Raw genomic sequence first — 45,275 nt, forward strand, 5'->3', positions numbered from 1 at the left:
AGTGGGCAGATCTGTTGGCCATCATCGGGCAGTTTTACTGGCCACCAGCGGGCACATCAACTGGCCGCCCGTGGGCAGAAACCAATGGCCATTGACACCAATACGGCCGAGAACGCAGTTGGGACTTCTGCTTCAACTACTTTCAAAGCAGCCCCGAGCCCACCCGAAGTATGGAGCTCAGCTGCCTCCAGCTCGGCTACTATCTTGCCAGCTGGGGCATGTTGCGAGGCTCCTCGTACCTGTTCCGTGAGACCAACGCCCGGCACTACCGGCAAGCGGTCGAGGTCATAGAACGGTACAACCCGCAGATGATGAAGATCAGCATGCAGCGGTTCAAAGATTCCAGCACGCAGGAAGTGCTTCTTGCCGCTTATGCTGACCTGCGTAATGCCCTCTTGCCCCAAGGCGGCTCGTCCCGGACCCTCGTCAGCAAGGTGATGATGGGGACCTGGGGGGTCTTGCCCTCTTTCGATACCTACTTTGTTCGAGCGTTCAGGGGACTGGCTGAGAGCAAGGCGGAAAGAAGCGCATTCAACACAGTCGGAAGTCGTTCGCTCGCGTTGCTGGGAGAGTTCTACGCGCAGAACAAGGAGGAAATTGAGGGCCTGGCGCAGCGTTTTAGCACCGTGGACTTCAGTACAGGCGAAGTCACTAGCCGTCCCCTGAGCCAAGCCAAAATCGTTGATATGTTCGGATTCCAGCGTGGCTTTAACGGCTAATACTCCTGATCGAGCTCAGTAGGGCTTATGTCCTCTGATCCAAGATCGGCAAGACAGCTAGTCCTGCTTCACTGACCAGCCGTGTTCCTGAGCCAGAGCGGGGAGGTAGCTGCGTCGGACGGTCCAGATGCCGTTCGCTTTGGGTGGGTCCTGCCAAGCGTCCTGGCTGTCCAAAGCGCCTTTATCTCGTAGCTTCCGCAGCGTTGCCCTCAAAGTCCGGTCCGATAAAGGCCCGCCTGATCTGTTCAATAGTTTCGCAGCTGCTTCATCGGCGCTCAGATGGTCTTTCATGCGACCATCTTGTCATCTCGCTATCCGAGGAACTTTTTCGGTAGGCAATCGGATTTCCAACCGTCGGTTTTGAGCAACTTGGAGTATTAGTAAATGGCCGGATACCCTGACATGCCCGAACCTTATTCCGTCGATCTGCTTGTCTCGACCGCCACACTCGACCCCTTTGGACGCCGTAACGGTAACCAAATCACGGCGACAGTTGTCGTATATATGCGTGACTCAGGATTCGTCATTGATCCAACAGAACCGACCGGAATCGGGGGTCCGCTTCTTCCGGAAATCAAAGTGGCAGCAGGACTTGTGGCCTCCACGCTGAAGGCCACTGCAGCAGCCGTGCGTTGGGCCGCACGTGCGATTCAACAAAGGCAGCAGGCAAAGTTGAACGAACGCCTGCCACTCGTATGGGTTCAGTTCACGGCGAGGCACCAAGGTGGAACTTTGCCGCTTCCTGATGCCGGTTTGCTCGCCGGTATTATTGCCGTTCTTCCAGGATTGTTGACGCATCTGGACGAGAAGTTTCCTAACCGTAGGTTCATATTTGCCGGCGTCTCCAACTGGTACAGGGCTGTCGACGATGAGTTCCACTCGCGGCGGATTAGCTTTGACATCCAGGGAGAACACCTAAGTCCGGGACGCCTTCTTCGCATGGTGGAGCATCTTGAAGACGGCCTTACTTCTTGGGAGATACGCGTCAGCGTCGTCAAGAACCGCAAGTGGCTCCCGCCACGCGTCAGGGTGGAGAAGTCTTAGGCACTCTCTGCCGGCTACACGAGATGAGATAGCTGGGTCTGGGGCAGAACCTCCTGTCAAAGCGGGACGTGGGTTGCCTGCCGTACGGCGAACGCGTCCGATCAAGGCCGTCACCTCGTCATACCGCGGGCAAGCCGGAACCTTCTGCGGAAGCCGGCGAAGCGTCGCCTGTGGGAATCCCGGCGGCCTGGCGGAGGTATTGGTAGACGGTTTCGCGGCTGATCCCGTAGTCCCGGACCAGTATCGACTGCAGGATCCCGACCGCGGCGCGGCAGGCCAGTTCGGCGGCCCTTTCCGGAGTAAGGGTCTTTTTGCGTCTGCAGACATGCGAACCTCCGGATTGGAGGGCGGCAGGGGCTGCTTCTTGCTATATGAGGACGATAAGCTACTGAAATGGCGCGAACCGGAGGATTGGGACCGCGGCACGAACCGTCATGGTTCATTCGGGACGTAGTGATCGTTTTGATGATTGGACTGCTGCTCGCCGCCTTGCAGATATGGGCGGACGGCAGCCGGGCGGATCAGTCTGAAAGACTGGAAAATCTGAGGTTTGTTCGGGACCGTTCTTCTACTACTACTCAGTTAGACCGCCCGTTTAGCGGCATTGACCTGACGGGAATGAGTTTGTCCGGTTTGTCACTTGCCCGAGCGGATTTCAAAGGCAGTCGACTGGACGAAGCGCGCTTGACACTCACGGACCTCAAAGGCGCCGATTTCCATGATGCCTCTGTGCGGAATGCTAACTTCGGGGAAGCTGACCTCTCGGGCGCCACGTTCCAATCCACGAAGGCCGATGGCGCGAATCTCGAGAGAACGAGTTTGGGGCACGCCGTCTTGATCGACAGCTCCTTTGAGGGCGTCAATTTTAGCGGTGCCGGTCTTTCTGACGCCGATTTGACAGGGAGCTCATTTGCCCAGAGTAACTTTTCGGGGGCAAGGCTGGAAAGAGTTCGACTAAACGGCGCAGACTTTTCGAGCTCGCGCAATCTCGATACGGTGACCTTCGATCAGATTTGCTACGACGAAGAAACGAAGTGGCCCGATGGATTTCCTGCACCACCTCAGGCCGGGGACGACACCTGTGAGGAATTCGCAACCTCTACTTGGCGTCAGACTCCTTACGGGTAAACCACGAGGCAGAGCATCTTAAGGGGTGCTTGGATACATTTGGGATGCTCCACCCCTGGCCGCCGTCTAAGAAGTAGCCGGTACGCTCTCATCCGCGTCTCAAATAAGGATCGTTTGCTGGGACCGGCGGCACGGGCTGCCGGCGGCCGAGCGGGGTCCCGGTTTTCCTGGACCCGCCTCGTCTCATCAATATGTCTCACTTCCAATATTCCCAGGAAAAGAAAATAGAACCTTTGATGCGACTAAGAGGCGGCATGGCAGGCATCGGATACGCCCGGGTCAGCACTCTGGAGCAGAACGCGGACCTGCAGCACGCGGCGCTGAAGGCCGCCGGCTGCAAGAAGATCTTTACTGACCAGGGCGTGAGCGGCACGCGGGCCAGCCGGCCCGAACTGGACAGGATGCTTGAGCACCTGCGGGGAGGGGATGAGGTGGTGGTCTGGAAGCTCGACAGGCTGGGCCGCAGCACCCGCAGCCTGCTGGCCCTCATCGATGAGCTGGAAGGCCGCGGCGTCCACTTTCGTTCACTGACCGAGGGCATCACCACCACGGGTGCCATGGGCAAGGCCATGCTCACGGTGATGTCCGCGTTCGCCCAGCTCGAACGTGACCAGCTGGCCGAGCGGACCAGGGCAGGCATGGCCGCAGCCGCCGTCAACGGGCGCAGGGCCGGACGGCGGGAAATCACCGCAGGGGACCGGAACGTCCAACGCGCCCATGAGCTCAAAGCCCAGGGCCTCAAACCTGCCGATATCGGCAAGATCATCGGCGCCAGCCGCGCCACCGTCTACCGGTATCTCAGCCTGGACGCCGACTGACGGGGAAGGCTGTAAGCCGTGAAAAAACCACGGATGGCTAGTTGTGCTTTTTCCCGCTCGGGGGCGGGACGGGCCTTCGCCTAACAGCCGCCGCAGATCCGGTCAGACCAGCCAGCGCCGCCAGCGTGACTGCTCCGGTTCCGGCGTCGGTTCCGGCTCCGGCTCCTCGCCCAAGGCCAGCGCGGCCTCGACGATGTCGTCCGCGGTGAGCGTCATGACGGCCTCACGATCGAGCGCGTCGAGACTTTGTTCCTCGTCGAGCGACAGCCGCAGCGCCTGGCGGTTGAGCGCCTGCTCGAACAGCGTGCGGGCGAACCGTGCGTTGCCGGAGTCCTCGCCCGCGTGGAGCCCGGTGAAAATGCGGCGCAGCATCTGGTCCGCACCCGGCTCCAGCGTGTACTCGTACTGGGCCAGCATCTGGTGGAAGATCGTCTGGAGTTCGTCGACGGAGTAGTCGGGGAACGTGATCTCGCGGGCGAATCGGGAGCGCAGTCCGGGGTTCGAGAGCAGGAAGGACTCCATCAGCCGCGGGTACCCGGCCACGATCACGACCAGGCGGTGGCGGTGGTCCTCCATCCGCTTGAGCAGGACCTCGATCGCCTCGGGGCCGAAGTCCGTCCGGCCGTCCTCCGGGGCCAGCGCGTAGGCCTCGTCGATGAACAGGACGCCGTCCAGCGCACGCCGGATCACCCGGTCCGTCTTGATGGCGGTCGCGCCGACGTACTGCCCCACCAGGCCCGAACGGTCGACCTCGACCAGGTGGCCTTTCTGCAGCAGACCGACCGCGCGGTACATCTCGGCCAGGAGCCGCGCCACGGTGGTCTTGCCCGTGCCCGGGTTTCCGAGGAACACCAGATGCTGTGATGTGGCCACCTCCGGCAGGCCGTGCGTCTTACGGCGGGCCTGGACCTGGAGCAGTGCGACGAGGGCCCGCACCTGTTCCTTCACGGTCTCCAGTCCGACCAGCGCGTCGAGCTCGGCCTGCACCTCGGACAGCGGCCGGGCCGGCCCGGGCCTCGCACCGATGAGATCGCCGACCAGGTCGTCGACGCGCTCCGAACCGGGCCGCTTGAGCTGATCGGCCAGATGGCCGATGGTTTCGCGCAGGTCGTCGAGCGGATTGCGGCTGGCAGCCATGCATCCACTGTAGTACTCGATTCCCGACGTGGGGTTGGCCTCACCAGTATCAACTCCCTTTTGGTCGTTGCTGGCAGGGGTTCTTGCCGGCGTCCGACTATGGAGCGTTCATCAACAGACGTCAGACTGGGTCCTGTCGCCTAAAGAAGTTCCTTCCAAAGTGCAATTCGCCGACCGCGAATATAACTGCGGTCCCGACCCTAGGCCCGCCGACCACGATCTAAGCGCCCTAACCTCGCAAGGTAAGACAGCCGGGGGAGGAGAGATTTTTGCGCAGCAGCCTTCTGCCGAGGCCAGAGTGTTCATCGTCGTGCAGACAGACGAGGGTGCTTTCGGCTGCGGCCTCATGGGCGGGCCCTAGTCCATCGACGCTGCCGCGAGCACGCGGGCACGGTACTCCACTGGGCTTAGGCCCTTGAGCTTTATGGAGATTCTTTCGGTGTTGTACCAGTGGATGTATTCGTGCAGCGCTGATGCCAGGGCTTCGGTGTTGATGAATGGCCCCCGGTTCCGGGTGTTCCTCCATTGACTCACGTCCGGCCGCCGAGGTGACCCATGACAGGCAGGCTGGTGGCCGTCGGGCCGGTCGCCGGGGACAGCAAACCGGGACCGCGTCAGGACGACACTGTAGCGCCTGAGGCACCTTCACCCGGCTTTTTTGCGGGCAGGGTATACGCGAATCGGAAAAGCCAGCATCTGTAAGGAATTTTCCCGGCGGGGGAGGGGCTGAGGGATGTCGCGGTGGGGGACCCTCTAACTGGACGGCAAGACGGGCCTTATGGCGGTGTGCCGATCCTCTCGCTTTGTGCGGTTAAACAGTATCGGCGGGCCGCAGGCCAGCTGGAAGGGCTGCCGACGGCCCGCCGGCCTGTTGGGGTGTTTAGGCGCCGAGGTCCGCGGCGTTCATGTTCTTGAAGGCCTCCGCAACCGAGGGGTTCGCTGCGATCATTTCGTCGGCGAACTGTTCGCCGGTGACGCGGTACTGAGTCAGTTCGTCAGAGTCTGCCTTGAGCTGGTCCGCGACCCCGGTCCATCCTTCGGGGGTGTTCTCGGTGGACTGGATCCGGGGCAGGCCGGCGAGGACCATCCGGCCGGCGCGGCCGCCGCTGACCTGGAACATGTCGCCGTGCACCGTGGTGTCCTGGTGCGAGAGGTAGGCGACGAAGTTCGCAACATGCTCCGGGCCGAGGCCGTCGCGGAGGGTGGTGATGATGTTGGGGTCGCTGTAGGCGCTCTCGGTCATCGGGGTCCAGGCGGTGGGCATGAGCGTGGAGACCTGTACGCCGACGCGGTCGCCCTCCATCGCCAGGGTGTTGCCCAGAGCCCAGATCGCGCCCTTGGCTGCACCGTAAGCGGCGGCTCCGGGGTTGGCCAGGATGCCGCTGGAGGAGACGAGGATCAGGCGGCCGGAGCCGGACTTGACCAGGTGCGGCCAGGCTGCGCGGGAGAGTTCGGCCGTGCCCTTGAAGGAGACATCGAACACCTTCCAGAATTCCTCGGACGACTGCTCGCCGAATAGGCCGACGCGGATGATGCCGGCGTTGTTGACGACAACGTCGAGCTGGCCGAAGGCATCGAGAGCGGTCTGCACGATCGCGGGGGCCTGATCGGCGACATCGTGTACATCGGCGACAGCGGCTCCGCCCGCGTCAACGATTTCCTTCACCACCTGTTCGGCGTGTTCGCGGGAGACATCGTTTACCACGACCCGTGCGCCGCGGGATGCGAGGGTGATTGCATCGGCCTTGCCCATGCCTTGGCCGGCGCCGGTAACAATGGCAACGCGCCCTTGGAAATTCAACAATTCCATCATCTCCTTGTGACGGGCCCGAAGGCCCTTCCTTTTAGAATCGTCGGCTCCCGACGGGGGTCGACAGGCTTTGCGGGGGACCCTCGGTTCGAATACTTCCGGGGCCGCTCCATGTCAGACAGTCCATCGCCCCAGGGTGACGACAGGCCGCCGTCCGACGGCTGCAAAAAATGTTGACATGTCATCCACCTTAGGACGGAATGCTTAAACCCTCAAGTTTTAGGGGATTGCCCGTTTGTACCGTCTCTCGTGGGCAAGGGGCCGGCTGGTCAATGGTGCACCTGCCGGACGGCGGTGAGACGGCCGCCGCCCTGGATAGGGTTCGCAGGCCCGCCAGCCTGGGGTTCTCCAGCTGTTTATCATGTATACGCGGGGCCGGGATGGTCTCTGGTGCGCAGGAATGCCTTCGCTCTTGTCCACGTTCGACCCATCTGGGTGGAGTCAGTGGCCGTTTCTTCATGCCACACGAAACCTTGCCACGCATTGTCGAAGATCTCTTGGCACGGTGGCCTGCTATACGTGTTGAATAGGCCGGATAACCACTTCGTTGATGCCGGTACGTCTCGGGTTTGGCGACGACGAAGGCGATGGTTTCTGCTATGTCTTCGGGTGAAGTTTTCGATGTCGCCGAACACCTGTTTGTCGTGTTCTTGTTTCGACTCCCGCTGCTGGCGGAGGAGCTCAGCATTCACCATGCCGGGCTCGATTACTGAAACCGCACGTTCTTAGGCGAATTCCTGAAGCGAAGAATGTCGCCGGTGGCCTCCGCATTCAGGCGGCCACCGGCGATGCCAGGGACGGTACGGTTGGCGCCGCCTGAAACGGACAATTCTCGCCGTCCGGAAACCAAGGTGGCCTTCGCCGTCCAGAATGGAGGGCTCGATGAAGCTCGGCTGGGGCCGCACTGAGGGGTGCGGCCCCAGCCGAGCCCTGTCTAACTCCTATTTCGTAAGGGGGTGCTGGACACGAGTTAGGCTGACGCTACGGTCTGGGAATGGAAAGGCTCTCGCAAGGTGGATTCAGGGATCCAGGTGAAGCGGTCCACTTCGAAGATTTCGAAGTGGCTGCAGAACCCGATGTCGTCCGCGGCTGCTTCCTTCCATGCTTCCGACTCGGCGATCTTGGCTTTCGACTCTTCGGAGTCGAACATCATGACCACGACCGCGTCCGGCTTTGGGGCTCCGCCGATCACTGGCCAGCCCTCTTGTGGGTCCTTGTTCATGAACGACTCGTACCAAACAAGGCCGGGGATTCGCATGCCGATTTTCGCGTGTACGTCCCGGTAGTGGGTGCGGAAATCCTCCGCGCTTGTGCCGGCCCAGCGGTAGACCTCGAAGGCAAGGCAGGGTCCGTTGTTTGCCATGGTCGTTTTTCCTTTCAGTGGATTACACATTTTGCAGGGGGGTCGAATGTGTGGTTGCTGCGTTCTGCCTGGGCGGGGGCTATGCGGGCGTGATCCGAATGGGTAGCGACTTGGGGCCGGACAGGAAGTTCGCGGCCACGAATCGCGGCTCGCCGGTGAGTTCTACCTTCGCCAGGCGCGGCAGGAGCTCCTCGAGCAGGATCCGCATTTCGAGCTTGGCCACGTGCTGGCCGATGCACTGGTGGGGACCAAAGCCGAAGGCGAGGTGCTTGTTCGGCTTTCGGGTGATATCGAATTCGTTCGGGCGCTCAAAGACCTCCTCGTCGCGGTTCGCGGAGGGGTAGAGCAGCATCACGCCGTCGCCGGCCGAGAGCTTGCGTCCACGGAATTCGGTGTCCTCGGTCACGGTCCGGAAGAAGTGCTTGACGGGCGAGACCCAGCGCAGGGCCTCGTCGACGACGCCGGGGATGAGGCTGGGATCGGCGCGTACCGCGTCGAGTTGCTCCGGGTGTCGCGCGAATTGTTCGATGGCACCGGAGATGGTGGAGGAGGTCGTGTCGTGTCCGGCGGTCGCGATGGCGACGTAGTACCCGTTGACGAAGGACTCCGGAAGGTAGTCGCCGTCGACCTTCGCATTCGCGATGATGGAGGCGAGGTCATCGGTGGGGTTCTTCCGGCGGTCGGCCGAGAGTTCGTTGAAGTAGCGGAAGAAGTCCTGCAGAGTTGCCTTCCACGCTTTCATACTCGCGCCCTCGCCGTCCTCGACGTCTTCGCGTTTGGAGTCCTCGTCTGTGGTGCCGAAGAGGGTCTGGGTGAGGGTGAGCATCATCGGCTCGTCTTCCGGTGGAACACCGAAGAGCGTCATGATGACGCGCAGCGGGTAGTACAACGAGAAGTCCTTGACGATGTCGACCTCGCGTTCACCGGTCAGGAGTTTGTCCACGGATGCGCGGGCGAGTTCACGGATCGCTTCCTCGCGCTTGCGCACGTTGGCCGGCATGAACCAGGCGCTTGTGACGTTCTTGATCTTCGTGTGTTCCGGGGCATCCATGTAGGCCAGCGTGTCCTGCGTTCGCGCGCCGTTGTTAGCGGTCTTCAGGTATTCGCGCCCTGCCCTATCAACGAGGAAAGGATCGGCGTTGCCGCTCGAGAAGATCTTGGGGTTGCGCTCGATCTCGAGGATATCGGCGTGCTTCGTCGCCAGCCAGGTGGGGTCGTAGCCGTCGAGCTCTGCCAGGCCGAACGGATTATTGGCCCGCAGCCAGGCGAGGGCCGGGTAGGTGCGCGTCTGCTCCTCGGCGTAGGAAGCGGGCAGCATCACCGCCTCGGCAATGTCCTTCGGGATTCTCGCGGTATCGGTCAAGGTCTCAGTCATGGTGGTCCTTCAGATGGTCCGAACGTAAGTGTGGCCGGGCCGCGGGGTACAGGCGGATGCCCCTGCCGGTACCCCGCGGCACCGGGTTAGGCGTTGCCGCTGGCGGCCGCCGCAAGGAACGGGCAGCCCAGGGCCGAGGCCTCCTCGCGTGCCGAGCTGATGCCGCGCAGCAGGTCTGCAGCCTTCTCGCCGATCATGATCGATGGGGCGTTGGTGTTGCCGCTGGTGATCTGCGGCATGATCGACGCGTCGGCGATGCGCAGCCCGGTGATGCCGTGGACGCGCAGTTCCGCATCCACGACGCCGGTCTCCGGGGTGCCGATTCGGCAGGAACCGGCGGCGTGGTACATATGCTGTGTATCGGCGCGTACCCATTGCTCCCGCAGGGCGCCGGTGACAGTGGCACCGGGGTTCACTTGCTCCTGCATGATCGAGCGCAGTGGTGCCTGCTGGGTAAGTTCTGTCACGAAGTCCAGCGCGCGGAGGACGGCGTCCACTTCGTGCTGCTGACTCAGCAGATTACTGACGATGCGCGGAGGAGCCGACGGGTCGGCCGAGCGGAGTCTGACGGTACCGCGGGAGCTCGGACCGTTGTAGGACAGGCCGATCGACATGCCGAGCGTGTTCGGGGAGCGGAATCCGTGGTCCCAGAACCATCCCGGGACGAAGATCATCTGGAAGTCCGGGCTCGCGAGGGAGGGATCGGAGCGCCACATGATCGCGGCCTCGCCGGCGTTGGAGGTGAGCACGCCTGTGCCCGATGTGCGCCATTGCTCGGCCGCGGCAGGATCGGCCGCTACGGCCAGGGTGTTGTCCGCGTCCGTCGCGTAATGGGTGAGAGTGAAGGGGTGGTCCTGGAGGTTGCGGCCAACCTGGGGTGAATCGAGCACGACGTCCAGTCCGAGGGCGCGCAGCTCGTCTGCCGGGCCGATGCCGGAGAGCATGAGGAGCTTCGGGGTGTTGTAGGCTCCGGCCGAAAGCACGATCTCGCGCTCGGCACGCGCTGTGACGAGGTCGCCGTCGTGCTCGAACTCGACGCCGACCGCGCGCCCGGACTCGATGATGATCCGCTGCACGTAGGCATTGGTCACGAGCTCGAAGTTCTGCCGGGCCAGTGCGGGACGCAGGAATGCGTCCGCTGACGAGGAGCGCCGTCCGTCGCGGCCGGTGACCTGCAGCAGACCGACACCGGCTTGCTGGGCGCCGTTGATGTCGTCATTTCGCTCGATGCCGAGCTGGGTCGCGGCCTCGATGTAGTTCTGTTCGTAGCCTGAGAACCAGCGCTTGGTCGTCACGCCCATCGGCCCGTCCGTGCCGTGGAATTCGTCCGTGATGTCCGTGTTCGCCTCGGACCGCTTGAAGTAGGGCAGCACTTCGTCGTAGGACCAGCCGGTTGCCCCGTGCTCGCTCTCCCATGAGTCGAAGTCTTCGCGGGTGCCGCGCACGTAGAACATGGCGTTTAGCGAGGAGCTGCCGCCGAGTACCTTGCCGCGCGGCATGAACAGCCGGCGGCCGGCGAGGCCCGGCTCGGGATCGGAGTTGTAGTTCCAGTCCTTTTCGCCCTGGAAGAGCCCCGCGAACAGCAGGGGGGTGCGGATCAGGTCATCGTCGTCGCTGCCGCCCGCCTCCAGGAGCAGGACGTTGTAGCCGTCCTCGCTCAGGCGGCCGGCGACGGCGCAGCCGGCCGAACCGGCACCGACGATGATGTAGTCGTACTCTTTCATGATTGTCTTCCTCAGTTCCTGTGTCCTGGATGGTCAGCTCGCGTTGCGGGCCGGATCACGGGGCGTTGTAGATCGTCTTGAGACTCTGGTACGCGGCGAGCCCCTCCGGGCCCTGTTCCCTGCCGAGGCCGCTGGCCTTGACGCCGCCGAACGGTGAGCCGATGTCGTGGCTGTAGAAGTTGATGCCCACACCGCCGGTCTGGATCCGTCGGGCGACGTCGAGGGCGCGCTCCGTGTCCTGCCCCCAGACGGAACCGCCGAGGCCGAAGTCGCTGTCGTTGGCCATCGCGATGGCCTCCTCGATGGTGTCGTAGGGGATGACGGCCAGGACGGGGCCGAAGATTTCCTCGCGGGCGATCGTTGCGTCGTTGGTGACGTCGGCGAAGACTGTGGGTTCGATGAAGAAGCCGCGGTCGAGATGCGCGGGGCGCTTGCCGCCGGTGGTGATGCGCCCGCCTTCGGCTACGCCGCGCTCAATATAGCCTTCAACACGTGCGAGCTGCCGCTCGGAGACGAGCGGGCCGACCTGCGTGGCCGGATCCAGTGCGTCACCGATTGTCAGCGAGCCGACGATGTCCGTGATCTGGTCGACGAATTGCGAGTACCGGGAACGGGGGGCGAAGATGCGTGTGCAGACATAGCAGGTCTGGCCGTTGTTCTGCAGGGTCGCGTCGACGAACTCCGCCGCAAGGGAGGGCAGGTCCGCGTCCTCGAGGAGGATCGCGGCGGACTTGCCGCCGAGCTCCAGTGTTACGGGGCGCAGCAGCTGGCCGCACGTGGCGCCGATGCTGCGGCCGGCTTCGGTCGAGCCGGTGAAGCCGACCTTGTCCACACCCGGGTGGCCCACGAGGTAGGCACCGACTTCGCGTCCTGCGGGAACGATGTTGAGCACGCCCGCGGGAACACCGGCTGCGTGGGCCGCTTCGATCATCGCGTACGCATCCAGTACGGTTTCGGGTGAGGGCTTGATGACCATTGTGCAGCCTGCCGCCAGTGCCGGGGCGATCTTGACGAACGCGAGAGCCTGGGGAAAGTTCCACGGGACGATCGCGGCGACGACACCGACGGGCTCGTGCCGCACGCGCGTCGGGCGGCCGAAGACGCCGGCGCGTTGCTCCTCGATGCCCTGCTCGCGGATCAGGCCCGCGTAGTAGCGCAGGGCGATCGCCGGGAATCCGCCTTCGACGGCCTGCGCCATCGAGATCGGCATGCCGTTCTGGCTGCTGACCAGGCGGGCGATCTCGGGACCGCGCTTCTCGAGCTCGTCAGCGAAGCGCTCCATGACCTCGGCCCGGCGGCTGACGTCCCACGAGGCCCATCCCTGTGGATTGTCGAAGGCCGTGCGGGCTGCGGCGACGGCCCTGTCAATGTCCTTCTCGACGGCTTCAGGGACCTGCCCGAGGACCTGTTCCGTCGACGGGGACACGGCGGTCAGCACCCGATCGGTCGAGGGTTCGACCCAATCGCCGCCGATGTACAAATGGGTCTTGGTGATGGTTTCGTCGGTGACGATCATGGCATTTCTCCTCATGGTGGTGTGGCGACCGGAAGCCCGGTCATGGTGCGCAGGCGATCGAACGCGTATAAGGGGCTTACGAAGCGGCTCGACGCCGAACCGTGGGGACGGGCCGGAAGCCCGCCATGGGGAAGCTCAGCCCTGCGAAGCCGGGGTCCGGACGCAGAGCCCATCATGCTCGGCACGGAGTACCAGCTGGCAGGACAGGCGTGATGTCGGCTTGGCCTCATCGAGGAACTCGATGAGGTCCGCCTCTTCCGGTGCAGGTTCATCGAAGGTCTGCTGCCAGGGCTCGTCAATGTAGACGTGGCACGTGGCGCAGGAGCAGCCGCCGCCGCACTCGGCCACGATGCCCTCGATGCCGCGCAGGGTGGCAACTTCCATCAGGCTCATGCCGGGCTCGACCTCGACGGGCTGTTCTGTTCCGTCGGCTGTGACGTAGGTGATCTTGATCATGGAATTCCTTGCTTGATCAGGCGGGCACGAGGTCCCGCAGGGGAATTGATGGGTCGGGAAGGAGGTCAAGGGACGGGGCAGCGTTCGAAGCGATCCACTTCTTTCCGGCCATGAAGTCTTTGGCCGCGTTGACGGCCTCGACTGCAACGACGCGGTCGGTATCGTCGAGGTGGTATACCGCGAACGACTCGGAGGAAGGTTCGCCGCGCACGACCGTGCGGGTCGACCCGGCGAGCAGGCCGGCGATCTTGAGATTCACGTCGTACTGGTCCGACCAGAACCAGGGGACTTCCGCGCGTGGGGCCGGCCGGCCGGTGATGGCCGCAGCGGCCTGCTTGGCCTGCTCGGTGGTATTGGGGATGCTCTCGAGCCGGATCCGTCCCGGGTAACCCGGGACTTCCCGGCGTGTGACGTCGCCGACGGCGTAGACGCCGGCCAGGTTGGTACGGGCGGATGAGTCGACGAGGACGCCGCCGTCGCACTCGGCCCCGAGCTCTCGCAGGAGCTCGTCGCGGGGTTCGGCTCCGACACCGATGACCACCGCGTCGCACGACAGCCGCGTGCCGCCAGCAAGCAGGACGGCCTCGACGCCGCCGTCCTGGCTGCCAACGACCTCGCTGAGGGCTGCGTTGACGCGGACATCGACGCCGTAGTTCCGGTGGATCTCGGTGAGGGCCTCCGAGAGTACGGGACTGGCGACGCGCTGCAGCAGCCGTTTCTCCCGTTCGATGACGGTCACCTCACACCCGCGGCTCCTAGCCGCCGCAGCGACCTCGAGCCCGACGAAACCGCCGCCGATGATGACGATCCGTGAGCCCGATTCAAGCACCGAACGGAACCCGAGGGCGTCCCGATAGGTCCGCAACGACCAGCAGCCGCGTTCGGGCAGCCGGTGCGGCAAGGTGCGTGCACGGGCTCCCGTTGCCAGAACCAGCTCGTCAAAACCGAGACTGTTTCCGTCGTCGAGCATCGCGGTGCGTGCGTCCAGGTCGATCGACTCGACGCGTCGGCCGAGCTTCAGTTCGATGTTCTGGTCTGTGTAGTAGGACGGGGCGCGCAGCAGGTCGGCACCTGTGTCCGCGTGCAGGTACGCCTTGGAGATCGGCGGGCGGTGGTAGGGGTGCTCCTCCTCGTCGCCGACGAGCGTGATGGGCCCGGCATGCCCGTACTGGCGCAGCGTCGCTGCAGTTGCCGCCCCAGCGTGCCCGGCACCGACAATGAGAACGCGTGAGCCTGAGGCGCCGGAGGATGTCGGCGTAACGGAACCGGTGCTCATCATGCCGCCTCGAACCGGATCGGCAGGGTCTTGGGTCCCGACAGGTAGTTCGCCTCGACATAGTTCACGGGGCCGGCCAGCTCGATCGACTTCAGGCGGGGCAGCAGCTCCTCAAAGAAAATCCGCATCTCCAGCTTCGCGACATGCTGCCCGATGCACTGGTGCGGGCCGTATCCGAAAGCGATGTGCTTGTTCGGCTTGCGGGTGAGGTCGAAGGAGAACGGATTAGTGAAAACTTCCTCGTCCCGGTTCGCCGACGGGTACATCAGCATGAGACTGTCGCCGGCGCGCAGCTGCTGACCACGGAACTCGGTGTCTTCCCCGATGATGCGGTGAAAGTGCTTGACCGGAGAAGCCCAACGCAGGGCCTCATCCACGAGGCCAGGGATGAGTGAGGCGTCAGCACGCACCGCCTCGAACTGTTCCGGATGGGCCGCCAGCTGCTGGATGGCCGTCGCCGTCGTCGCCGACGTCGTGTCATGGCCGGCGGTTGCGATGGCAATGTAGTAGCCGTTGACAAACGAGTCGGGCAGGCGGGCTCCGTCGACTTCCGCGTTCGCGATAATCGAGGCCAGGTCGTCCGTCGGGTTCAGGCGCCGATCGGCAGACAGCTTGTCGAAGTACTCGTGGAACTCGACAATCGCCGCCCGCCAGGCGCGGGCCGCAGCCTCAGGAGTGGCCGGAACATCCTTGCGCTGCTGCTCGGGATCCGAATTGCCGAACATATCCTGGGTCAGCTTGAGCATCGTCGGCTCGTCCTCCGGCGGAACGCCGAACAGGCTCATGATCACCCGCAGCGGGTAGTAGAGCGCGATGTCCTTGACGAAATCAACCTCACCGCCATAGGAGAGAAGTTTTTCCACGGACTGCCGTGCGATGCCGCGGATTGTCTCTTCGCGCTTGCGGACGTTCGCGGGCATGAACCAGGACGCTGTGACGTTCTTGATCTTCGTGTGCTCGGGAGCATCCATGTTGGCCAGCGTGTCGAGGCCACGCCTGCCCTCGTTCATTTCGCTGAGGAAACGGGTGTCGACCAGCGAGTTGATATAAGGCTCGCCGAGACCGCTGCGGAAGACCGTCGGGGTCCGCTCGATCTCCATGATGTCGGCGTGTTTCGTCGCCAACCAGATGGGAGCGTAGCCTTCGACCTCGGCACGGGCGAAGGGCATATTGGCTCGCAGCCACGTCAGGGCCGGATGCACGATCCCTGCTTCATCTGCATACGAGGCGGGGAGGAGCACGGACCTGGCGATGTCATCCGGAATGACGATCTGGTCCTGGGCAGCGACAGTAGACATAGGAATCTCCTGGTTTTGGCTCACCCCGAGGGCGGGGCGGGGGATGATAATGGGAGGTTTGGCCGCGGCGGGCGGGATCAGCCGAAGACGCTCTGATCCTGGTCACCCTGCGTCCATACGACGCGCAGGTGCATCCGGGACAGGAGCCAGCCATCGGGGGTGCGGCGGAACGTCCATTCATAGGGCCCGCCGATGTCGTAGTGCTTTGCGGGAGTCGCCGGGTCCTGGACACCGGCGAACCAGAGATAGGCCGTCCCGGTCGCGGTGTCCCCGTCGATCTCGAACTGCATGTTCGTCATCGAATGCTGCATCGCGAGGTAAGGCTCCTCCGCGGCCTCGCAGACTTCACGGATCTTTTGCCGGCCGTGATGCGTTCCAAACGGGCCGAAGTCGAATTCCGCATCCTCGACAAAGCACAGGCTCCAGGCTTCCCAATCCTTCGCATCAGAGGTGCGGCAGTACCGGTTCATGAGGGCTGCGAGAGCTTCCTTATCCTCGAGGACCTGCACGCGGTGCTCGAGACGCTTGACGTAATCAATCAGAGCGGAATCGGTTCCTGAACGTGCAGTCTGTTCTTCAACGGTCATGGTTCTCCCTTTCGCCTGCCGTCCTGTTCGCAAACTTCGCCGTTCGCCATGGCGGTTATGGATGTCGTGGGCTCCGGTGGGCTTCCTCTGGCCCGGATATGGATGGGCGGGTTCACCGGATACAGCAAAGCTATCGGTGTGACTGTCCTCACGGTAGGTGGCGGTTTGTTATCAGGTGATAGCGGCAGGGCATCACAGTCAGGGGCGCTCTTCGGCAGCGCCGTCTCATGGAACCGCCCGCCACCTCAGGGCGGACGGGCGGCAGGCAACGTCGCCATCTCCGGGGCGGGACGGGGATGCCGCAAGGGGGTCATAAGAGACAGGAGGGTGCGCGAAGAGTTGGGCTCGACGGTGGGCCGCTAATTCCCCGTACCGCCTGAAGCTGTTTTGTGCCGCAGCCGAGATGATCGTCCTGAATGGGGCAGCGCCCGAGGCTCCGGCCCAGACGGTCCTCGTCGAGTACGAGATGTAGCCCGACACGTTGGGTGTTGGCCGATCGTGCCACGCCAGACAGGATCAACGCCTGACGGCCCTTGGCCGGTGCCGGTGGGGCAGGCATACAGCTCCGGAATATTGCCGGGCCGCTGGCTCGCCGGTTCTCCCGTAAGAATCGGCCTGATGGCGGCCGACTGGAAGGGTAGCCATATACTTGAACAGACTGTGTCTGCAGTCACATGTCACATCGGAAGGAGATCGCCCATGGACGTGCGACAACTTCAAATGTTTATCGCTGTAGCCGAAGAAGGCAGTATCCACGGCGGTGCCCGCCGCATGATGGTGGCGCAGCCTGCCATGTCAAAGGCGTTACGCAGTCTCGAAAGGCAACTGCATACACAACTGGTTCAGCGCTCATCCCGAGGCATTGAACTCACCACAGCAGGGGAAGTGCTGCTCGGCCAGGCCTACGAGATCGTACGGTCGCTGGACCGGACGGTCGACCTCGTGCAACAAGCCGGACGCGGCCAGAAAACCCTGACCGTGGGGCTGATTTCCGGAACTGCGTCCGCATCCGAACTGACCTCCGATATCATTCAGGGCTTCCAGCGTCTTTGCCCCAGTGTCACGGTCACGGTCCGTGAACTGGACTTTGCCAATCAATTCTCTGCAGTGGTGGACGGGCACGTTGATGTTGCTCTGGTGCGGGCTCCGTGCAGTGACGAGGGGGTCAGCGCAACGCCCCTTTTCGCCGAACCGCTGCTCCTGGCGCTCCGGTCCGATCACAGGCTGGCAGCAGAAACCGGAATTTCCGCCGAAGATATCTTGGACGAAACGATGCTGGGCATGGCCGATGCCCCGCGCCCTTGGACGAGCTTCTGGCATCTGAACGATCTGCGCAACGGTGCGCCCAGAATCGATCAATCCGTTCGCACCCTCGCGGAACTGCAATTCGCGCTGATGGGCAGCAGGGAAGTGGTTATACCGATGACGCTCACGGCATGGCGCATGAGCGCCCACCATTCCGATCTGCGCGCGCTGCGTATCGAAGATGCACCTCCCTCCACCGCTGTAGCGATGATCCGTCAGAACGAAGACCGCGAGCATGTCCTGGCCTTCAACGCTCATGCGCGCGAGGTTTCGCAGCTGCATCTGGAGAAGGTGCCCGAAGCGGTACAGCCGGTGTAGCTGCACTCAGGAGTGATACCGCCAGGCTATCCCCGCATAACCAACCGGCCCTACTGCCGTGAGTCCTTCCAGCCTACGGTGGATGTACCGCTGGGAGCGGCCGGTCTGGCCGCTCCAGGCTGTCCACGTCGTCGAGGGCTTTCACAATGTCAATGAGCAACCCGACGTGCATTGGACAGCGGCCATGAGGGTGCGGCTCCGGCCCAGTGGACCGGAGCCTTGACCATCCCAGACACCGTTGCCTGCTAGGGAGGGAGTTGGGACAACTGAACGGTAAGAGCTTTCTGATTGCCGGTGGAGCAGCATGGATACAGCGGAAGCGCGGCTGTTTCGACACAGGGTGGGTCTGGAGTCATCGGAGACATCCTCGACGACCGTGACCGGGGACCTGCCGATGAGCTCCAAAACCCGCGGGCCGGAGGTGCGGTTTATCCACCTGAACCAAGGATCCAGTCCATATCTAACAAAGGACAAGCCATGACCATAATGCAGGCCTACCAGATGGTCGCGTGGGGCGAGCCGCCCGAATACCGTGAGGTCCCGGTGCCAGAACCCAAAGCGGGGCAGTTGCTGGTCAAAATGGCCGGTGCCGGCCTGTGCCATACGGATTTGACCATCATTAACAGCCCTGCCGGATACTGGCCGGACCCGCCTTTCACCCTGGGCCATGAGAACGCCGGCTGGGTGGCGAAAACCGGGCCCGATGTGCGTGGTATCAAGGAAGGGGACGGCGTCCTTATTTCCTCCATGTTCTTCTGCAACTACTGCGATAAGTGCGCCAGGGGATTGCATGAGCAATGCCGCAATATCGGTCTGCCCGGCTATGGCGTCGGCTATGACGGAGGCCTCGCAGAGTACATTCTCATTGAGGCGAAACATGCCGTACAGCTGGGCACGCTTGATCCGGTCAAGGCAGCCCCTCTCGCGGATGCCGCGGCTACGTCCTACCACGCGGTCAAGCTGATGATGCCGCAGCTTGTGCCCGGATCAACCGCCGTCGTCATTGGCGTCGGTGGCCTTGGGGCCTACGCCGTGCAGTATCTCAAGCAGCTCACGGGGGCCCGGATCATTGCAGTAGATACCATCAATGATCGCCTTAGCAACGCCAAACGGCTTGGTGCAGATGAAACCCTCATTTCTGACGAAGAAGCTGCTGAGAAAATTCAGCGCCTGACCCAAGGAGGTGCCGACGCCGTATTCGATTTCGTCGGCAACACGCCAACACTCACCACAGGTATCGCCTCTCTTAGCCAGGGGGCCAGGCTCGTTGTTGCCGGTATCGGTGGGGGTGAAATTCCCATGGGCTGGGAAAAGATTGCGATGAACGCCGGTTTCATCAACACGCGGGGATTCAGTCTCCCGGATCTCAACGAAATCGTGTCTCTTGCCCGCGACGGCCGCATTGAAATGGCAGCCACCCACTTTGAATTTAGCGATATCGAGACGGGGCTCCACGCCCTTGAAACCGCATCTGTCGATGGGCGCGCGGTTATCACCTTCAGCTAAGGCAGCATCATTCCCAATCCACGGTCTGCCTGGATCGAGGTGGTGCAACCGATGGACTTCGTGCTTGGCTGCCGCCGGACCTGCCCGTTCCTGGTTCGTCGTCCTCTGTGTATGTTGCTTTGTCCGCAGCCTGCGGGCGCGAACGGCCTTGCAGCTGGCGGATGGGCTCGCGGCCGCAGATGATCCGAGGTAAGAACCCTGGGTCTGCTCCGTTTGATGCGGATGTGCCTGGTTCCGCAGGCGTCTTGATGCTGCCGAGGGCTGCCTGTGAGGTAGCCGGCTTCGCCGAGACGCTTCCTGTTGAGGTGCTGGAAATCAGACTTACAACCCGGGGGGCCCAACACCGACGACGCCCCTCTGGTGACCCTAGGCCGCCAGAGGGGCGTGTCCGGCGCCGCACAGGGAAAGCCATCGCTGTCGAGGCCAGTGGCGCGGCCGCCCGGGTCTGTCAGTGGTGATAGGTGCCGGCCCCAGGTCAGCATTTACCGACCGGGGCCCTTTCCCTTGGCCTCTTTACGGCAGGCGCGGGTGCCCGAAACACTGGGGCCTACCTTGGCCGCATTATCCCTGCTGGGGATCCGGAATTCGGGCTTCTCCCGAGGTAAGCTGCGCCCCGAGAATGGTTCATCGAATTGGCCGACGGCGGTCGTCCGAATTCCGCATCCTCTGCGGTGTCCGGAACACCGGCAATACCGGATCCCTTTCCTGCCCGCCCTGGCGCTACCCACCCTTGGTGAAGATGTATCCACGCAGGCTCGGTTATGCAGCCTACTGGCCGCGTCACCAGGAGGAGCGGGTGGAAACGCTGACGCTCGCCCCTCGTCTTGCCGGTGGTTTCCGGGCGACAGGCCGGTGTGAGCGATGGGGGACGGAATCCGTTCTCAGGAGGACATGTCGCGGTAGCGCACCGCCTCGTCCAGTTTTTCCCGGACCTGGCCGGGTGTGGCGGGCTGCGGGTCTTCGTAGAGGCCGCCTGCACCGGCGTAGATGGATACGTACGCCGGGGTGTCGCGCTGGAATCGCCAGCCCTCGGCAAGTGGGCCTGCATCGACCGTGTCGTAGCCGATGCGGTCCAGGAACCGGGCGGCGGTCGTCTTGGCGTCACCGTCGTCGCCGGCGATCGGCAGTGCGGCGCGGGTCCCGGTGCCTGCCGGACGGGCCAGAGCCTCCAACGCCGGAGCCACGATATTGCTGAAGGCCTTGACGACCTTTGAGGTGGGCAGGTGTGCCTGCAGCAGCTCACTTGTTGTCGTCGATTCGTCGTCGAGTCCGGTAATCCGGCCGTCGCGATCGGGGTAGTAGTTGCCCGTGTCGATCACGACCTTGCCCGCCAGAGGCTGGACCGGCACCTCACGATAGGCCTTCAGCGGGACCGCCACAATCACAAGGTCGCCTTGTTCGGCGGCCTCCGCAACCGTCCCGGCCCGGGCCTGGTTCCCGAGCCCCGCCACCAGGTCTGCAAGTGTTTCGGGTCCCCGCGAGTTGCTCAGCACCACGTCGTAGCCGGCCGCCACCGCGAGCCGGCCGAGAGCGCCGCCGATATTGCCGCTTCCAATCAGTCCGATTGTCGTCATGCCATTGCCATCCTTCATTCTTGTTGTTCCTGCGTGTACCCGGCGAACCGCCGGAGGGACGGGGGTCATAAAGTCTGGTCTGTAGGCCGGATGACGAGTTCGTTGACCGAGATGCGGCGCGGATTGGTGACGATATAGGCGATCGCTTCCGCGATGTCGTCGGCATGCAGTTTCTCCACCCGCGCGAACAGTTTGGTGTAGTGCTCCTGGGTGGATTGCTGCTGGTGGCCGAACAGTTCCGTGTCGACGGCCCCGGGTGCGATGACGGAGAATCGCACGTTCCGGTTGGTGAATTCCTGCCTCCAGGCTTCGGTTGCGGCCGTGACGCCGAATTTGGTCGCGTTGTAGATGGCGACCCGCGCGTTGGGTACGCGTCCGGCGATGGAGCTGATGTTGACGACGTCGGTGACCTTTCGTTCACCGGTTTGCGCGCCGTCGAGCAGATGGGGGAGGGCGGCCTTGGTGACGTACATGAGCGCCTTGAGATTCAGGTCGACCATGCGGTCCCACTCCTGCAGCGGGGAGGTGACGGAGTCGCCGTTGAGCATGGTGCCGGCGGCGTTCACCACGGTATCCAGGCGCCCGAATTCGGCAACCGTCTTTTCGACCACGTCGGCGGCGGCACGGGCGTCAGTAACGTCCGCTTCCACAATGGAGGCACGGCCTCCGGCGGAGCGGATGTCGGCGGCGAGGGCCTCGAGCCGTTCGCGCCGGCGGGCAACAATCGACACCGCGGCACCTGCTCCGGCCAGTCTCTTCGCAGCCGCCCGGCCGATACCGCTGGAAGCTCCGGTGACGAGGGCTACGGTTCCGTCGAGGGTTTCTGGCATGTGTTGTTCCTTCGGGTCGTTCGGAATCGGTGGCCTCAGAATTGTGAAGGCCGGCGTTCGCTGGAGGGGTACGGCAGTTCCGGAATGAACCGCCACTGTGCCCCGAACCCGTCGGCGGGTTCGATCACCGCGGCCATTTCATCCTCGGTGTAGGGAACCTGGACTTCCTTCAGATGGGTGCGAACCCGCTGGGGGTCCGCGACCAGGAAGCTGACGCCGTAATACAGGTCGCGGCCCTCGGGCAGCTTCGCCGCATAGGGGCTTCCCGGGTTGGGAACGGCGAATTCGAGCACGGTGTCCGCAAGCCGGATGAAGGTACTCTCCGCGTCCAGTGCGGCGTTGTATCGTTGGGCGATGATTTTTCCATCCAGTACGTCAAGGTACAGCTTCGTGACACGGGCGAGGTCGGTGGTCAGGATGGTGTGATGCGAGGTCAGTTCGATGGTGAGCGGATCGTCAGGATCGACCGAGGGGCCGGACCAGTCGGGGCGCAGCCGTGGATCCGCCTGCCGGGAGTAGTACTCCCAGTGGCGCTGACCTGTTTCCTGGAATTCGTACCGGATGCCAGTGTCTTCGGGCAACGTGAACCCGGTGAAAACGTCGGGCGCGAAGGAAGAGGTAGGAGGCTTGGCGCCGGTGATGAGCTCTCCCTGCTGGTCGTGCGCCCGGATGCCGGCACCTGCCAGCTTCTCGAACATCCCCACGGCATCATCGGTGTACCAGCCCAGCCCGATCATCCCATCGGTGACCCCCTTGTACCGGGTTTGGCCGGCGAGGGCGCCCTGAGCGTGGAGCGTCGGGCACAGGAAAACCCAGTGAATATCCGTGATGAAGGCAAAGAACGAATAGTTCACCGGATAGTCGGGGTTGAGCAGGTTCAGATCGAGCGTCTCTTCCCACCGAAGATCGGGACGAGCGAACACCTTCCGGAACCACGTCCGGGCCTCCTCCAGATCGGAAACGGCCAGGGTCGGATGGTAGAGGGCGGGCACGTTCGGAGCCATGGTGCACCTTTCATTGAAACTTTTTGAACGGATAACTTCAGGGGGTTGAGGCGTCAAAATGGGTGGCGGAGTGGGTGTGCGCGAGCTGTGTAAGTCGGTGCCTGATAGCGGTCGGGGCGAGATCTCGGATATCGCCGAACTGGGCGAACATCTGCCGGATCCCTCGACCTGCTGCGAGGCCCCGTTCCTTGAACAAGTCACAGGCCTCTGACCAGTCATCCCGTGGTGGCATAACCGGCCCCTAGGGTGGCATGGGTGGCGGCGTGCCGAGCGACGAGGCGGCCGAAAACGGCGCCCTTGCCCAGTGAGGTGCCGGTCATATATGCGGCGCCGTGGAACCCGCCGGTGACCTCGCCGGCCGCGTACAGGCCCTTGATGACCTCCCCGTCGACGTCGACCACCTCTCCGCTGGTGTTAATGGTGATCCCGCAGTAGGTCGTGGTCATTAGCGACTTGGCCGGATAGGCGTAGAACGGTGCCTGGTCAATCGGCAGCAGCTCACCGACTCCGTTGCACAGGCTGGTCCGGCCTACCTCGTCCTCCTGCTGGCCGGTGGCGGAGGCGTTGTACCGGGCCACGGTCTGAACGAGGGCGGCGGGGTCGATCCCGGCCACCTCGGCGAGTTCTTCGAGGGTGTCGGCCTTGTGCACGTGGCCGATGTCCTCCAGCGTATCGATGTCCTTCAACGGAATGCCCCGGTGGGACTTGGCCCGGACCCGGGCGTCGAAAATCTCGAAGCCGAGCCCCTCGGGCTGACCCAGCACCTCCCTTCCCAGTGTCTTGTAGTTCTGGGACTCGTCCACAAAACGCCGGCCGTGCTTGTTCACGATGACCGCGCCCATGTAATAGGCCGTGAGCAGCTCATGGAACTCATCCCCCGTGTCCGGGTGGGATCCGTAAGTGCCGCTGACGAAGGACATGTCGGCCATGCCGGCCCCGAGCCTCCACGCCATTTTCAGCCCGTCGCCGGTGTTGCCCTTGCCGCCGTAAGGGATCGCGGCGAGCTGTTCCGGGGCGAAGATCTTCAGCAGTTCGGTGCCGCGGCTGAAACCGCCGGTAGCCAGGACCACTCCGCCGGGGGCAGTGAACAGCTCCTCGCCTGCCGGAGTCTGCACCAGTACGCCGGTGACCCGGCCCGAACCATCCTGGACCAGCTTCACGGCGCGGTGTTCAAGGAAGGTGCGTCCCCCCGCAGCGGTGAAGTCGCGGTGGAGCCCGGCCAGCACGTCCTTGATGACCGAGTTGTGGCTGCGCCGGGCTGACTGGCCGGAGCTGATTTCGACCTCGCGGAACTCGACTCCGTGGTCCTTCAGCCACCGATAGGTTTCCTTCTGGTGGGCCAGGTACGCCTCCAGCAGCGACCGGTCGTTGCGGTGCTCACCGACCTCAAGCAGATCCTGAAGGAACAACTCAGCGGAGTCGTCAATGCCCTCCGCGGCCTGCTCCTCGGTGCCAGTGAAGGCGAACCAGCCACCGCTCATGGCCGAAGAGCCGCCCAACGCGTCGGTCTTCTCCAGCAGGGCAACGCGCAGGCCGGCCTCCGCCGCCGAGGTCGCGGCCGACTGCCCCGCGATACCGGAGCCGACGACGACCAGGTCGTAGGTGTGTTCGGGTGTAGACATGCTCCACTCTCGCTTTCAGATGATCCGGGGGGGGCAGCACGTACCTCGGCCCGGTGTGTCTTGAATGATGTGCGCAGCCGTGGGCGCACACGGTTGTTACCTGCCGTTCAGTGCCTCGGTTCGACCGATGCCGTCGGGGCAGCCGACGTCTCCTTGGCCGCGTCGTCCACGGGTTGATGATGCGTCCCTGGCAGCCCGAGCTCTTCCAGTGGGGTGCGGTATGTCTCGCGGGCGGTGAGCGCGGCAATGGCGGCAATAATGAGCGCGCCTGCGACCATGCAGGCGACGGGCACCCAGTTAGTGGGGTCGTCGCGGGTGAGGACGGTGGCGATCGACGGGGCGAAGCCGGAAACCACCGAACCGATCTGGAGGCCAACCGCCATGGAGGTGTACCGGACCCGGGCAGCGAACATCTCTGCGTAAAACGCTGGGTAGATTGCCCCGCAGAAGGCCAGGAACAGGCCAACCATAAGCGCGTTGGTGACAAACATCAACGGAATGTTGCCGGCCGATACCGCGGAGAAAAACCCGAACGTCATGGCCGCCGTGCCGAGTGCACCAATCACGAACACCGGCCGGCGTCCGATCCTGTCGGCGAGAAGTCCCGCCGAGGGTCGGACAAGCAGGGCGACGATCTGGGTCACGACGGCGGACCACAGGACGGTGGTCCGGTCGATCCCCATCGAGATGGCGAACGCGATGCCGAAAACATTCATGATCGAGTCCGGGACAAAGTAGAGCGTCGCCAGGGCGACCCGGCCGATACCCTTCCAGCTGGTCCGGAGGGCGTCAACGAGCGGGACCTTTGCCGTCTCGCCCTTCTGCTTGACGTGCACGAACACCTCGGGCTCCTCAAGGGTGCGGCGCACAAAGAATGCGATGAGGAGGACGACGATGCTGGCCAGGAACGGCAGGCGCCAACCCCACGAGAAGAGAATTTCGTCAGGCATCGCTGCAACGGGGATGAAGACCAGGGTAGCGAGGAGCATCCCGGCGCCCACACCCTCGACGGTCCAGCTGCCCCAGAATGCCCGGCTCCGATCCGGTGAGTGCTCGATGGTAAGCGAACTGGCGCCTGCCACTTCTCCACCCGCAGAGAAGCCCTGCAGGAGCCGCATCCCGACCAGGAGCAACGGGGCAAGAGTTCCAATCTGGTCGTAACTGGGAAGGATTCCGATGACGAATGTGGCCAGCCCCATGATGAGCAGTGAGGCCAGCAAGGCGTTCTTGCGCCCGAACCTGTCACCAAAATGGCCGATCACCACGGCACCGAGCGGGCGGGCGAGGTAGGCGACTCCGAAGGTGGCGAAGGACATTAACGTGGCAGCTTCCGAGTCAGGGAAGAAAACGACCGGGAAGATAATGGCCGCCGCCGAGGCGAAGAGGACAAAGTCGTAGTACTCCAGTGCCCCGCCGAGGAACGCTGAGAGGGCCGCCCTTCTGGTCTGAGCGGTGGCGCCCGTTTTGATCATTGCTTGAGACTCCTCGGATACTGATGCCCATGGGACACTGCGTGCTCGTATGGTCTAAGGGATCGACGCCGCGGCCGGATCAGCCCGATCCTGGCGTGCGGCTCCGCATGACGCTGCGTCGCCAAGATCAGCGGATGATCAGCCTTCTTCTCGCCCGTGGGCCAGCTTCATTGGCACGATGCATGGCAGGTTCATTGTCATCCTGAACTGGCAACCGTTCGATCCCCATCGGCCGCTACCTAGAGAATGTCTGTGAGCAGATGCACAGTCGAGAGCGATTCCCGCTGACCGAGAAGGCTATAATTTGTTGGCCGGTCAGGGGCGGTTGCAGGGGGACAGGATCTGCTGTGCAGGCAGCGGCATTGGTTGTCCGGATATGCGGGCAACGAAGGCGGCGATGACCGTCCGCCCCAGCCTTGCGGAGTGCACGGGATACAACGGGTCGGAGGCCGAATGCCAGCGCGGGACGAGACGATGATCGAACGCATCATGCGCGTCCTCGAGGCCTTTGGCACCGGCGAGAGTGCCCTGACAGCATCGGAGATCGCCAGAAGGACCAAGCTTCCCACGGCCACCGCGTACCGCATTGTCGGCGACATGGTTGCCTCGAAGGTCCTGGAACGTGAACCGGACCGCCGGGTCCACATTGGTCTGCGCCTTTGGGAACTGGCCACCCGGGCGTCGAGTGCGCTGTCCCTGCGGGACATCGCACTCCCATACATGGAGGATCTCCATGCAGTAGTCAGACAGCACACCCAGCTCTCGGTGCTGGACCGGCACGACGTGCTCTACCTTGAGCGGCTCTCCTCCAAGCATGCCACTGCCGCCAACGCAACAACCGCCGGATCACGTCTGCCCGCGCTGCAATGCGCACCGGGCGTTGTCCTTGCGGCATATTCACCGCCGGCCGTGCGAGATGAGTTACTCACCTGGGGCAAGCTCACGGCGTTTAACAAGCAAACTGTCATGGACCGCGATGAGCTTAGAAAGATCATCGCCCAAGCCCGTCGGGCCGGCTATGCCGTGGTCCCGGGCTGGATCCATGACGATGTCACGGGAATCGCTGTCCCTATATTGGCAGCAGACGGCGGGGCCGTTGCCGCACTGTCCATCATCATCGAGCGCGGCGCTGATGAACTCACATACATACATGCGTTGCAGACCACCGCACGCGCCATCTCCCGTGCCATGCACGTCGATAACCTGGTGACAGACCCACGTCTGAACCTTCTGAAGCAACAGATCCGCAGGGCTACCGAGGGAGACTAACCCGAACGCGAGGACCTCTTGGCCCAGTCGCCGGCGGAGACCGGCCGGGACCAGGGGGAGAGGTTGAGCCCGTGTCCTCTGGTCAGCTCCAGCAGACCGGTCATCTCCCATTAGGTGGGCCAACTCCGGGCTGGCGCTAAAGCAAACAATTCTCGGTGAGTGGGAAGTGGCCTTGTAGGCCTGATCTTCCTCAGAGAAGGTTCAATAGTTCCAACGACGGCCCAAGGTCAGCGGCCCGGCACTCCTGTATGTCAACGGCGAGACCTCGACCTCCCCGACTCTCTCAGCGCGGTCTGTGAATTCTCTGCCAGAAAGGAGGCCCTCGAGCAGCTTGTGCACGAGACCGACTATCTGTTCCGCATACTCCTGCGACCCTAAGTCGCAGGAGGCCTGTATCCACTCGACGACGGCGGGTTCCACTGCGCCGGTTCGGCCAGCCGGACGATATCGCGAAGGCCGTCGAATTCCTTGCCGGGGGACATGTCTTCGTATTATCACCGGCCAGTGCCTGTCCGTCTGCGGTGGCAACGTCGTTACCGCAAACTAACCCGAGAAAGTCGTGAAATGAGCACCCTGTCCTTGATGAGTACCGCTGTCCCCATGATGTTCCACCCCACGTTAGTCGTCGACGACCTGCCCCAGGCGACCGAATGGTTCCAGCGGGTCTTTGGCCGGCGTGGGGTCCGTTGGGAGGAGAAGTACGACTTTTCCAAGCTCAAGGGGGATTACCCCAAGGAGTATTCGATCTTCATCCACCTCGGCGATGTCGTGGTGGACGTGCTTTCACCAAAGCTGCTTGCGTTGCCTGAAGGTAAGAAGGCCCCCTACCCCGAAGGCCAGGGACTATCGGATATTGCCTGGTATACAGAGGATGCGCGCGCTCTGGCGCGCTACCTCACCTCGCAAGGAATTCGTGTGCGCGATCAGAATGGGTCCCCTGTGGAGGACGGCGACCTGCCCGTCTCCAACTTGGCGGACGACTGCTACATTCTCTGGACCCTTCCGGAGGATACCGGCCTGACCTATGAATTCCTTGAGATGGGGGAGCAACACCGCGAGTTTTATTCACGGGTGGGTGACCCTCGGCTCAACCCCTCCTGGACGCTGCCGGTCCCAAGCGCCGACGACCCGCTCGGTGTGGTGCGCAGCCTGCATCACACGATCCTCACCCTTGACCTTGACAGGGCAGAGCGGCTGTACACCCAGATCCTGCCCGGGCGGGTTATCCACCGTGGCCTGGATACTCAGTGGGGCGCCGAGAGCGTCTCCATAGAATTTGCCGGATCGGTGCTTAAATTCACCCGCCCGCAATCGGACACACTGACAGATGTTTTTACAGGCGAGCCGACGGAGGCGGACAGCTACGTTGGCATGACCTATCAGGTGCTCGACCTCGAGCGGGTGGCACGGCATCTTACACAGCAGGCAGTCGGCTTTGAACGGGTGGATGAGGCGCTGTTTACCTTCCCCGCGGAGACCATGGGCGTGCGATGGACATTTGTCGAGCACGCTCGCCCGTGACGTCCCGAGACACAACGAAAGGATTTCCAATGGCAGTTTTCGCAGTGACCTACAGCTATGGGCCCGAAGCGGCCGCCACCCGCGCAGACTTGCTCGCCGAGCACCGTGCCTGGCTGGGCAATATCGATGCGGAGGACCGGTTGCTGGGTGCCGGGGTGTTCGCCGATAAATCTGGCGCCCTTCTGGTCTTCCGTGCCGATTCATCCGATGCCCTGCATCGCGACCTGAATGAAGATCCGTTTGCCCAGGCGGGTGCGGTAGCCGTTACTGATGTCAGGGAGTGGACCCCGAGTTGGGGAGTGCTGGCCCATGCGGCGGAAGGAGTCCGATCATGACGTCAGCTTGGACGGGCACTGGCGCAATGCCTGCACAGTTGCCTCACCCCTGGACCTAATAAGGCAGGAATTTCCGGAGACTGGGAAGTCAACGGGGAGGAACTCCCGGTCTTCAAGATCACCAAGGGAGCATCCGAAAGCACATAGCCGCTCAGGCTCCAAACCGACGGCAGACTCAGGCTGGGTCGCGCTGCTAAGTGCCCTTTAAAGCAGGTGCACTCGACCCAGCCGGATCAGCTGCTACCCCGCAACCCCTCGTCGGCGAGAGCTAATCGGCCTCCAATAAGGATGCATAAGAGGATATCCAAATATCCGGATGGGCCTCATGCGGCAGCTGGGAAACCGGCCCTCTTCCCTGCCGAAACTGGTCGTCAAAGTGGACCAGCGCCGGGCCGAAGCATTGGCCCTACGCTGGACAGGCGACCCGCACCTTCAAGTCCGGTTCAAGCATCAGAAGGCACTCGAGGAAGCACGCCGGAATGCTGCCCGAATCAACGCTGCACTGGCCGAACTGCAGGCACCTCCGGAGGTGCCGCGGGATGATCTCACTAACGGCGGTATCCAGCGGTTTGCTTTGTATCAACTGCAAGCTCCGGAGAGAACGGCGTCGCGCGATGAGATGAGCGACGAGTCGATGATGGGCCGCCATTTGTGAATGGCGGCCCATCATTGTCCGACCACTGGTGGTGCAGATCTAGGGGGAGCCGTCTTCAATCGGTGGCCTCACGCGATCGGTCGGCCCTCTGAGGCCTGGTCGGCGGCGGCGGATTCCGACGGTGTGTTTCTGGTCTTCCGAGGACGGGCAAATGCTCCGGATTCCAGCCCGAGCTTCTTGAGTTCCTCGGCACTCCATCCATCTTTGGTTGCCCGAACGTAGGCCTTTTTGTCGTCGCGTTCGGCCTCGGCAAGTTGTTCTTTGAGGTCGGCAACGCGCTGCCTGGCTTTAACCAGTGCGGTGACGGATTCAATGCGGGAATTGAGCAGTTTGCGTGCCTGCTCCTGGGTTTCTTCAATGCTGATATTCGCCATGCTTCGACCTTAAGCGCACCACGTCTGGTTGTCTCTAACCGACCCAGAGCTGTTCGTTTTCAATCCTGGAAAATCATGCAGCCGAGGCGGTGCCAGATCGGCGGTCCCCGCATCGTACTTCTGCTGTATGCCGCGCGGTGGGATCAGTGCCATGGTGATTGTCCTCCTGCTGTGTTTTTGGATGCCCGTTCCTTTCGGCGAATGTCGCTTTACTGGCCCGCGAAGTGAATTGGCAAGGGCGGAGGCGTCCGACCGTGGAATACCGGAGCGAAGCGAGGATATGCCGCGAAAGCGGGCGCCGGAGCCTTGCCAAGAGAAGGGCGGGCAGTACGCTGACCAGCCGAAACGGAACGGCGAAGCCGTGCCCGATCATGACAGCGCGAAGCGCCCCCGTTGTTGATCCCTCGAAGACCACCGGCCGCGCGGGGCGGCTTTTACCGAATCGGGGCCCCTGGCAGAGCAAGCTATACACTTACACGGGTGTAAGTGGCTTGCGGACTCGACTTTTGGTGTCGCGTCGGGAACACTGGGGGAGTGTTGTCCCCGGTTGTCGGGGTCGCTGCGCTGGGCAATTGAGAGGATGGAGGGAACGGGTGACTGAGGAGAACGCCGCTGGTTCCCGGTTCTCGCGCCGGCGCCGTGCGAATACGCCGGCGGGGTCGAAGAAGCGCCGCGATCTGTGGGTCACCGCCGAAGAGGAAGCCGCCCTGGTTGCCCGTGCAGTCCGGGAGCATGTGACGGTTCCCAATCTGCTGATTTCTGCTGCGCTTTCGGAAGCCTCTGAGACGCCGACGCAGCGGAAGGCTGCGGCTGCTGAACTGATGGCCCTGCATACGCTGCTGGCGAGGGTGTCGAACAATGTGAACCAGATTGCCCGGCATGCGAATGCGGGGGATGAGTTTCCGCAGGATGCCCGCGCGGTACTTGGCTATGTGCGTGAGGTCGCGATGCGCATTGACCGTGCGGTTGAGGGGCTGATGTAGGGATGATCCCCAACATCACCCGGGGTGCACGCATGACCGGTCTGATGGTCTACCTCGTGTCGACGGATGCGGACAGGACGAAGAACGCGCACAGTGATCCGCACCTTGTTGCCGGGGATGCTGCGATCATGGCCTGGTATGACGACGGGGTTCTGGACAGGGACGACGCGGTGGCCATTGCGAGGCATCTGGACCAGCCGCGCAGGGCTTTCGGCGTGGAGGTACGGATCAAGGACATGCGCTGGGACGCCGCCCGGAAGAAGCGCGTCTTCGTCGGCTACAAGGAGGCCAACGTCTGGCATTGCTCGCTGAGTCTGCGCCCCGAAGAGGGCGCCCTGACGGACCAGCAGTGGGGCGATATCGCCAACGACTTCGTGGACGCCATGGGTTTTACCGAGGCCAGCGGCAAGGCCCAGTGCCGCTGGGCGGCGGTCAACCACGGCACCAGCGAGAACGGTAACCACCACATCCACATCGCTGTGTCTCTGGTGAGGGAGGACGGCACCAAGGCCTCGACCCACGGTGACTACAAGCTGGCGCAGAAGACCTGCCGTGAGCTGGAGGTTAAGTACGGTCTGGAAGAGCTCTCCACGGTGCATGCGAGCCGCGGTTACGACCGTGCCGAGAAGGCCACCGCCGTTCGGGATGATCGGGAAATGCACCGTTCATCGCTGGCGCGGAAGGTGCGGGCCAGCGCCAGTGCCTCGGCGACCGAAGCGGAGTTCGTCCGCCGCGCCCGCGACACCGGCCTGCTGGTCCGGCCGCGGTACGCGAAGAACACCACAGACGTCATTGTCGGCTACTCCGTAGCTGAACGCCCCAAGCAGGGAGCGCGTCCGATTTGGTTCGGCGGCGGCACCCTCGCCTCCGACCTGAGACTCGGTGCTCTGCGTGAGGAATGGATGGACTCGCCGCAATTGGCTACGGAGGCTGCGGCGGAGTGGAACGCAGCGGCGCGCAACAGGCGCAAGGTGACCAGGACCGGCCCCGAGAATGCAGCGCAGCCGGCGGAAATGTGGGTGGAGTACACCCGCAACGCAACCGCACTGGTCGAGCAGCTGCGCGCACTGCCCAAGGATGACCACGCCACGTGGGCGAAAGCCGCCCGGGAGGTTTCCGGTGCCTTCGCGGCATGGGCGCACCGGCTCGAACCGACCCCCGGACCGCTGGCAGCCACCGCGGCCGAACTGTCCCGCACCGCCCAGCTGCGGGCCCCACGGCAATACAGCAAGCCGGTCGCCCTGCCGTCCATTGCCGGGACGGCCATGTTGTTCATGGCGGCATCAAGCAAGAGCAAGACGGCTGCCCAATCAGCCCTCATGCTGCAGCTGGTCAACACCGCGTTCGCCATCCACGAAATGCACCAACAGTCCGGACGAACCAGAGAAGCGCAGCGGATCCGTGCCGTCGTCACCGAACAGCTCAAACCGTTCGCAGCGACCATGCCCAAGCCGGTCACCGTCGGCGCACCGGAGCAGACAGTGACAGAGCAGGCACCCGTGCCGAAGTCCGTGGAGCTTGGTCTTCGCGGCATGGCTCCCATCCGCCCAGGATCGGCTGTGCCCACTAATCCGACGCCAGCGAGAACCCACCAGCACACCGGCCGCGAATCCGGACCTGTGCTCGACCGATAAAGAATCACACCAAGGGCGAAGGGGAACAGCATGAGTGAATCAGACGGAATCGATGACGTCGTGGACGGCGGAATGCGGCAGTCGCTGCTGATCGCCTCACGCATTGCCGAAACCCTGGCCCGGCGCCGGCAGGAATCCCAGCGGCAGCAGGAACACCAGGACGCGCAGGCAGGACACGAAGCCCAGGCACGCCTCGACGCACAACGCAGTGCCGTGCACGCGGCACTGGCACCGGTGGAGAAAGACCAGTGGTGGGACAAAGCCCAGCCCCATGACATCGCAACGGCACATGCGGCCGCGGAAGGCTGGAAAGACCACGACCCCACCGCACTGGCAGCCTCAGAAAGAATCCGTCAGGAAGTCCTGACCCGCTACGGCATCGACACACACGACGTCGGCGCGGACGCCGCCTACCTGGAATCAGGGATCCAAACCCTCATGGCGGAGAAAGCCCGGCAGGACGTGTTGGCACTGAGCCAGGAAGAGGCCCGCAAGGCGGCCGCCGAACACGAGAAGGCAATGCAGCTGCTCGCCGCGGCCCGCGCCGAGGAACTCCGCGCCCAGGCCCAGAAACTGGCCCCTGAAATGGAGCGCCACCAGGTGCCCGTGGAGTACCTGGCCAACCCCGAGCTGGCACAGGCCCTGCAGCGGGCCCACAACGCGAAAACCCCCAAAGCCGTTGCAGCTGCCGACGCTGAGATCAAGGAGCGCATGTTCCTCATCGGCAAGGACGGGATCAACGGTCCCGACATTGACCAGCTGCGCAAAGAAACCACCGCCAGCATCAACGGTGCCGGAGACTCCCACTTCAAGGATCCCGAGTTCGTGAAAGCCGCCAGGCAGATGCACGAAGCCAAGCTCCTGGCAGAGGGCGGGTTCACAGGCTCCCAATGGGCGTCAACGGAACAGCGGTACGAACGAGCCGAGAAGGAACTCTTCGCCCGCCTTGAAGGCGTCGGCCGCGAGATCGAGAACCGTGTCACCGGCAACGACAGCAGCCGGCTCACAGACCAGGGCCTCAAAGCAGAGACCACGCCGGCCGCCGACTACGGCTCAGCCGAGCGTCAGGAAGCCTTCGCCGCGTCCCTGGCAACCACCGGCGCCAGCGAAACCCAGGTCCGGGGACGCGCCGCTGCCGAACGCAGCGAGGGCACACACCCCAGCGCAGCCGTCACCATGGGTAAAGGCGCAGCCAAGGCCAGAAAGACCCGCACCGGGGCAGCAGCCTTGGGTGCGGAGCGGGCCAAAAGCGGTCCCGCCCGCTAGTCAACAACGAAAAGAAGGCCCCTTCTGTCTGACCAGGCATATTCTCGAGACCCGCGTTGTATTCAGGCTGTGCCGCCAGAAGACGAGCTGTTCCTGCCGAGATGGCAGAGGCCATGGCTGTTAAGGAGCTACCCGCCCAAAAACGCTCTGCCAGGGCCCTGTGATCACTGGGCTATTACACCCTCCCATGCCTCCACTACGAGCATCGCTACGTCCACTACAGCAGCTGGAAGTGCCGCTTCACCGGAATTCGACCCAAGCGCCCAGCTGGACTGTCAGGGGATTACCTGAACAGTTCTGTTTTGGGTTCGGGATATAATACCTTAAGGGCATCAATATCGCCTTCGTGATGCTAGGTTGACATAAGGCAGGTTATCGGCGTTAAAGCACGGGAGTAGAAGTAGCTGCGAGAACTCCCGGTCCAAGACTGTTTCCGCGCTTCTGCAGGTCAAACCAAGCCCAGAACGACCTTGATGATTCAGCACCGACATGGCATTCAGCCGTCTAAAAACGAGCCCTCGCTTTCACTAAGGATTCCGAGACCCGACCCCACTGATGAAGCAAGGAATCGCCCATATACCTACCTAAACCGTCTGGAAGAGTCTGCGGACTCAGGACCGCCTGAAGTTCTGAGCGCACAAAACTAGTCGAGGAAATAGGCGTGAACCTTCTCCTCGGAGTCCAAAATTTCGTCTGCAGGCACGCCGAATCCTCGTGCGAGCTCGACCGATCCAAAGAGCGCGACCTGCACGTCAGGCGAGAAGGCTCGTTCGAGCAATCCGAGATAGTCGGATATGCCCTCGTCCAACTTCTCTATAAGCTCCTGGTACTCGGCGGCGAGCTGCTCGTCGAGCTCGCGCTGCTCGCGGAGGTAACGCTCTATAAGCTCGGCCTCTCGCTTCGAGAGGGACGATGCCACCGTCTTGTACATTATGGTGCCGACCGTGTTGCCAATAACGGCGCCGAGGACTGGAACTGGGATGAGCGCCTGGCCGACAAAAGAGGACAGCGCGCTCACGGCCGCCTCCAGGGAGACGAGCTCCGAGTTCTCGATGAACTCTAGCTCGTCGATTTCGCCACGGCGGAGCTTGTTCGCCTGCTCTGCAATACCGAAGGCGGCGGTGACAGTCGAGCTGGCGACCGCTGCGGGCGTGGCGGTGAAATTCGTCAGCGCGTAGATACTAAAGCCTCGGACTCCGCCTTTGACGAAGCTGAAGCCGGTCTCGCCTGCGATATCGAGCCAGTCCTGCCGGCTGAATTCTCTAAGCGGCTTGCCTTTCCGACTCTTGGCGACCACGGCCAGCACAAAAGCGGTCCCGCCCTCGATCCCGGCGGCTGCAAGCGTGGCCGTCGCTCCTTCTTGCAGATTCGGCAGGCTCTCTTGGTAGGCGTTGTCACGCAGGGACTGGTCGGTGGAAAGGAGGGAGTTTTCCTCGGCCGCCATGGTCGACTCGTAGACGCCCCTCTGTACCTCGTGGTATTTGAGCGTCGATGGTTCGAGCGACTCAATTCCGATCGACCCCTCCTGAAAGAACGTGTGGATCCGTCGCCAGTCGCTGAAGGACGGTCCGCCGCCGCTGCGCGACAGGAGCTTTCCTGCTTCCTCGGGCGGCATAGAGTACAGCCCCGTGATCACCTCGAAGTGATCACCCGGGATCTGGTATTTCCCGCCGTTCTGCACGTAGTCGGGATACTTCTGGAGGTGCTCAGTGATTGCTCCTAGGGAGAAGCGGCCGCCTGCTGCGACGAACTTCTGCTGGATCTCCACGCCACTGCGAATCAGGTCCACGGGTCCGTTGTCGTTCACCCATTGGTAGATGGGCTCCTGGCCGAGGATCTGTCGCCGGGCATTGCTGATACCCACCTCGGCGATTTCCGCAATGAAGCCGTGCATGCCGTGCTGTCCGCCGCGATTGGCGGTGACCACCTCGAGGTCGATCTTCCTGATAGCTTCATTGATGCTGGTCAGTGCGTTCAGGAGGTTCTCGTCTTGCTGGCTGAACGAGCTCAGTAGATGGTCAATGCGAAGTTGATTGAGATAGTTCACCCAGGAAGCGACCGCCTGCTCCTGGTTGCTCCTGACGAACTTCCTCATGTCATTCATCAGATGCGCCCCGCTCGATGCGCCTACCTAGCAGGGCTGCGCACGACTTCGTGTTGTTCACGAGGGCTCCCAGCCTCTTCTGCTGGGAATCGGAGAGCGAAAGGAAGTCGGCGCCAAAGTACACCAGTGCTTCGCCGTAGCAGTTCACCAGCTCTAGGCGAAGCGTGGTTGTCTTCCGGAGGAGGTCGTCGATCTGAGCATCATCGCCTTTGACCGACGCGGTGTTTCGCTTCACCGCAGCAAGCGCGACCTGCTTTGCCGCCCGATTCTCGAACTTTTTCTTGGCGAACAGCGCGATTGACGCGAGGAGGGTGGCTCCTGCGACAGTCCATCCGATGGGGCCGGCCAGCGCCAGCAGAGCGCCGCCTGCAGCGGTGCCTCCACCTCCGGCAGCCAAGGCGCCGCCTCCAAGCCAGGCAAGAGCGGCGTTGCTTGCAGCGGCTCCGGAGAGAGCGGAGATCGCGGTACCAGTCGACGCAGTGCCGAAAGTAGTGGCGACCCACATGGCAGCCGTCGGCGCCACGCTCGCGACTGCAGCTCCCGCGGCAAACCCGGCGCCGGCGCCGGCAGCAGACTGCTGCGCAGCTTCGAGATCCTTCCGGGCGAACTCCTCCGCATCCAGGAACTCGGCTTTGTGGACGCCGATCTCACCGAAGGAGGTCTCGAACGACTTCGGGGTGTTGGCGATACTATTCACCAGCAGCTCGACGAGCTCGATCAGGTCCGCCGACCGTTCGCGCTGGCGCAGGAGAGAAAGCCCCTTGTCGCTCATCGCGGTGAAGGCGGCGTTGTACTCCGCTATGGCCTCCTCGTAGGGGTCCGGCGCCTTCACGGCCATTTTCTCGACCGTGTCTCTGGCGGCTTCCTTGACGCTTCCAACCTGCTCGATGACCTGCGTCGACGCACTTCGCAAGGCCTTGCCGATGCCCTCTTTTGCATTGCTCACGTCGATCTGTTCAGCCATGGTTATCCCCCAACTCGATTGCGGCTCGCTGCCGAGAAAAGATTATCGACTGCGGGTGACAACGTGGACGTTCTCGGCTTGCCAGATGACCCGGGCTCACTTGTAATGTGCTGTCGACCGCCGTAACCAGCGAGCGTCAGGTCGTGTCGACGGAACGCCTTATGCATGTCATGAATTGCATGAACCAGCCGGATCATCTGCGCCAAAATGGCGGCCTGGGCGATTGGTGAGGCCGAGGTTGCAGCGAGCATGAACGCGGCCGTGCGGGCCATGCGCAGCGCGCAGGCGGGCCGCCGTACGGCCGGACAAAACGTCTCCCGCACCGGCCGCAGAAACAGCCAGCGGTCCCGCCTGAACTCAAAGGTCGCCAAGTTTCGGCAGCTAGACCTCAGAGAAGGATATGTCGCGGGTTATCGATCATCCGCCGTGTTTGGGATCAGGCTGATCGCGCGGATGGGAGAGCCGGTGCCGCCGTGAAGTCGGAGCGGGAGCGCCATGAAGTAGCTGATCTGGGGGACCTCGGCGAGATTGCACAGGTTTTCCATAACGAGCACTCCTGCGGGGAGCAGCTCGTAGTGTGCACGGAGGTCGGGTCCGGACTTGTCTGCCGGGTCGATGCTGATGCAGTCAATGCCGACCGCTTTCACGCCCTTGTCACGCAGGTATCGCGCTGCTTCGCCGGTGAGTCCCGGCCAGCCGCGGAGGTAGTCGAACCCTTCGGGAACGAGCGACCAGCGGTGCTCCCATTTCGTGTCCAACAGGACGATGTCATCACGTTCGATGGCAACGTTCTGGGCTTCCCACTCGATGAGCTCGTCGCGGCCGATGTTGTAGCTGACGGGATCATAAGGGCCGAAGCTGAGTTTGACCGCGCGGCCCATCAATCCGGTCAGCGGGATCTCGTGAGTGTGGACACGCCGTTTGTCGCTGGGGTCTGGCACAAAATGTGCCGGTACGTCGACGTGCGTGCCGGAATGGTCGCCCATGACGAGCTGGTTAAATTCAGCCGGATCCGTCATCGAGGGGAACGGCAGCAGGAAAAACTTCGGGTGGGCGGGGATGGTCGGGATTCCCTGAATCAGCTCGCGGCTGAGGTCAACGACCCGGTAGGCGCTCAGGACCTCCCGCAGCGCTTCAGCCGACCTCTGATGCAGGTCCCCTTCGTTGTGCCGTGTCATGAAAATAACAGTGCGTCCCGTACAGGCCGGGAATCAAGGTGTCGGCTTCGACGACTAGACGGCGGACTGCCGGGCAGTTGCCGTGTCCCAGGCTGGACCGCGTGAACGGGCGAAATCCGGTCAGAGTAGAGTGCCCTCTCCAATTTCTGACACTCTCCGGCTACATAGTCTTAGATTTCACTCTAACGAGACGAAATCCCGCCGTCGGCCATCTCCTCTAGCCGCTTCGGCTACAGCACTGATGCCCATTGTCGGTGACGGCCGATACTCAACGTGATATTTCATCCGAACTTAGACACCAAAATCCGCAAACCTTGACCGGTTGTCTTACGCAGGCTGGGTCCGTACGTCTGGGAACCAGCCTTCTGGCGCTGTCTTTGGTTTGAGGTGTTCGGGGTCGCGGTGTTCTTTCATGTCGCAGTTGTAGAACGGCCCTTGGGGGTCCAGGAGGACTCTCATGTGGTGGTCTGCGTGGTCGCGCCACCAGACGCTCATGCCGGTGGCGGGGTCGAGGCGTAGGTGCTCCCAGGAGCGCCACATGGCAGCGACACGTGAGACCGCTTCGGGGTGGAAGTACCACTCGATGCACCACTTTGCTGATTTTCCGGTGACGTTGCGGACATACGTGGGCAGCAGTTGCTCATGGAGGAATTCTTCGGCCGAGCCGTAGACGAGCTCCGGTGCCTTTTCGGTCTTTTCGTCCTCGTTCTTGCTGGGACTGGGTACGGGAGTGTCCGTGTCGAATAATCCGAAATCATCGGCCATGAGTGACTGCTTCCTTATCCCGTGACCCAGGGGTCAGCGGTCGGCGCGGCCGGGACCGGGACTGGCTCTGCTTCCGGCTGCGGGCTGTACTTCTTGATGGAGGCCTCCACGGCTTCCTTGTGCGGGCCGGTGTACCAGGGCAGGGTGCGGACCAGCGTGGCCGGTGCGCCGGAGGCGAGGACCACGGCGCGGCCGCGGTCCAGTTCGGCGAGGTTGGAGACGTCGAAGATGCGTTCTTTGGCTTCCTGGCGGGAGCGGCTGCGCCCGGATTTGCCGGAGGAGATGGAGACGTTGGTGTAGCTGTAGTCCCCGATCAGGTCCGAGAGGGCGCGGAGGAACCCTTCTTCGGCCACACCGCCGCCGTAGACCTTGATGTTGGCGGCCGACCAGATTTTGCGCATGTTCGCCTCGCCCCACAGTTCGACGTCCTGGGACCAGGACTGCAGGATGCCCATGACGATCAGGCCCTTGGAGCCGTAGTGGCTGAACTGGTCCGGCAGGGACGCCCAGCGGACCACGTTGGCCAGCTCATCGAGGGCGAACAGTGCAGGCTTGGGCAGGCGGCCGCCGTTGCGCTCGGCGCGTTCTTCCATGGCCTCGGCGATGGCCACAGTCAGTGCCGTGGTGAGCGGGGCGGCAGAGCCGGCGCCTTCCTTGGAGAGGATGTAGATCGTCTCCTGTGAGGCGGCGAAGTCCTGCGGGCTGAACTGGCGGCGCGCGTCCGTGGCCACGGTCGTCCCGGTATTGGGTGCGACCCAGCGCAGGGTGTTCCGGCTCTTGAGGCACTGGATCATCTTCTCCGCTGTGCCGAAGATACCGTCGCGCTGCTTATCGGCCAGTTCCAGCGTGGACTCCAGGCCCTTGTACTGCAGCTCGTAGTCATGCTGTTTCAAGATGTTGATCGGTGCCCGGTTAACCTGCTCCGTGACCCACAGGTAGACCTGCGTGATGGGCAGCTCGCCGAGGGCGGCCGCGAGGAAGTATGAGGAGAGAATGTCCTCGGCTTTGGGATCGAAGTAGGCATCCGGCTTGGATCCTGGCACCCGTGAGCCGGCGGCGAAATGCTGCGTGAGCTTGTAGGCCTTCTCTTCGTCGGTGACGTAGGAGAGCGGGTTCCACCACCAGTCCGGTTCCTCCTGGGCGATCTTCTGCGGATCGAATACCCACACCGGGGCCGTGAGCTCGCGGACGCCACGGGTACCGTCCACGACGTCGCGCTTGTTCGAGGTCGAAACGACGGCACCAGGTGCGTCCAGGATCGCGGGCATGACCCGGGAGGTGGACTTACCCGTTCGTGGTCCCCAGATATCGAGGCTGAGGTCTTCCCAGGACTGGATGAACTTCTGGCCGGTGGAGACCACTTTGCCCACGACGATCCCGGGAGTGTCCTTCACACCCAGCCGCTCGGCCGTGGCCTTCGCTCCCTTCTCGGAGAACGCGGCCAGCGACTTCCCACGGCCCAGGTAGCGGGCGGCCTTATCCACGCGGGCGCGCTTGCTCGCGCCCTTCTTCCAGGCCACCAGCACGACGATGGTCAGCACCAGGATCAGGCCCGCCATGAGGCACGCTACGACGGTGGATTGGGTTGGCCAGGGCACACGCCCCTTGGCCAGCCCGGCCACCAGATCAATCGGGTGCGCGGGAGGAGCGGCGATGCCGGCCATCCACGACCCGAGGTGCGCGGCGATCCAGGTGCCGCCGCCGAAGATGACGGCGGCGCCGATGGCCAGCCAGATCCCCAGCGCATCATCCAGCCCGGTGCCCCTGCGGTTCGGTGCGCTCACAGCCCACCGCCCGGGTTCAGGCCGGCAGCAGCGGGCTCCGGCGCCGAATCGGCGTGCCAGCGCTTGTTCGTGTCGTTCAACGAGGCTTCGACGGAGGTCAGGCCGATTTCGACGGGGATGCCGGGGCGGCCGCCGACCTTGATCAGGAACCTGCCCCGGCCCGGGGGGGTCAGTCTCGCCGCCGCGGGAGTCCCAGGCGGGCGGGTCCTGCCAGGAGATGAGTTTGTGCTGTTCCTGCCGCGAGAGCGGGATGGCTGCGGTCAGCAGCGGCATTTCCGCAGCCGGCAGGCCGGCGCAGATGACCATGCCGGAGCGTTCGACGAAGCCCCGGGCTTTCATCCGGTCCTCTTCGGCGGGCAGGGCCAGCAGGTCGGACATGGTGTGGGAGATCATGACCTGCCCGACGCCCGCGGACCGGTTGAGCCGGGTGAGGGCGTCGACGCGGTCGACCATGCCCTTGCCCGAGCGCAGCGCCCGCCAGAGCTCATCGAGGACGACGAAGTAGTGCCGGCGCGGTTTCAGCCCGGCATCGGCCAGGGCGTGGGAGACGTTGACCGTGCCGAAGCCGTAGGACCAGCAGGCCAGCAGCACCGCTGCCTGCAGGTCCGTTTCGGTCTCGTCGATGCCGGAGACGTCGAAGACGACGGCCCGGTCCCGCTTCATCGGGTTGGTGGTCTGCCGGGAGAATATCTCGCCGAGCTTGCCGCCGCCGGTCAGGCCCAGCAGGGTGGCCTCCAGGGCCCGGGTTTCCTTCAGGTAGACGTTCTTGTCGCCGCGGTCCAGGGCGACCTGGCGCAGCTCATCCGGTGCGGCAATGATCACGTCGAGCAGGTCGGACAGGACGGGGATGCCGTCGAAGGTGTCATCGAGGACGCGCAGGGCACGGTCCAGGATGGTCTGCTCCTGGTCGGTCGGGGGGTGAGTTGCGGCTGATGGTGATGAGGGAGACGACCATGTTCAGGCGCCTGCCGTGGGCGTCGGCCCGGACCCGCACGGCCGCCTCATGGTGTCCCTGTGACTCGAGGAGGCCGGCGGCCTCGACGGCCTGGCCGGGGTCAAGGATGTTCAGGTAGCCCCGTCCCCGGCCGAGCCGGATGACCTGCCCGCCCAGGGCTTCAACGGCCTCGAGGTGTTCGCCTTTCAGATCGCCCAGGACCAGGGGGTGCACGCCCTGGCCGGACAGGCCCAGCATCATCCGGCGTACCAGGGTGGATTTGCCCAGTCCGGGTTTGCCGAGGATGAACGCGGACGGGTTGGAAATCAGGTGCGCGCGCCTAAACCAGCTGATCGGATCGCAGCAGACCGTGGCCTGCGTTTCCTCATGCCGGCCCAGCGGCACGCCGATCATGGGTGCGGACGTGCCGGAGGAAAACGGCCACAGCCCGCAGACCTGCACCGTGGTGCCCCGGTACTCCCGCACCGCGGGGACCAAAGACGCTGCGCCGCCGCCGCGGCCGCCCCACCCCCGCGGACCCGGCGCACGCCAGCGCCCCGGTCGTGCAGCAACGCGGCTTTCCTGGGTTTCTGCCTCCACTGCCTCAGGGCGCGGGTTTCGCTTTTTCCGTTGAAAGAGCTTGTGCATTAGAGGGCCTCCCTGATTTCGCTGGGCAGCAGGACGTGTTTGGGCAGCACCAGTCCCAGCGGCAACGAGGCTGCGAAAGCGGTGTCCTGGGAACCGTAGGCGCGGCGCAGCAGCACCCGGGCGGTCCCGGAGGTCTGCTCGACGGCGGCAACCGCGTCGGGGAGCCTGGCCACGTCGTTGACGGTGGCGGTGACGACCAGGCCGAAGTTCACCAGCCCGGCCCCCTGGGCTTCCTCGGCCGCTGTCTGGGCGGCGGAGCGGGCGTCGACCAGGGCGCGGGCACTGGGGCGGTTTCCGGAGCTGATGCGGACGTTGGCGTTGTTCTGGTCCCGTTCGACCACTGCGGCGGCCCGGGCCGAATCCATCGGGCGGTAGAGCAGGGAGACGCGCTTGCGGTCGATGTCCCCGTGGGGGGCGAGCAGGCGGGAGAGGACCGAGGAGTTCACCGAACCGCGCGGTGCCCCGGTCATGGTCCAGGAGACGGAGAAGGCGCTCTCGTGCCGGTAGGTGTCCCAGTGGGCCTGGGTGGCGGTGGGGCCGACCTCGCCCCAGGTCAGGGCCACCGGGGTTCCGGCGGCGTGGGCTTCATCGATGATCAAAGCGGCGGGCGGGTCGTAGGCGATGCGCACGATTTCGCAGAGTTCCTGGGCGGACATGGGCCGGGCGATGCCGGCGCCGGTGGACTGCAGCCGGGCACCGAGTCCCGGGATGCGTGAGGCCAGGTCGCGGGCGGTCTCCTCCGGCTCCCGCCTGCGCGAGCCTGGCCGCAGGGAGGCCGTGAAGGTCAGGGACACCCAGGCCCTCACGGTGGCCGAGCCGTCCGGGTAGGTGCGCACGACCTCGCGGAGGATGGCCTTGGCCGCTTCGGGGGCGTTCTGGTCGATGGTCGTCTCGACTTCGTTGCGCAGCCGGTAGCCCGAATCCGGGGCGGTCTCCACGGTCACGGCGGCCGCTTCCAGTCCGGCTTCATCGCCCAGCCCTGCCAGCCAGCCGCCCCAGTTCGCGACCCAGGCGTCGACCTGTTCCGGATCGACCAGGGAGGCTCCGTCGGGTTCGGTGGAGAAGATCACGGTGAAGTGGCCGGTGGTGGGGACGTGGAGCAGGGCGAAGGGGCGGTTGTAGGAGTCCTTGAACTCATACAGCCTCGACCGCGCCGCCAGGCCGGGCAGCTGGTACATCCCCCACCCGGTCACCCCGAGCGGGCCGGAGCGGTAGAGGTTGGTGCCCGCCGAGCGGGAGAGCCGGAAGTTCAGCCGGGTGGCGGACCGGTCCACCACGGATTGGCCGTGCCTGTCCCTGACCGACAGCAGCGCAACCAGCAGCCCGGCCACCGCCAGGACGCCCAGACCGGCGAAGAGCCCCCAGATCGCGAAGCTGATGATGCCGGCCAGCAGCCCGGCCATCACGATGCCGGTGCCGATCGCACCCAGGTCCCCCAGACCGGCGGACCTGGGGACCCGCCAGTTGCCGTAGGACGGTTCCTTGTACTCGGTGTTAATTGCTGCCACTGGGTCCCTCCCCCGTTGAGTCCTGCGCGGTTCTCTGTGCGGCGTGGGCGGCCCTTGCCGCCAGCTTCACTCCGGTACCCGCTGCCAGACCTCCTGACTCACCGCTGACCACCTCGGGCAGGCCACATCGGAGCTGTGAGGATGCCGTAGGGATCCGGCTGCCCAAGTATGGCGGGGCTTCTGCAGCGGTAATTGGCCGGGTTATGGCTAGGTAGGAAGTCACGCTGGTCCAGCCGCCAGAATGACTGCCATCTGCCAAGCTGAACCGTTAGGTGGTGTCCCGTTAGGCGATGCCCACCGCAACACCTGCTGGTCGCTGCTGCCCGCGACTGCGAAGGCTGACCGGAACCGGGCCCACCGGCCGAAGGCCCGGGGCCACCTTTCTGGTGGCCCCGGGCCTTTTTGCGTTGCCGCGGTTGCCCGGACCGGCGGCGGGACCCCGTTCCAGGACTGCGCGCAGTACAGCCTGCCCGGCTGCGCAACTGCAGGCCCGCGGGAAGCCTGCGCCCATAGCGGCAGCATGCTGCCGCTATGGTCCCCGGCAGGCCTCCGAGCAGCCACAGGAGGCGAAATCGGCATGATATTGCCGGAATAGGATGGACTGCGGCAGAATGAGGGGTCGGCAACACGGAATCGGCAAGACCAGTGCCAAGGAGGCTATGCCAGCCTTAAGTGCGTGCAGGGGATGGGCGGACAGGTCTCCACTGGCCCGCCGGCAAGGCTCCCCGGCCGTAAGGACCTGGTGCGTTACCGGGTGATCCGCTTTGTGAAACTAGCCGGGAAAGAGTTCGGAAAAGTATCTGGCACGCTCCACGGCGTCGACTCCAAGAACCCAGCAAAACCAGATGGCTACGGCGGCAAGCAACAGGACTACCGACGCGGCTATGATCCGGAGCGGGTTCCGCGGCCGCACGAAGATGGACACCACAGCCGCCAACGCGGAGACCGCAGGAATAGCCAGGGATACTGCTATGATCCACTGCCGCCTGGGGATGTCCTCCAGGTCGTACGAGCCCGGGTAGTCATTCGGATCAAAGTCGAAGCCGGAACTGAACGCCATGAAGGTCGAGACAAGGGCCAGGCACAAGAATCCGAAGCCGAGCCCAGCCATATCCCGCCACCCCAGCGTTTTCGCATGACCCCTATCCAACCACGGCGCGCATCGGCCCGGGCCTGGCGATACTGATTGTCGCTTGCATATTGTCAAGTCGGGTATGCCCTTTTACACACCCTCGGAGCCGTCGGAAGTATGCCGTCAGAGCAGGTCCTCATCAGGCTTTTCACACGTTCGTGAGGGCAGGTCTTAGTCGCGGTTGGACAGGCGGTCAGGGGAACAACGATGACTGGGCCCGGCATCTCCACGTGGAGATGCCGGGCCCAGTTCCGGGTCCCTTGTCTTTCCGGGCGTCCCTTGCCCGCTCCGAACAAAGAGGACCCCCCCACCAAATCCCCCCCGAAAGCGTCCAACCAG

General features: G+C 63.6%; 36 protein-coding genes and 3 pseudogenes. 13 read left to right on the top strand and 26 right to left on the bottom strand.

Annotated features, from left to right (window positions below; all coding sequences use genetic code 11):
* The first annotated feature begins 170 nt into the window (after nucleotides 1-170).
* On the top strand, nucleotides 171-719 hold the full coding sequence (locus tag AC5RWU_RS17250; protein ID WP_494037106.1) for a hypothetical protein: 549 nt from the start codon (nucleotides 171-173) through the stop codon (nucleotides 717-719).
* A gap of 384 nt (nucleotides 720-1,103) precedes the next feature.
* Entirely contained in the window at nucleotides 1,104-1,763 is a 660-nt protein-coding gene (locus tag AC5RWU_RS17255) for a hypothetical protein (protein WP_494032110.1), read from the top strand.
* A gap of 118 nt (nucleotides 1,764-1,881) precedes the next feature.
* Here the strand turns inward: AC5RWU_RS17255 and AC5RWU_RS17260 are convergent.
* A pseudogene (locus AC5RWU_RS17260) lies at nucleotides 1,882-2,079 on the bottom strand (helix-turn-helix domain-containing protein); the annotation flags it as partial.
* Nucleotides 2,080-2,216: 137 nt separating this feature from the next.
* Here AC5RWU_RS17260 and AC5RWU_RS17265 point away from each other — a divergent pair.
* Both AC5RWU_RS17265 and AC5RWU_RS17270 read left to right on the top strand, forming a co-directional pair.
* Complete coding sequence (locus AC5RWU_RS17265; RefSeq protein WP_494032109.1) at nucleotides 2,217-2,891, top strand: pentapeptide repeat-containing protein; 675 nt, start codon at nucleotides 2,217-2,219, stop codon at nucleotides 2,889-2,891.
* A gap of 254 nt (nucleotides 2,892-3,145) precedes the next feature.
* Nucleotides 3,146-3,709, top strand: coding sequence for a recombinase family protein (locus AC5RWU_RS17270; RefSeq protein ID WP_494032108.1), 564 nt, complete (start codon nucleotides 3,146-3,148; stop codon nucleotides 3,707-3,709).
* A 102-nt stretch (nucleotides 3,710-3,811) separates the two neighbouring features.
* Here the strand turns inward: AC5RWU_RS17270 and AC5RWU_RS17275 are convergent, their stop codons facing one another.
* The 11 genes and pseudogenes from AC5RWU_RS17275 to AC5RWU_RS17325 all read right to left on the bottom strand — a co-directional run bounded on the left by AC5RWU_RS17275 (nucleotide 3,812) and on the right by AC5RWU_RS17325 (nucleotide 16,251).
* Nucleotides 3,812-4,846 carry an AAA family ATPase gene (locus AC5RWU_RS17275; RefSeq protein WP_494032107.1) on the bottom strand — a complete coding sequence of 345 codons (1,035 nt, stop codon included), beginning with the start codon at nucleotides 4,844-4,846 and terminating at the stop codon, nucleotides 3,812-3,814.
* A gap of 357 nt (nucleotides 4,847-5,203) precedes the next feature.
* Nucleotides 5,204-5,344: pseudogene (locus AC5RWU_RS17280) on the bottom strand (IS3 family transposase); the annotation flags it as partial.
* 382 nt (nucleotides 5,345-5,726) lie between these two features.
* Nucleotides 5,727-6,659: an SDR family NAD(P)-dependent oxidoreductase gene (locus AC5RWU_RS17285; RefSeq protein ID WP_494037107.1), complete on the bottom strand. Its 933-nt coding sequence runs from the start codon at nucleotides 6,657-6,659 to the stop codon at nucleotides 5,727-5,729.
* Nucleotides 6,660-7,626: 967 nt separating this feature from the next.
* Nucleotides 7,627-8,019: an EthD domain-containing protein gene (locus AC5RWU_RS17290; protein ID WP_494032105.1), complete on the bottom strand. Its 393-nt coding sequence runs from the start codon at nucleotides 8,017-8,019 to the stop codon at nucleotides 7,627-7,629.
* Nucleotides 8,020-8,098: 79 nt separating this feature from the next.
* Nucleotides 8,099-9,394, bottom strand: a complete 1,296-nt coding sequence (locus AC5RWU_RS17295) for a cytochrome P450 (RefSeq protein WP_494032104.1) — start codon at nucleotides 9,392-9,394, stop codon at nucleotides 8,099-8,101.
* An 86-nt stretch (nucleotides 9,395-9,480) separates the two neighbouring features.
* Entirely contained in the window at nucleotides 9,481-11,118 is a 1,638-nt protein-coding gene (locus tag AC5RWU_RS17300) for a GMC family oxidoreductase (RefSeq protein ID WP_494032103.1), read from the bottom strand.
* A gap of 55 nt (nucleotides 11,119-11,173) precedes the next feature.
* On the bottom strand, nucleotides 11,174-12,634 hold the full coding sequence (locus AC5RWU_RS17305) for an aldehyde dehydrogenase (protein WP_494032102.1): 1,461 nt from the start codon (nucleotides 12,632-12,634) through the stop codon (nucleotides 11,174-11,176).
* Between the two features lie 135 nt (nucleotides 12,635-12,769).
* A complete protein-coding gene (locus tag AC5RWU_RS17310; RefSeq protein WP_494032101.1) occupies nucleotides 12,770-13,090 on the bottom strand; it encodes a 2Fe-2S iron-sulfur cluster-binding protein in 321 nt (106 codons plus the stop codon).
* A 16-nt stretch (nucleotides 13,091-13,106) separates the two neighbouring features.
* A complete protein-coding gene (locus AC5RWU_RS17315; protein WP_494032100.1) occupies nucleotides 13,107-14,369 on the bottom strand; it encodes an NAD(P)/FAD-dependent oxidoreductase in 1,263 nt (420 codons plus the stop codon).
* Entirely contained in the window at nucleotides 14,366-15,664 is a 1,299-nt protein-coding gene (locus AC5RWU_RS17320) for a cytochrome P450 (RefSeq protein WP_494032099.1), read from the bottom strand. The genes AC5RWU_RS17315 and AC5RWU_RS17320 overlap by 4 nt, the downstream gene beginning before the upstream one ends.
* 77 nt (nucleotides 15,665-15,741) lie before the next feature.
* The gene (locus AC5RWU_RS17325; protein ID WP_494032098.1) at nucleotides 15,742-16,251 is read right to left on the bottom strand and encodes a nuclear transport factor 2 family protein; all 510 of its coding nucleotides are present in this window, start codon (nucleotides 16,249-16,251) and stop codon (nucleotides 15,742-15,744) included.
* A gap of 699 nt (nucleotides 16,252-16,950) precedes the next feature.
* Between AC5RWU_RS17325 and AC5RWU_RS17330 the strand changes: the two genes are divergently transcribed.
* Together AC5RWU_RS17330 and AC5RWU_RS17335 are read left to right on the top strand one after the other, a co-directional pair.
* Nucleotides 16,951-17,874, top strand: a complete 924-nt coding sequence (locus AC5RWU_RS17330; protein WP_494032097.1) for a LysR family transcriptional regulator — start codon at nucleotides 16,951-16,953, stop codon at nucleotides 17,872-17,874.
* 477 nt (nucleotides 17,875-18,351) lie between these two features.
* Entirely contained in the window at nucleotides 18,352-19,380 is a 1,029-nt protein-coding gene (locus AC5RWU_RS17335; RefSeq protein WP_494032096.1) for an alcohol dehydrogenase catalytic domain-containing protein, read from the top strand.
* An 881-nt stretch (nucleotides 19,381-20,261) separates the two neighbouring features.
* Here AC5RWU_RS17335 and AC5RWU_RS17340 read toward each other — a convergent pair.
* From AC5RWU_RS17340 to AC5RWU_RS17360, 5 genes are all read right to left on the bottom strand, one after another.
* Nucleotides 20,262-20,954 (bottom strand): NADPH-dependent F420 reductase, encoded by a 693-nt coding sequence (locus tag AC5RWU_RS17340; RefSeq protein WP_494032095.1) that lies wholly within the window; start codon nucleotides 20,952-20,954, stop codon nucleotides 20,262-20,264.
* 65 nt (nucleotides 20,955-21,019) lie between these two features.
* Nucleotides 21,020-21,784, bottom strand: a complete 765-nt coding sequence (locus AC5RWU_RS17345; protein ID WP_494032094.1) for an SDR family NAD(P)-dependent oxidoreductase — start codon at nucleotides 21,782-21,784, stop codon at nucleotides 21,020-21,022.
* A 35-nt stretch (nucleotides 21,785-21,819) separates the two neighbouring features.
* The gene (locus AC5RWU_RS17350; protein WP_494032093.1) at nucleotides 21,820-22,788 is read right to left on the bottom strand and encodes a VOC family protein; all 969 of its coding nucleotides are present in this window, start codon (nucleotides 22,786-22,788) and stop codon (nucleotides 21,820-21,822) included.
* A 215-nt stretch (nucleotides 22,789-23,003) separates the two neighbouring features.
* Nucleotides 23,004-24,410 carry an FAD-dependent oxidoreductase gene (locus AC5RWU_RS17355; protein WP_494032092.1) on the bottom strand — a complete coding sequence of 469 codons (1,407 nt, stop codon included), beginning with the start codon at nucleotides 24,408-24,410 and terminating at the stop codon, nucleotides 23,004-23,006.
* A 107-nt stretch (nucleotides 24,411-24,517) separates the two neighbouring features.
* The gene (locus AC5RWU_RS17360; RefSeq protein ID WP_494032091.1) at nucleotides 24,518-25,882 is read right to left on the bottom strand and encodes an MFS transporter; all 1,365 of its coding nucleotides are present in this window, start codon (nucleotides 25,880-25,882) and stop codon (nucleotides 24,518-24,520) included.
* Nucleotides 25,883-26,335: 453 nt separating this feature from the next.
* Here AC5RWU_RS17360 and AC5RWU_RS17365 point away from each other — a divergent pair, with 453 nt between their 5' ends.
* The 4 genes from AC5RWU_RS17365 to AC5RWU_RS17380 all read left to right on the top strand — a co-directional run bounded on the left by AC5RWU_RS17365 (nucleotide 26,336) and on the right by AC5RWU_RS17380 (nucleotide 29,662).
* Nucleotides 26,336-27,151 carry an IclR family transcriptional regulator gene (locus AC5RWU_RS17365; RefSeq protein WP_494032090.1) on the top strand — a complete coding sequence of 272 codons (816 nt, stop codon included), beginning with the start codon at nucleotides 26,336-26,338 and terminating at the stop codon, nucleotides 27,149-27,151.
* 564 nt (nucleotides 27,152-27,715) lie between these two features.
* On the top strand, nucleotides 27,716-28,672 hold the full coding sequence (locus tag AC5RWU_RS17370) for a VOC family protein (protein ID WP_494032089.1): 957 nt from the start codon (nucleotides 27,716-27,718) through the stop codon (nucleotides 28,670-28,672).
* Nucleotides 28,673-28,701: 29 nt separating this feature from the next.
* Nucleotides 28,702-29,007, top strand: coding sequence for a YciI family protein (locus AC5RWU_RS17375; RefSeq protein WP_494032088.1), 306 nt, complete (start codon nucleotides 28,702-28,704; stop codon nucleotides 29,005-29,007).
* A gap of 325 nt (nucleotides 29,008-29,332) precedes the next feature.
* Complete coding sequence (locus AC5RWU_RS17380) at nucleotides 29,333-29,662, top strand: hypothetical protein (protein ID WP_494032087.1); 330 nt, start codon at nucleotides 29,333-29,335, stop codon at nucleotides 29,660-29,662.
* A gap of 68 nt (nucleotides 29,663-29,730) precedes the next feature.
* Here AC5RWU_RS17380 and AC5RWU_RS17385 read toward each other — a convergent pair whose 3' ends face one another.
* Nucleotides 29,731-30,036 (bottom strand): hypothetical protein, encoded by a 306-nt coding sequence (locus AC5RWU_RS17385; RefSeq protein WP_494032086.1) that lies wholly within the window; start codon nucleotides 30,034-30,036, stop codon nucleotides 29,731-29,733.
* Between the two features lie 593 nt (nucleotides 30,037-30,629).
* On the opposite strand from AC5RWU_RS17385, the gene AC5RWU_RS17390 reads away from it, so the two are divergent.
* The 3 genes from AC5RWU_RS17390 to AC5RWU_RS17400 are packed head-to-tail and all read left to right on the top strand — an operon-like array spanning nucleotide 30,630 to nucleotide 33,919.
* The gene (locus AC5RWU_RS17390; protein WP_494032085.1) at nucleotides 30,630-31,019 is read left to right on the top strand and encodes a MobC family plasmid mobilization relaxosome protein; all 390 of its coding nucleotides are present in this window, start codon (nucleotides 30,630-30,632) and stop codon (nucleotides 31,017-31,019) included.
* A gap of 2 nt (nucleotides 31,020-31,021) precedes the next feature.
* Complete coding sequence (locus AC5RWU_RS17395; RefSeq protein ID WP_494032084.1) at nucleotides 31,022-32,653, top strand: relaxase/mobilization nuclease domain-containing protein; 1,632 nt, start codon at nucleotides 31,022-31,024, stop codon at nucleotides 32,651-32,653.
* A gap of 30 nt (nucleotides 32,654-32,683) precedes the next feature.
* Nucleotides 32,684-33,919 carry a hypothetical protein gene (locus AC5RWU_RS17400; protein ID WP_494032083.1) on the top strand — a complete coding sequence of 412 codons (1,236 nt, stop codon included), beginning with the start codon at nucleotides 32,684-32,686 and terminating at the stop codon, nucleotides 33,917-33,919.
* A 643-nt stretch (nucleotides 33,920-34,562) separates the two neighbouring features.
* Here the strand turns inward: AC5RWU_RS17400 and AC5RWU_RS17405 are convergent.
* From AC5RWU_RS17405 to AC5RWU_RS17440, 8 genes and pseudogenes are all read right to left on the bottom strand, one after another.
* Complete coding sequence (locus AC5RWU_RS17405) at nucleotides 34,563-36,014, bottom strand: hypothetical protein (RefSeq protein ID WP_494032082.1); 1,452 nt, start codon at nucleotides 36,012-36,014, stop codon at nucleotides 34,563-34,565.
* 1 nt (nucleotide 36,015) lies between these two features.
* Nucleotides 36,016-36,987: a hypothetical protein gene (locus AC5RWU_RS17410; protein WP_494032081.1), complete on the bottom strand. Its 972-nt coding sequence runs from the start codon at nucleotides 36,985-36,987 to the stop codon at nucleotides 36,016-36,018.
* 410 nt (nucleotides 36,988-37,397) lie between these two features.
* Entirely contained in the window at nucleotides 37,398-38,165 is a 768-nt protein-coding gene (locus tag AC5RWU_RS17415) for a cyclase family protein (RefSeq protein ID WP_494032080.1), read from the bottom strand.
* Between the two features lie 327 nt (nucleotides 38,166-38,492).
* Nucleotides 38,493-38,930 carry a DUF4913 domain-containing protein gene (locus AC5RWU_RS17420; protein ID WP_494032079.1) on the bottom strand — a complete coding sequence of 146 codons (438 nt, stop codon included), beginning with the start codon at nucleotides 38,928-38,930 and terminating at the stop codon, nucleotides 38,493-38,495.
* 14 nt (nucleotides 38,931-38,944) lie between these two features.
* Complete coding sequence (locus tag AC5RWU_RS17425; protein ID WP_494032078.1) at nucleotides 38,945-40,714, bottom strand: type IV secretory system conjugative DNA transfer family protein; 1,770 nt, start codon at nucleotides 40,712-40,714, stop codon at nucleotides 38,945-38,947.
* Nucleotides 40,711-42,296, bottom strand: a pseudogene (locus AC5RWU_RS17430) (putative type IV secretion/conjugal transfer ATPase). Before AC5RWU_RS17430 ends, AC5RWU_RS17425 begins: the two are co-directional and overlap by 4 nt.
* Complete coding sequence (locus AC5RWU_RS17435; RefSeq protein WP_494032077.1) at nucleotides 42,296-43,804, bottom strand: SCO6880 family protein; 1,509 nt, start codon at nucleotides 43,802-43,804, stop codon at nucleotides 42,296-42,298. The pseudogene AC5RWU_RS17430 and the gene AC5RWU_RS17435 overlap by 1 nt, the downstream one beginning before the upstream one ends.
* Nucleotides 43,805-44,576: 772 nt before the next feature.
* Nucleotides 44,577-44,915, bottom strand: coding sequence for a hypothetical protein (locus AC5RWU_RS17440; RefSeq protein WP_494032076.1), 339 nt, complete (start codon nucleotides 44,913-44,915; stop codon nucleotides 44,577-44,579).
* Between the last annotated feature and the right edge of the window lie 360 nt (nucleotides 44,916-45,275).

The organism is Arthrobacter sp. B0427-1-12, assembly GCF_059092905.1.

Coding starts and splice junctions, on each gene's coding strand:
- AC5RWU_RS17365 (WP_494032090.1), top strand. CDS start 26,336: ATGCCAGCGCGGGACGAGACGATGATCGAACGCATCATGCGCGTCCTC.
- AC5RWU_RS17330 (WP_494032097.1), top strand. CDS start 16,951: ATGGACGTGCGACAACTTCAAATGTTTATCGCTGTAGCCGAAGAAGGC.
- AC5RWU_RS17420 (WP_494032079.1), bottom strand. CDS start 38,930: ATGGCCGATGATTTCGGATTATTCGACACGGACACTCCCGTACCCAGT.
- AC5RWU_RS17270 (WP_494032108.1), top strand. CDS start 3,146: ATGGCAGGCATCGGATACGCCCGGGTCAGCACTCTGGAGCAGAACGCG.
- AC5RWU_RS17305 (WP_494032102.1), bottom strand. CDS start 12,634: ATGATCGTCACCGACGAAACCATCACCAAGACCCATTTGTACATCGGC.
- AC5RWU_RS17310 (WP_494032101.1), bottom strand. CDS start 13,090: ATGATCAAGATCACCTACGTCACAGCCGACGGAACAGAACAGCCCGTC.
- AC5RWU_RS17355 (WP_494032092.1), bottom strand. CDS start 24,410: ATGTCTACACCCGAACACACCTACGACCTGGTCGTCGTCGGCTCCGGT.
- AC5RWU_RS17410 (WP_494032081.1), bottom strand. CDS start 36,987: ATGGCTGAACAGATCGACGTGAGCAATGCAAAAGAGGGCATCGGCAAG.
- AC5RWU_RS17295 (WP_494032104.1), bottom strand. CDS start 9,394: ATGACTGAGACCTTGACCGATACCGCGAGAATCCCGAAGGACATTGCC.
- AC5RWU_RS17290 (WP_494032105.1), bottom strand. CDS start 8,019: ATGGCAAACAACGGACCCTGCCTTGCCTTCGAGGTCTACCGCTGGGCC.
- AC5RWU_RS17375 (WP_494032088.1), top strand. CDS start 28,702: ATGGCAGTTTTCGCAGTGACCTACAGCTATGGGCCCGAAGCGGCCGCC.
- AC5RWU_RS17350 (WP_494032093.1), bottom strand. CDS start 22,788: ATGGCTCCGAACGTGCCCGCCCTCTACCATCCGACCCTGGCCGTTTCC.
- AC5RWU_RS17360 (WP_494032091.1), bottom strand. CDS start 25,882: ATGATCAAAACGGGCGCCACCGCTCAGACCAGAAGGGCGGCCCTCTCA.
- AC5RWU_RS17395 (WP_494032084.1), top strand. CDS start 31,022: ATGATCCCCAACATCACCCGGGGTGCACGCATGACCGGTCTGATGGTC.
- AC5RWU_RS17335 (WP_494032096.1), top strand. CDS start 18,352: ATGACCATAATGCAGGCCTACCAGATGGTCGCGTGGGGCGAGCCGCCC.
- AC5RWU_RS17250 (WP_494037106.1), top strand. CDS start 171: ATGGAGCTCAGCTGCCTCCAGCTCGGCTACTATCTTGCCAGCTGGGGC.
- AC5RWU_RS17315 (WP_494032100.1), bottom strand. CDS start 14,369: ATGATGAGCACCGGTTCCGTTACGCCGACATCCTCCGGCGCCTCAGGC.
- AC5RWU_RS17285 (WP_494037107.1), bottom strand. CDS start 6,659: ATGATGGAATTGTTGAATTTCCAAGGGCGCGTTGCCATTGTTACCGGC.
- AC5RWU_RS17300 (WP_494032103.1), bottom strand. CDS start 11,118: ATGAAAGAGTACGACTACATCATCGTCGGTGCCGGTTCGGCCGGCTGC.
- AC5RWU_RS17325 (WP_494032098.1), bottom strand. CDS start 16,251: ATGACCGTTGAAGAACAGACTGCACGTTCAGGAACCGATTCCGCTCTG.
- AC5RWU_RS17415 (WP_494032080.1), bottom strand. CDS start 38,165: ATGACACGGCACAACGAAGGGGACCTGCATCAGAGGTCGGCTGAAGCG.
- AC5RWU_RS17370 (WP_494032089.1), top strand. CDS start 27,716: ATGAGCACCCTGTCCTTGATGAGTACCGCTGTCCCCATGATGTTCCAC.
- AC5RWU_RS17345 (WP_494032094.1), bottom strand. CDS start 21,784: ATGCCAGAAACCCTCGACGGAACCGTAGCCCTCGTCACCGGAGCTTCC.
- AC5RWU_RS17400 (WP_494032083.1), top strand. CDS start 32,684: ATGAGTGAATCAGACGGAATCGATGACGTCGTGGACGGCGGAATGCGG.
- AC5RWU_RS17440 (WP_494032076.1), bottom strand. CDS start 44,915: ATGGCTGGGCTCGGCTTCGGATTCTTGTGCCTGGCCCTTGTCTCGACC.
- AC5RWU_RS17275 (WP_494032107.1), bottom strand. CDS start 4,846: ATGGCTGCCAGCCGCAATCCGCTCGACGACCTGCGCGAAACCATCGGC.
- AC5RWU_RS17320 (WP_494032099.1), bottom strand. CDS start 15,664: ATGTCTACTGTCGCTGCCCAGGACCAGATCGTCATTCCGGATGACATC.
- AC5RWU_RS17340 (WP_494032095.1), bottom strand. CDS start 20,954: ATGACGACAATCGGACTGATTGGAAGCGGCAATATCGGCGGCGCTCTC.
- AC5RWU_RS17255 (WP_494032110.1), top strand. CDS start 1,104: ATGGCCGGATACCCTGACATGCCCGAACCTTATTCCGTCGATCTGCTT.
- AC5RWU_RS17385 (WP_494032086.1), bottom strand. CDS start 30,036: ATGGCGAATATCAGCATTGAAGAAACCCAGGAGCAGGCACGCAAACTG.
- AC5RWU_RS17380 (WP_494032087.1), top strand. CDS start 29,333: ATGCGGCAGCTGGGAAACCGGCCCTCTTCCCTGCCGAAACTGGTCGTC.
- AC5RWU_RS17405 (WP_494032082.1), bottom strand. CDS start 36,014: ATGAGGAAGTTCGTCAGGAGCAACCAGGAGCAGGCGGTCGCTTCCTGG.